This window comes from Pseudomonas sp. CCI4.2 (assembly GCF_034350045.1).
GTDB lineage: Bacteria > Pseudomonadota > Gammaproteobacteria > Pseudomonadales > Pseudomonadaceae > Aquipseudomonas.
Genome location: NZ_CP133781.1, coordinates 5,510,099 through 5,565,001 on the forward strand (window position 1 = coordinate 5,510,099; position 54,903 = coordinate 5,565,001).

General features: G+C 56.6%; 44 protein-coding genes and 3 pseudogenes (1 of these 47 running past the window's edge). 22 read left to right on the forward strand and 25 right to left on the reverse strand.

Annotated elements, in window-relative coordinates; translation table 11 throughout:
• From RHM65_RS25025 to RHM65_RS25055, 7 genes and pseudogenes are all read left to right on the forward strand, one after another.
• Window positions 1-122 carry the final stretch of a gamma-aminobutyraldehyde dehydrogenase gene (locus RHM65_RS25025; protein ID WP_322168022.1) on the forward strand. It extends 1,336 nt beyond the left edge of the window, so the window shows 122 of its 1,458 coding nt (coding positions 1,337-1,458); the start codon falls outside the window, past its left edge; the stop codon is at window positions 120-122.
• Window positions 123-291: 169 nt separating this feature from the next.
• On the forward strand, window positions 292-1,443 hold the full coding sequence (ydcS, locus tag RHM65_RS25030; protein ID WP_322168021.1) for a putative ABC transporter substrate-binding protein YdcS: 1,152 nt from the start codon (window positions 292-294) through the stop codon (window positions 1,441-1,443).
• A 73-nt stretch (window positions 1,444-1,516) separates the two neighbouring features.
• On the forward strand, window positions 1,517-2,557 hold the full coding sequence (locus RHM65_RS25035; protein ID WP_322168020.1) for an ABC transporter ATP-binding protein: 1,041 nt from the start codon (window positions 1,517-1,519) through the stop codon (window positions 2,555-2,557).
• A 14-nt stretch (window positions 2,558-2,571) separates the two neighbouring features.
• The gene (locus tag RHM65_RS25040) at window positions 2,572-3,510 is read left to right on the forward strand and encodes an ABC transporter permease (protein ID WP_322170779.1); all 939 of its coding nucleotides are present in this window, start codon (window positions 2,572-2,574) and stop codon (window positions 3,508-3,510) included.
• Complete coding sequence (locus RHM65_RS25045; RefSeq protein WP_322168019.1) at window positions 3,500-4,327, forward strand: ABC transporter permease; 828 nt, start codon at window positions 3,500-3,502, stop codon at window positions 4,325-4,327. Before RHM65_RS25040 ends, RHM65_RS25045 begins: the two co-directional genes overlap by 11 nt.
• Before the next feature lie 24 nt (window positions 4,328-4,351).
• Window positions 4,352-5,776 (forward strand): gamma-aminobutyraldehyde dehydrogenase, encoded by a 1,425-nt coding sequence (locus RHM65_RS25050; protein ID WP_322168018.1) that lies wholly within the window; start codon window positions 4,352-4,354, stop codon window positions 5,774-5,776.
• Window positions 5,777-5,969: 193 nt separating this feature from the next.
• A pseudogene (locus RHM65_RS25055) lies at window positions 5,970-7,452 on the forward strand (APC family permease).
• 67 nt (window positions 7,453-7,519) lie between these two features.
• Here RHM65_RS25055 and RHM65_RS25060 read toward each other — a convergent pair.
• From RHM65_RS25060 to RHM65_RS25070, 3 genes are all read right to left on the reverse strand, one after another.
• Complete coding sequence (locus tag RHM65_RS25060) at window positions 7,520-8,626, reverse strand: NADH:flavin oxidoreductase/NADH oxidase (protein WP_322168017.1); 1,107 nt, start codon at window positions 8,624-8,626, stop codon at window positions 7,520-7,522.
• Window positions 8,627-8,739: 113 nt separating this feature from the next.
• Entirely contained in the window at window positions 8,740-10,455 is a 1,716-nt protein-coding gene (gene recJ / locus RHM65_RS25065) for a single-stranded-DNA-specific exonuclease RecJ (protein ID WP_322168016.1), read from the reverse strand.
• Window positions 10,456-10,518: 63 nt separating this feature from the next.
• Window positions 10,519-11,061 (reverse strand): YaeQ family protein, encoded by a 543-nt coding sequence (locus RHM65_RS25070; protein ID WP_322168015.1) that lies wholly within the window; start codon window positions 11,059-11,061, stop codon window positions 10,519-10,521.
• A gap of 284 nt (window positions 11,062-11,345) precedes the next feature.
• On the opposite strand from RHM65_RS25070, the gene RHM65_RS25075 reads away from it, so the two are divergent.
• Entirely contained in the window at window positions 11,346-12,182 is an 837-nt protein-coding gene (locus tag RHM65_RS25075) for a TIGR02285 family protein (protein WP_416194786.1), read from the forward strand.
• A gap of 358 nt (window positions 12,183-12,540) precedes the next feature.
• On the opposite strand, the gene RHM65_RS25080 is transcribed toward RHM65_RS25075, so the two are convergent.
• Window positions 12,541-12,837, reverse strand: a complete 297-nt coding sequence (locus RHM65_RS25080) for a DUF3509 domain-containing protein (protein ID WP_322168013.1) — start codon at window positions 12,835-12,837, stop codon at window positions 12,541-12,543.
• A 171-nt stretch (window positions 12,838-13,008) separates the two neighbouring features.
• Between RHM65_RS25080 and RHM65_RS25085 the strand changes: the two genes are divergently transcribed.
• Window positions 13,009-13,671, forward strand: coding sequence for a response regulator transcription factor (locus RHM65_RS25085; RefSeq protein WP_322168012.1), 663 nt, complete (start codon window positions 13,009-13,011; stop codon window positions 13,669-13,671).
• Here RHM65_RS25085 and RHM65_RS25090 read toward each other — a convergent pair.
• From RHM65_RS25090 to ffh, 11 genes are all read right to left on the reverse strand, one after another.
• Window positions 13,640-14,893 (reverse strand): EAL domain-containing response regulator, encoded by a 1,254-nt coding sequence (locus tag RHM65_RS25090; protein WP_322168011.1) that lies wholly within the window; start codon window positions 14,891-14,893, stop codon window positions 13,640-13,642. The two genes, RHM65_RS25085 and RHM65_RS25090, sit on opposite strands and share 32 nt — an antisense overlap.
• An 85-nt stretch (window positions 14,894-14,978) precedes the next feature.
• Window positions 14,979-18,569 (reverse strand): ATP-binding protein, encoded by a 3,591-nt coding sequence (locus RHM65_RS25095; protein ID WP_416194759.1) that lies wholly within the window; start codon window positions 18,567-18,569, stop codon window positions 14,979-14,981.
• 117 nt (window positions 18,570-18,686) lie between these two features.
• The gene (thrC, locus tag RHM65_RS25100; protein ID WP_322168010.1) at window positions 18,687-20,111 is read right to left on the reverse strand and encodes a threonine synthase; all 1,425 of its coding nucleotides are present in this window, start codon (window positions 20,109-20,111) and stop codon (window positions 18,687-18,689) included.
• Between the two features lie 157 nt (window positions 20,112-20,268).
• Entirely contained in the window at window positions 20,269-21,573 is a 1,305-nt protein-coding gene (locus RHM65_RS25105; RefSeq protein ID WP_322168009.1) for a homoserine dehydrogenase, read from the reverse strand.
• Window positions 21,574-21,708: 135 nt separating this feature from the next.
• The gene (gene dsbC, locus RHM65_RS25110) at window positions 21,709-22,449 is read right to left on the reverse strand and encodes a bifunctional protein-disulfide isomerase/oxidoreductase DsbC (RefSeq protein WP_322168008.1); all 741 of its coding nucleotides are present in this window, start codon (window positions 22,447-22,449) and stop codon (window positions 21,709-21,711) included.
• Between the two features lie 163 nt (window positions 22,450-22,612).
• Window positions 22,613-23,509, reverse strand: coding sequence for a site-specific tyrosine recombinase XerD (gene xerD, locus RHM65_RS25115; RefSeq protein WP_322168007.1), 897 nt, complete (start codon window positions 23,507-23,509; stop codon window positions 22,613-22,615).
• 215 nt (window positions 23,510-23,724) lie between these two features.
• Window positions 23,725-24,075 carry a 50S ribosomal protein L19 gene (gene rplS, locus RHM65_RS25120; RefSeq protein WP_296248607.1) on the reverse strand — a complete coding sequence of 117 codons (351 nt, stop codon included), beginning with the start codon at window positions 24,073-24,075 and terminating at the stop codon, window positions 23,725-23,727.
• Between the two features lie 43 nt (window positions 24,076-24,118).
• Window positions 24,119-24,871: a tRNA (guanosine(37)-N1)-methyltransferase TrmD gene (gene trmD / locus RHM65_RS25125; RefSeq protein ID WP_322168006.1), complete on the reverse strand. Its 753-nt coding sequence runs from the start codon at window positions 24,869-24,871 to the stop codon at window positions 24,119-24,121.
• Between the two features lie 5 nt (window positions 24,872-24,876).
• Window positions 24,877-25,413 carry a ribosome maturation factor RimM gene (rimM, locus tag RHM65_RS25130; RefSeq protein ID WP_322168005.1) on the reverse strand — a complete coding sequence of 179 codons (537 nt, stop codon included), beginning with the start codon at window positions 25,411-25,413 and terminating at the stop codon, window positions 24,877-24,879.
• A gap of 5 nt (window positions 25,414-25,418) precedes the next feature.
• Window positions 25,419-25,670 carry a 30S ribosomal protein S16 gene (gene rpsP / locus RHM65_RS25135; protein WP_297846527.1) on the reverse strand — a complete coding sequence of 84 codons (252 nt, stop codon included), beginning with the start codon at window positions 25,668-25,670 and terminating at the stop codon, window positions 25,419-25,421.
• A 227-nt stretch (window positions 25,671-25,897) separates the two neighbouring features.
• Window positions 25,898-27,274, reverse strand: coding sequence for a signal recognition particle protein (gene ffh / locus RHM65_RS25140; RefSeq protein WP_322168004.1), 1,377 nt, complete (start codon window positions 27,272-27,274; stop codon window positions 25,898-25,900).
• Between the two features lie 245 nt (window positions 27,275-27,519).
• Between ffh and RHM65_RS25145 the strand changes: the two genes are divergently transcribed.
• From RHM65_RS25145 to RHM65_RS25155, 3 genes are all read left to right on the forward strand, one after another.
• The gene (locus tag RHM65_RS25145; protein WP_322168003.1) at window positions 27,520-28,332 is read left to right on the forward strand and encodes a cytochrome C assembly family protein; all 813 of its coding nucleotides are present in this window, start codon (window positions 27,520-27,522) and stop codon (window positions 28,330-28,332) included.
• Window positions 28,333-28,346: 14 nt separating this feature from the next.
• Window positions 28,347-29,594, forward strand: a complete 1,248-nt coding sequence (locus RHM65_RS25150; protein ID WP_322168002.1) for an HlyC/CorC family transporter — start codon at window positions 28,347-28,349, stop codon at window positions 29,592-29,594.
• A gap of 100 nt (window positions 29,595-29,694) precedes the next feature.
• Window positions 29,695-31,002 carry an MFS transporter gene (locus tag RHM65_RS25155; protein ID WP_416194785.1) on the forward strand — a complete coding sequence of 436 codons (1,308 nt, stop codon included), beginning with the start codon at window positions 29,695-29,697 and terminating at the stop codon, window positions 31,000-31,002.
• Window positions 31,003-31,092: 90 nt separating this feature from the next.
• Here the strand turns inward: RHM65_RS25155 and purT are convergent, their stop codons facing one another.
• The 4 genes from purT to RHM65_RS25175 form a co-directional block, all read right to left on the reverse strand.
• Window positions 31,093-32,274, reverse strand: a complete 1,182-nt coding sequence (purT, locus tag RHM65_RS25160; RefSeq protein ID WP_322168000.1) for a formate-dependent phosphoribosylglycinamide formyltransferase — start codon at window positions 32,272-32,274, stop codon at window positions 31,093-31,095.
• A gap of 130 nt (window positions 32,275-32,404) precedes the next feature.
• Window positions 32,405-32,617, reverse strand: a complete 213-nt coding sequence (locus tag RHM65_RS25165; RefSeq protein WP_416194758.1) for a DUF1289 domain-containing protein — start codon at window positions 32,615-32,617, stop codon at window positions 32,405-32,407.
• Entirely contained in the window at window positions 32,617-33,141 is a 525-nt protein-coding gene (locus tag RHM65_RS25170) for a gamma carbonic anhydrase family protein (RefSeq protein ID WP_322167998.1), read from the reverse strand. The genes RHM65_RS25165 and RHM65_RS25170 overlap by 1 nt, the downstream gene beginning before the upstream one ends.
• Before the next feature lie 39 nt (window positions 33,142-33,180).
• Window positions 33,181-33,786, reverse strand: a complete 606-nt coding sequence (locus tag RHM65_RS25175; RefSeq protein WP_322167997.1) for a CoA pyrophosphatase — start codon at window positions 33,784-33,786, stop codon at window positions 33,181-33,183.
• 180 nt (window positions 33,787-33,966) lie between these two features.
• On the opposite strand from RHM65_RS25175, the gene RHM65_RS25180 reads away from it, so the two are divergent.
• The 7 genes and pseudogenes from RHM65_RS25180 (at window position 33,967) to nagE (ending at window position 42,401) form a co-directional block, all read left to right on the forward strand.
• Window positions 33,967-34,518, forward strand: a complete 552-nt coding sequence (locus RHM65_RS25180; RefSeq protein WP_322167996.1) for an NUDIX hydrolase — start codon at window positions 33,967-33,969, stop codon at window positions 34,516-34,518.
• 201 nt (window positions 34,519-34,719) lie between these two features.
• Window positions 34,720-35,136, forward strand: a pseudogene (locus tag RHM65_RS25185) (L,D-transpeptidase family protein); the annotation flags it as partial.
• A gap of 106 nt (window positions 35,137-35,242) precedes the next feature.
• Complete coding sequence (locus RHM65_RS25190; protein ID WP_322167994.1) at window positions 35,243-35,974, forward strand: GntR family transcriptional regulator; 732 nt, start codon at window positions 35,243-35,245, stop codon at window positions 35,972-35,974.
• 39 nt (window positions 35,975-36,013) lie between these two features.
• Window positions 36,014-37,126 carry an N-acetylglucosamine-6-phosphate deacetylase gene (nagA, locus tag RHM65_RS25195; RefSeq protein ID WP_322167993.1) on the forward strand — a complete coding sequence of 371 codons (1,113 nt, stop codon included), beginning with the start codon at window positions 36,014-36,016 and terminating at the stop codon, window positions 37,124-37,126.
• On the forward strand, window positions 37,107-38,129 hold the full coding sequence (locus RHM65_RS25200) for an SIS domain-containing protein (RefSeq protein ID WP_322170773.1): 1,023 nt from the start codon (window positions 37,107-37,109) through the stop codon (window positions 38,127-38,129). Before nagA ends, RHM65_RS25200 begins: the two co-directional genes overlap by 20 nt.
• A gap of 13 nt (window positions 38,130-38,142) precedes the next feature.
• Entirely contained in the window at window positions 38,143-40,716 is a 2,574-nt protein-coding gene (gene ptsP, locus RHM65_RS25205; RefSeq protein ID WP_322184135.1) for a phosphoenolpyruvate--protein phosphotransferase, read from the forward strand.
• A complete protein-coding gene (nagE, locus tag RHM65_RS25210) occupies window positions 40,701-42,401 on the forward strand; it encodes an N-acetylglucosamine-specific PTS transporter subunit IIBC (RefSeq protein WP_322167991.1) in 1,701 nt (566 codons plus the stop codon). Before ptsP ends, nagE begins: the two co-directional genes overlap by 16 nt.
• Window positions 42,402-42,539: 138 nt before the next feature.
• On the opposite strand, the gene RHM65_RS25215 is transcribed toward nagE, so the two are convergent.
• Together RHM65_RS25215 and purL are read right to left on the reverse strand one after the other, a co-directional pair.
• Window positions 42,540-42,851: a YqfO family protein gene (locus RHM65_RS25215; protein WP_322167990.1), complete on the reverse strand. Its 312-nt coding sequence runs from the start codon at window positions 42,849-42,851 to the stop codon at window positions 42,540-42,542.
• Between the two features lie 14 nt (window positions 42,852-42,865).
• Entirely contained in the window at window positions 42,866-46,762 is a 3,897-nt protein-coding gene (gene purL, locus RHM65_RS25220; protein WP_322167989.1) for a phosphoribosylformylglycinamidine synthase, read from the reverse strand.
• A gap of 190 nt (window positions 46,763-46,952) precedes the next feature.
• Between purL and mltF the strand changes: the two genes are divergently transcribed.
• Entirely contained in the window at window positions 46,953-48,413 is a 1,461-nt protein-coding gene (mltF, locus tag RHM65_RS25225; RefSeq protein ID WP_322167988.1) for a membrane-bound lytic murein transglycosylase MltF, read from the forward strand.
• Window positions 48,414-48,608: 195 nt separating this feature from the next.
• Here the strand turns inward: mltF and tadA are convergent, their stop codons facing one another.
• The gene (gene tadA / locus RHM65_RS25230; RefSeq protein ID WP_322167987.1) at window positions 48,609-49,091 is read right to left on the reverse strand and encodes a tRNA adenosine(34) deaminase TadA; all 483 of its coding nucleotides are present in this window, start codon (window positions 49,089-49,091) and stop codon (window positions 48,609-48,611) included.
• A pseudogene (locus RHM65_RS25575) lies at window positions 49,091-49,156 on the reverse strand (multicopper oxidase domain-containing protein); the annotation flags it as partial. The pseudogene RHM65_RS25575 and the gene tadA, both read right to left, overlap by 1 nt.
• A 200-nt stretch (window positions 49,157-49,356) precedes the next feature.
• Between RHM65_RS25575 and RHM65_RS25235 the strand changes: the two are divergent.
• Both RHM65_RS25235 and RHM65_RS25240 read left to right on the forward strand, forming a co-directional pair.
• Complete coding sequence (locus tag RHM65_RS25235) at window positions 49,357-52,305, forward strand: membrane-targeted effector domain-containing toxin (protein ID WP_322167986.1); 2,949 nt, start codon at window positions 49,357-49,359, stop codon at window positions 52,303-52,305.
• Window positions 52,306-52,705: 400 nt separating this feature from the next.
• Window positions 52,706-53,065: a hypothetical protein gene (locus RHM65_RS25240; RefSeq protein ID WP_322167985.1), complete on the forward strand. Its 360-nt coding sequence runs from the start codon at window positions 52,706-52,708 to the stop codon at window positions 53,063-53,065.
• A gap of 378 nt (window positions 53,066-53,443) precedes the next feature.
• Here the strand turns inward: RHM65_RS25240 and RHM65_RS25245 are convergent, their stop codons facing one another.
• Both RHM65_RS25245 and RHM65_RS25250 read right to left on the reverse strand, forming a co-directional pair.
• Window positions 53,444-54,514, reverse strand: coding sequence for a NeuD/PglB/VioB family sugar acetyltransferase (locus RHM65_RS25245; RefSeq protein ID WP_322167984.1), 1,071 nt, complete (start codon window positions 54,512-54,514; stop codon window positions 53,444-53,446).
• Window positions 54,511-54,903 (reverse strand): transketolase C-terminal domain-containing protein (locus RHM65_RS25250; protein ID WP_322184138.1); only part of this gene is annotated, 393 nt, incomplete at its 5' end. The genes RHM65_RS25245 and RHM65_RS25250, both read right to left, overlap by 4 nt.

Genomic DNA, 54,903 nt, shown 5'->3' on the forward strand with positions numbered 1-54,903 from the left:
TTAGCGAAATGCCCCACGGCGGCCTGAAGCGCTCGGGTTATGGCAAGGACTTATCCAGCGACTCACTGCAGGATTACAGCGTGGTGCGGCACATTATGGCCAAGCACGGCATGGAGTTATAAGCGGCAAGCTTCAAGCAAGAGCGAAATCAAAAACAAGAAGAATGGCTACAACCTTGCGATCTTCCGGCTACAAGTAATGTAAGAGCAATAAACCTCTTGCAGCTTGAAGCTTGTAGCTCGCAGCTGCCCCCGACACTGCCCCGACCATAATTAAAGAAGAGGGAATCCCATGTCAGTGCTCAAGACCGCCGTACTCAGCGCTGTTGTCACCAGTTTGTTCACCAGTTGTGGTGTGCAGGCAGCCGAAATGCTCAAAACCGTGGGACCCGGCGAGGGCCAGCTCGATATTGTGGCGTGGCCGGGCTATATCGAGCGCGGTGAAAGCGATAAAGCGTATGACTGGGTGACGGGGTTTGAACAGGAAACCGGCTGTAAGGTCAGTGTCAAAACCGCCGCCACGTCCGATGAAATGGTGAGTTTGATGGCCAAGGGTGGCTATGACTTGGTGACCGCCTCCGGCGACGCGTCGTTGCGGCTGATCGTCGGTAAACGGGTGCAGCCTATCAATACCGCGCTGATTCCGAACTGGAAGAACCTTGATCCGCGTTTGGTGAACGGCCCGTGGTATGTGGTCAACAAGCAAACCTACGGCACGCCGTATCAGTGGGGGCCGAACGTGTTGTTGTACAACACCAATGTGTTCAAAACCCCTCCCGTGAGCTGGGACGTGGTGTTCAAGGAACAGAACTTGCCCGACGGCAAAACCAACAAAGGCCGAGTACAGGCGTATGACGGCCCGATCTACATCGCCGATGCGGCGTTGTACTTGAAATCCACTCAACCTGAGTTGGGCATCAAAAACCCCTACGAGCTGACCGAAACCCAGTACAAGGCCGTGCTGGGTGTGCTGCGTGAACAACACGCGCTGGTTCATCGCTACTGGCACGACGCGACCGTGCAAATGAGCGACGTGAAAAACGAAGGCGTCGCAGCCTCAAGCTCATGGGGTTACATGGTCAATGGTCTGCAGACCGACAAACAGCCGGTGGCTTCGACCATTCCAAAAGAAGGTGCCACCGGCTGGGCCGACACCACCATGTTGCATGCCGATGCCAAGCATCCGAACTGTGCCTACAAGTGGATGGATTGGTCATTGCAACCCAAAGTCCAGGGCGACGTAGCCGCGTGGTTCGGCTCATTGCCAGCCGTACCAGCTGCGTGCAAGTCCAGTGAATTACTCGGGGCAGAGGGCTGTAACACCAACGGTTTCGACCAGTTCGACAAAATCGCTTTCTGGACCACACCGCAAGCTGAAGGCGGCAAGTTCGTGCCCTACAGCCGCTGGACCCAGGACTACATCGCGATCATGGGCGGCCGCTGAGCAACCCCATCAACATCTTTGTAGGAGCCAACGTGTTGGCTCCTACAAAGAATGCCTTTCAGAGCCATACACCATGACCCTTGCAGTCCAGTTCACTAACGTTTCCCGTCAGTTCGGCGAAGTAAAAGCCGTTGACCGGGTTTCTATCGACATCCAAGACGGTGAGTTCTTTTCCATGCTCGGCCCATCGGGCTCGGGCAAAACCACCTGTTTGCGCTTGATTGCCGGTTTCGAGCAACCGAGCGCAGGGTCAATCCGCATTCACGGCGAGGAAGCGGCAGGCCTGCCGCCGTATGAGCGGGACGTTAATACCGTGTTTCAGGATTACGCGCTGTTCCCGCACATGAACGTTCGGGACAACGTGGCTTACGGCCTGAAGGTCAAAGGTGTCGGCAAAACCGAACGCTTGAATCGCGCTCAGGACGCGCTGGCCATGGTTGCACTGGACGGCTACGGCGAGCGTAAACCGGTGCAGCTGTCCGGTGGTCAACGCCAGCGGGTTGCCCTGGCACGGGCGCTGGTCAATCGGCCTCGCGTGCTGTTACTCGACGAACCGCTGGGGGCGCTGGATTTGAAGCTCCGCGAGCAAATGCAAGGCGAACTGAAGAAGCTGCAACGCCAGCTTGGCATCACCTTCATCTTCGTCACCCACGATCAAACCGAAGCGCTGTCAATGTCCGACCGCGTAGCCGTGTTCAACAAGGGGCGCATCGAGCAGGTCGATACCCCGCGCAATTTGTACATGAAACCGGCCACCACCTTTGTCGCCGAATTCGTCGGTACCTCCAACGTGCTGCGCGGTGAGTTGGCCCTGCACCTCAGCGGCACCCCCCTGCCCTTTTCAATTCGCCCCGAACACATTCGGTTCGCTGAAGGCCAGGCCGGCAGTCATGAAATTCAGGTCAGTGGTTTGCTGCTCGACATTCAATATCAGGGCAGCGCCACCCGTTACGAACTCACGCTCGATAACGGCCAAACCTTGAACATCAGCCACGCCAATAGCCAATGGCTGGACACCACAGCGCAACACCAAACCGGTCAGCGGCTTACCGCGCGCTGGTCCCGTGAAGCCATGATTACGCTGCATGAAACCGCCTTGAGCGAAGGCGCGTAATCATGAGCCAGACCATGACTCATCCGGCGACGCAGCTCAGGCAATCGTCCTTACGGCGGTTTTCCAACTTGCTGTATCGACGCCCCAATCTTTACTTGGCGCTGCTGCTAATTGCGCCGTTATCCTGGTTTGGCGCGGTGTACCTCGGCTCATTGCTGACCCTTTTGTGGCAAGGGTTCTATACCTTCGACGACTTCACCATGGCCGTCACGCCGGACCTGACCGCGGCCAACTTCGCCGCACTGTTCAACCCGGCCAACTTCGACATCATTACCCGCACCTTGAGCATGGCGGTGGCGGTGTCGATTGCCAGCGGCATTATTGCGTTTCCCATCGCCTATTACATGGCGCGCTATACCACGGGCAAAACCAAAGCGTTTTTTTACATCGCGGTGATGATGCCGATGTGGGCCAGTTACATCGTCAAAGCCTACGCCTGGACCTTGCTGTTAGCCAAAGGCGGCGTTGCCCAGTGGTTCGTTCAGCACTTGGGACTGGAACCGGTTTTACAGTTGGTCCTGAGCATCCCCGAGATCGGCGGCAGCACCTTGTCGACTTCGAACCTGGGGCGCTTTCTGGTCTTCGTTTATATCTGGCTGCCGTTCATGATTTTGCCGATTCAAGCGTCGCTGGAGCGCTTGCCGCCGTCGCTGTTGCAAGCCTCTGCGGACCTTGGCGCCACGCCGCGCCAGACCTTCATGAACGTAGTATTGCCGCTGTCAGTGCCAGGGATTGCCGCCGGCTCGATCTTCACCTTCTCCCTGACCTTGGGCGATTTCATCGTGCCGCAACTGATCGGTCCTCCCGGTTACTTCATCGGCAGCATGGTTTACGCCGAGCAAGGCGCCATCGGCAACATGCCCATGGCGGCGGCGTTTACGTTGGTGCCCATCGTGCTGATTGCGATTTACTTGTCCATCGTCAAACGCTTGGGGGCCTTCGATGCGCTTTAACTCATCGACCGGCGCGGCAGAAGCGTCCCTGGGCCTGAAACTTGCGGCCTGGGGCGGACTGGTGTTTTTGCACTTTCCGATCTTCATAATTTTCATGTACGCCTTCAACACCGAAGATGCCGCGTTCAGCTTTCCGCCACGGGGATTCACCCTGAAGTGGTTCAGCGTGGCCTTCTCGCGGCCGGATGTGCTGGACTCGATCAAGCTCTCGCTGGAAATTGCTTGCTTCGCCACCTTGATTGCGATGGTCCTGGGCACGCTGGCCTCCGCTGCGCTCTACCGCCGGGATTTCTTCGGCAAGGACGGGATCTCGCTGATGCTGATTCTGCCGATTGCGCTGCCGGGTATCATCACCGGTATCGCCCTGCTCTCGGCGTTCAAGACCCTGGGCATCGAACCTGGGATGTTCACCATCATCGTCGGCCACGCGACTTTCTGTGTGGTCATCGTCTACAACAACGTCGTCGCCCGACTGCGCCGCACGTCTCACAGTTTGATCGAAGCATCGATGGACTTGGGCGCCGACGGCTGGCAAACCTTTCGCTACATCATCATGCCCAGCCTAGGGTCAGCCTTGTTGGCGGGCGGGATGCTGGCGTTTGCGTTGTCGTTTGACGAGATCATCGTGACCACCTTTACCGCAGGCCATGAGCGGACGTTACCGATCTGGCTGCTCAATCAACTCAGTCGACCGCGCGATGTGCCGGTGACTAACGTGGTCGCCATGCTGGTGATGCTGGTGACTATGCTGCCAATCCTTGGCGCGTATTACCTGACACGCGGCGGCGAAAGCGTCGCGGGCAGTGGTGGTAAATAACCAATTCCCCTGTAGGAGCCAACCATGCAAACCAAACTGTTGATCAATGGCCACTTGGTCGCGGGCGAAGGCCCCAGCCAATCGGTATTCAACCCGGCGTTGGGCCGTGTATTGGTAGAAATCAACGAAGCCAGCGAGGCTCAGGTCGATGCCGCTGTACGAGCAGCCGATGCCGCGTTTGAAAGCTGGTCGCAGACCGCGCCCAAGGACCGCTCGCTGTTGCTGCTGAAGCTGGCCGATGCCATCGAAGCCCACGCTGAAGAATTGGCAAAACTCGAATCCGATAACTGCGGCAAGCCGTATCACGCTGCGCTGAACGATGAAATGCCAGCGATTGCTGATGTGTTCCGTTTCTTCGCCGGCGCCAGCCGTTGCATGAGCGGTTCGGCGGCCGGTGAGTATTTACCCGGCCACACCTCAATGATCCGCCGTGATCCGGTGGGCGTTGTCGCCTCGATTGCACCGTGGAACTACCCGCTGATGATGGTCGCCTGGAAAATCGCGCCGGCATTGGCGGCAGGTAATACCGTGGTGCTCAAACCGTCCGAACAAACCCCGTTGACCGCGTTGCGCTTGGTTGAATTGGCTGCCGAGATCTTTCCGGCCGGCGTGCTGAACCTGGTATTCGGTCGCGGACAAACCGTGGGAAATCCGCTGGTCACCCACCCGAAAGTACGGATGGTCTCGCTGACTGGCTCCATCGCCACCGGCTCGCATATCATTTCCAGCACCGCCGACAGCGTCAAACGCATGCACATGGAATTGGGCGGCAAAGCACCGGTGATCATTTTTGACGACGCCGATATTGAAGCCGCCGTGGAAGGCATTCGTACCTTCGGCTTTTACAACGCCGGCCAGGACTGCACCGCCGCGTGCCGGATTTATGCGCAGAAAGGTATTTACGAAAAATTCGTCACCCAACTGGGCGAAGCCGTCAGCAGCATTAAGGTCGGCTTGCAAGACGATCCGACAACCGAACTGGGTCCGTTGATTTCGGCCCAGCATCGGGACCGGGTCGCAGGCTTCGTTGAACGCGCGCTTGCCCAGTCACACATTCGCCTGATCACCGGTGGTAAAGCGGTGGAAGGTAATGGCTTCTTCTTCGAGCCAACGGTGTTGGCCGACGCTCAGCAGGATGATGAAATCGTCCGTCGCGAAGTGTTTGGACCGGTGGTCTCGGTGACCCAATTCGATGATGAAGCACAGGTCTTGGCCTGGGCCAATGAGTCGGATTACGGCTTGGCGTCTTCGGTGTGGACCAACGATGTCGGCCGCGCCCATCGGCTCGCCGCACGCTTGCAGTACGGCTGCACGTGGGTCAACACGCACTTCATGCTGGTCAGCGAAATGCCCCACGGCGGGCAGAAATTGTCCGGTTATGGCAAAGATATGTCCATGTATGGATTGGAGGACTACACCACCGTTAGACACGTGATGTTCAAGCATTAAAAGTTGATCGCAGCCTTGGGCAGCCCTACAGAAAGCGCTTTAAAACTGTAGGAACTGCCCAAGTCTGCGATCAGACGGACTCACGGTTTCACCCGTAATCGAGATCACAACAATAACGACTGAACCGGGTCGCGCGCGACTGCACGGCTGCGGATTCTCATACCCAAAATCTGCCGATTTCCAGGAGAAACATATGACGGTTCCATCCCTTACTGCGGCCGCCGACAGCGATGCCGAGCAACTCAGGAAGTTGGGGTATACCTCCAATTTCAACCGCACCATGAGTCTGTGGGAAAACTTTGCCCTCGGCTTCACTTACTTGTCGCCGGTGGTTGGCGTCTACACCTTGTTCGGCCTGTGCCTGGCAGCCGGTGGGCCACCGATGTTCTGGGCCTATCTATTGGTGGGTATTGGCCAATTGTTGGTGTGCCTGATCTTTGGTGAAGTGGTGTCGCAGTTTCCAATATCCGGCGGTGTTTACCCGTGGGCGCGCCGTTTGGTGGGCAAGCGCTGGGCGTGGATGGTCGGTTGGATCTACGCGATTGCTTTGTGCGTCACCATTGCCGCAGTGGCCGTGGGGGCTGGGCCATACTTGGCCGCAATGTTGGGTTTTGAGCCCAGTAACAACACCAATATCGTGATCGCGTTGGTGCTGACCCTGTTTGCGACGCTGGTTAATCTCAGCGGCACTAAAGTGTTGTCACGCATCGCCATGTTCGGCTTTTTGTGCGAATTGATTGGCGCAGTGATCGTTGGTCTGTACTTGTTGATCTTCGAACGTCACCAACCGATCAGCGTGCTGTTCAATACCTTCGACATCCGCATCGACGGCTCATACCTGCCGGCATTCTTGACCGCATCGCTGGCAGGGATGTTTCTCTATTACGGCTTTGAAGCCTGCGGTGACGTGGCTGAAGAAACACCCAACCCGAGCAAGATGATTCCCCGCGCCATGCGCATGACCATCTACATCGGCGGGTGCCGCAGCAATGTTCGCGTGCCTGGCGCTGATTCTGTCCGTGCCGGACATGGCGGCGGTAATCAATGGCACCGACAAAGACCCGGTGACTACCATTCTCAGTAATGCGTTCGGTGTCACCGGTTCGAAAGTGGTAATGGGCGTGGTGATGATTTCGTTTATCTCCTGCGTGATCAGCCTACAGGCCGCCGCTAGCCGATTGCTGTACGCCTACGCCCGAGATGAAATGATCGTGGGCAGCAACGTGCTCAAACGTCTGTCGCCCAATACCCAAGTACCGGTCGCGGCACTGTTTGTGGCGGGAATATTACCGGCACTGATCATTTGCTTGGGCTTCGTGTTGCAGGATGCGGTCGCCACCATCGTCAGCTTTGCCGCCATCGGTATTTACCTGGCGTTCCAGATGATCGTGCTCGCGGCACTCTTCGCCCGCGCACGGGGCTGGATACCCAGCGGTCAATTCAGCCTTGGTAAATGGGGCCTGCCGATCAATCTTGGTGCGCTGATCTATGGCGTTTTGGCGATCATCAACATGGCTTGGCCTCGCACCCCGGACGCGCCGTGGTACATCAACTACGCCATGGTCCTGACCACCGCCATCGTCATCGGCCTGGGCTTGATCTACATGTGGCTCGGCAAACCGTACGACCATGGGACGGCGCCGGCTGGGGACGCGTGGACGGTTGGAAAAAGCTGAGGCCTGCGCCTCGTGTAGGAGCTGCGACGACATTACCTGCGGCGTGCCTGACACGCCGCCTATCCCTTCAATCGCGCAAATCAGATTCGTGGATGGGTTGGTCACGGTGGGTGGCGCGTTGGTATTGGGCGGGCCAGACGGCTTTGCGGCCGCCGAGGTCGTCGTCGGCATGGAGGGGCCAATAGGGGTCACGCAGCAGTTCACGGGCCAACAGAATCAGGTCGGCCTGACCGGTGCGCAGGATATGTTCGGCCTGTGCCGGTTCGGTGATCATGCCCACGGTGCCGGTGGCGATGCCGGCTTCTTTGCGCACGCGTTCGGCAAAGCGTGTTTGGTAGCCCGGTCCTACCGGAATTTCAGCCTTGGCCGCCGTGCCGCCTGATGACACGTCAACCAAGTCCACGCCCAACTCTTTCAAACGCCGCGCCAGCTCAACGGTCTCATCGGGGTTCCAGCCATCTTCCACCCAATCGGTCGCTGAGACGCGCACGAATAAGGGCAGCTCTTGTGGCCAAATTGCGCGCACGGCTTCGGTGACTTGCAGCGTCAGGCGAATACGATTCTCGAATGAGCCGCCGTATTGGTCGCGACGTTGGTTGCTTAGCGGCGACAGAAATTGGTGCAGCAAATAGCCATGGGCAGCGTGCAGTTCGATCACTTTAAAACCGGCAATCAATGCGCGTTTGGCGGCGTCAACGAACGCAGTGATGATGTCCTGGATCTGCGGTTCATCCAGCTGAGACGGCGAGGTGTGTTGCGGATCGAACGCAATCGGAGATGGGCCCACGGGTACCCAACCGCCTTCACTGATCGGTACGCTGCCGTGCTTGCCAAGCCAAGGTCGCCACGTACTGGATTTGCGCCCGGCATGGGCCAGTTGGATACCGGCGACCGCGCCTTGGGCGGCGATGAAGCGGGTGATCCGTTGCAGCGGCTCGATCTGCTTGTCGTTCCACAACCCCAAGTCTTCAGGGGTGATACGACCGTCTTCGGTCACTGCGGTGGCTTCGGTAAAAATCAGACCCGCGCCGCCGACGGCACGGCTTCCGAGATGGACCAGATGCCAGTCATTGGCCAGGCCGTCGACGCAGGAGTACTGACACATCGGCGACACCGCAATGCGGTTGAGCAAGGTCAGTTCGCGGATGGTATAGGGTTCAAGCAGCAGGCTCATGGGCACCTCTCAAGTTAAACTTCCAGACTCTAATTAACGTTTGCGATCGTGCTTAGAGCCTAGTAGACAACCCGAGGTAGCGAGGGTTCGTGCCCCTCTTCTACTTACCTGCTCTAACGCGGAGCGATGTGCGCCACCATCAACTGAACCGTTTCATTGCCCCGAAACTCATTCAGGTCGAGTTTGTAGGCCAGTTCCACCCAGCGAATGGTTGGATTCGGCCAGATCTCCCGGTCGACACTGAAGGCGATGCCATCGAGTTTCAGTGATCCGCATTCGCTTTTCAGTACCATCTTCAGATGTCGCTCGCCAACGATGCGTTGCTCGACCAACTGGAAAACGCCGTGGAACAGTGGTTCGGGAAAATGCTGACCCCAGGGACCGGCGTTGCGCAAGGCGCGGGCCAGTTCCAGGTGAAATTCTTCGACGGCCAGAGTGCCGTCAGACAGGAGCCGCCCGGTGAGGTCATCTTCATTCAATTGACGACGGACTTCGACGTCGAAGGCTTCGGCAAAGGCGGGAAAATTCGCTTCCGGCAACGACAGCCCGGCCGCCATTGCGTGGCCGCCGAACTTGCTGATCAGTTCCGGGTGCCTGGCGGCAACCGCGTCCAGCGCATCGCGGATGTGAAAGCCGGGCACCGAACGCGCCGAGCCCTTGAGCACACCCTCCCCCGCGCTGGCGAAGGCAATGGTCGGGCGGTGATAACGTTCTTTCATGCGCGAGGCAAGGATGCCAATCACGCCTTGGTGCCAATCGGTCTCGAACAGGCATAAACCGAACGGCATCGACTCCAACGGCAAGTCCTTGAGCTGGGCCAGCGCCTCGCGCTGCATACCTTGCTCAATGGACTTGCGGTCCTGGTTCAGATCATCCAGACGCCCGGCCATTTCACGGGCCAGGGTTTCGTCTTCGCAGAGCAGGCATTCGATACCCAGGCTCATGTCGTCCAGACGCCCGGCCGCGTTCAAGCGCGGCCCGATGATGAAACCCAGGTCGGTGGAAGTAATGCGTGAAGCTTCCCGGCGGGCGACGTCGAGAATTGCTTTGAGCCCCGGCCGTGCACGACCGGCACGAATCCGTAGCAAACCTTGATGTACCAGAATGCGATTGTTGGCGTCCAACGGCACGACGTCAGCAACGCTGCCCAACGCGACCAAATCCAGCAGTTCACCGAGATTTGGCTGGGTCTGTTGGTTGGCCTCGAAATAACCGCTGTCGCGCAAGCGGGCGCGCAGGGCCATCAACACGTAGAAGATAACGCCTACGCCCGCCAGGGCTTTGCTGGGAAATTCACAACCGGGCTGATTCGGGTTGACGATGGCATCGGCGGCGGGCAGCTCATGGCCGGGCAAGTGGTGATCGGTGACCAGCACCGTCAAACCCGCCGCCTTGGCCGCCGCCACGCCTTCGACGCTGGAAATGCCGTTGTCCACTGTGATCAACAAGTGCGGCTGACGTTGCAGCGCGACCGCGACGATTTCCGGGGTCAGGCCGTAACCGTATTCAAACCGATTAGGCACCAGGTAATCGACATGGGCCGCGCCGAACAGACGCAGGCCCAACACGCCAACGGTGCTGGCAGTTGCCCCGTCAGCGTCGAAATCGCCGACGATCAGAATGCGCTGGCGCTCTTTCAGCGCGATGACCAGCAGATCGACCGCTGCATCAATACCCTTGAGTTGCTGGTACGGAATCAGCCGCGCCAGGCTCTTGTCCAGCTCCGCCTCGGACACCACGCCGCGTGCGGCATATAGACGCGTCAACAAGGGGGGTAAGTCGCCAAGAAACGGCAAAGTGTCAGGCAACTGGCGAGCTTCGATACGCATTCGGTTTCCGCTGGTATTTTTATCGTTTGGCCACGTTGGCCGTGTAGTCAGAGACGACGAAAATCAGTCGCGCTCTCCGGTGAGCCACTGCAGCTGAACCTCATGCTGGCCGCGGTCGTCAGTGACGAAAATCGTCCCTTCGCTGATCATTACGTCCCACTTGATAACCCGTGGCATGTTCTTGGCCAAGACTTCCAGAATGTCTTGCGGTACGGCGGCGATATTGACGTTTTTCAAGTTCTTCGCGACGGGAATAACCTTGGTTTCCCAAACACGCAGGCTGCCATAGGCCAACAAACTGGTACGTTCGGTTCGCCGCGACGACCAGGTGAGACGATCCGCATCTGGCTGACCGACTTCAATCCAGTGTAAAACACGGTCGTCGAGGCTTTTTTCCCACAGCGCAGGTTCGTCTACTTCTGACAGACCACGCCCAAACGATAGGTGCTCGTTGTACCAGAAAGCGTACGCGAGCAATCGCACGGTCATACGTTCTTCAGTTTCGGAAGGGTGCCGCGCGATGGTCTGTTTGACGCTCTCATACACTCCACGATCAAGGTCGGTGAGGTTAAGTTCGAATTTGTAGGTCGTGGACGGCTGGGCCATGAACGGACTTCTAGGTACGGGGAAAGACGACAAGTCTAACCGATGCAAACCTGTTCAACGACGGCGATGGTCCGGCAACGGTTTGATAAAGCCTTTATTTATGAGCCTGTGGGGCAGCGTTCGGCTGACATATGGCTGAAGGCGGCCTTGACTTGAGGTACGATTCTGATTTGGCGAGCAAGACGTCATCTATATGGCGCTATAATTCAGTCACTTTTTTGCGGATGGAATCATTGATGGCCTACCGCTTCCTGCTACCTGCCAAATCCAGCGCGAAACTCGCACTGATCACGCTGACGTTTCTATGCATCCCGCGCGTCGGTATGGCCAAAGACACCCTGATGTGGCTACTGCGAGACTTTCCGCCCCTCACCATTAACTCCGGCCCGCAGAAGGGGCAAGGCGCCATTGATAAGCTGATGCCATTGCTGATCGCCGGGATGCCTGAGTACGATCATCTGCTGCTGCATGTCAACCGCGCCCGGGGCCTGCAGATGCTCGGTGAAGCGACGTTTACCTGTGACCCAACGTTGCTCTGGACCGCCGAGCGCGCCAAGACCATTATTTTTTCAATTCCAACCTATGCGGTGATCAGTAACGGCATGGTGATTCGCCGCGATGACATCTCACGCTTTAGCCCTTTTATCAAGAACGGCCAGGTTGATCTTGAGGCGGTGTTGGCAAGTCGAGAAATCAAGCTCGGTATCGTTGCAGAGCGCAGCTATGGTCCGGTGATCGATCAAATACTTCGGACCACTTCAGTTGATGAGGTCAGTCGGCATTATGGCAATGATGCGGTCGGCAGCCTGTTGCAGATGGAGCGCGTGGGGCGATTGCACGCTTTAATCAGTTATTGGCCCGAGGCGCGCTTTCTCGCAACACAGCAGAACATCGACCCCAACGACCTTGCGTTCTATCCGGTCATGGGCACGGCCAAATATCAGTTCGCCCACGTCGGCTGTTCGGACACAACCCAAGGGCGCGAAGCCATGGAAATCATCAACCGCCAGATGCGAGTGCTGCGTCGAACCAAACTCATCGACCTCTACGCTGAGCAGCTAGACCCTCAGTCTCGCGTTGAGTATCTGGAGGATGCCAAGGCGTTTTTTGAAAGCCCGTAGCTGAGTTGACGGTGCGCTGTCGCGCAGCAAACTGAGTGGCACGTTGTGTTGTTTGAGGTTGCAGCGTGTCAAGACTGAAGCCTTCCCGAATAAATTCGGTCCCACGGTGTTGACGTTGCACACATTTGCGCAGGAGCTGTCGAAACTGCGACAAGGTCCGAAAGACCTTCGCCAACAAGACAGTATCTACAGATTGCCGGTCAAATCGAAGGCAAAAGAAACCCCGAGCAGTGGGGTACTTACTCGGGGCAAACCGTGGTCCCTCAGGACCAGTACAGCAGACGCCAATCACCGGAGCACAATGCTTGAGCTGCTGTAATTAATCAGAGCACCGAATGCGAGAAAGGTTCCCGAGCAATCAATTAAAAGCCTGGAATGAGGTAAACACTTGGGTGTGAGTCGCATGGCGCATGGCTGCAATGACGCAAGGTTCAATTCGGCCCTCGGCGATCAACAGGTCTCGGTGAAAACCATCCACCACATCAGTGAGCTGGCGCTTATCACGCAGCTGCGCGACGCAGAGCATGCGTTCGATCACAATCGCGCCCGCCGCATTCCTCAAAGTGACGACCCGTTCACCATTAGCGCCCACCGGGCCCAAGGTTGCCTGATAAGGTGTCAGGGCTTCACTTAGCAGTAAGCTGATATTTTCCATCTAGTCACCACTTGGCAGATTGAATGCAAGGTACTTATTAATGACCCTCCGCCTGATGAGAAAGTTCTTCTCGCCTGACCGAGGTGGTTGGCGCAACCAGACGCCAGAGCATGCCTGCCTAAGATGACAGAAAAAAACAACGGTAATTGTCCCGCTTGAAGGAACCTGATTTTGAACGCCGCTACTGCTAAACCGTTGCGCGTCATTCTGGCCGACGACCACCCTATTTTCCTGATCGGGCTAAGGGTTGTGCTTGAGCAACACAGCAATGCCACTGTAATCGCCGAGGCTGGCTCTCCATCGGCGCTTGCCGAGGCCCTGAAAAACCACCCCTGCGATGTGCTGGTGACTGATTTCATGATGCCCGTTGATGTGCAAAACGACGGGTTGCGATTGCTGGAGCGAGTTCGCCGCGATTACCCACAGCTGCCCATCGTCGTCGTCACCATGCTCAACAATGCGGGGCTGTTTCGTTCGATTCTGGCGTTAGGTGTTACGGCGCTGTTGAGTAAAGCCAGCCTGGCGGGTGAGTTGCCGGCGGCGATTGAATGCCTCCATCAAGGCAAGCAGTACATAGCGGATTCAGTGGCCAGAAAACTGCTTGAGGCCGGTGATTATGGTTCAGAGACGTTGATCGCTCATGAACATCTCTCCCCCAAGGAGTCCGAAGTGCTCCGTCTGCTGGGCGCCGGTCGTTCTGTGGGGGAGATTGCCGCGCAACTAAGCCGCAGCAATAAAACCGTAAGCGCACAGAAAGTCAGCGCCATGCGTAAATTAGGGCTGAGTAATGATGCTGGCTTGTTTATTTATTTGCAGGAGCATGGGCTGACCTGAGACCAACGTTGGAACGCGCTGCCATCCAGCTCAACAGGTCGGTCTCGCTCATCGGTTTGGCAATTAAATACCCCTGCACAGACGGCTGGCCCAACGCCTTGACCGCCTCATAGTCACAAGCGGTCTCCACGCCTTCTACCACCACCTGCATTTCCATCTCACGCGCCATCACCCAGGCACCCGCCACCACGGCGGCTTTGCGGGCATCGTCGGCCATGCCTCGGACGAATTCGGCCGGAATCTTCAACTCGGAAAAGGGCAATTGCAGCAGGCGCTGAATATTCGATGCGCCTGTGCCGAAATCATCGATCGACAATGTGCAGCCACGCATGCGCAAACGCAGCAAACCTTCCAGTTGCGCGGTGGTGGTTTGCAGCGCCGAGCGCTCGATGACTTCAAGGGTCAGGACGTTTGCTGGCAGTTCAAATCGCGCAAGGAGCGCCCCGACGCCCTCTACGAAGTCTTCTTCATTGAACATTTCCGGAACAATATTCACCGCAACCGGTAACGCGCTGCCACTTGCCTGCATCACCTCGGACGATAATTTCAACGCTAACTCGAGCATGCGCCAAGTCAGCGGCACGATTAACCCGGCATCCTCAACAGCGGCCATGAAGCCGCCCGGTGACAATAAACCGTGACGAGGATGCTGCCAGCGAGCTAACGCTTCGACGCCGAGTAAATCACCACCAATGCTGACTTTGGGTTGGTAATGGGCAATCCACTGCTCGGTAATGTCCGCTTCGTCCATGCGCTGTCCGGGCGCCAGCGGGTGAAGCTCTTCCAACGAAAACACTGCGCAATCAGCCAACAAGGGGCGCTGTTCGAGATCCGGCCGACCGGCGCAATAAGCCTCCAACAACTCACGAATCACCAAGGCAGACGCCGGCTTTTGCACACAGCCCAACACCCACATGCCCTGCTGTCGCGCCAGATAGGCGGCGCCGTCGAGCACGCTTCTGTCGCTGCTGCTGAGGATGATGATCGCCCGGGCCCGCTGACCTTCGGCGAGGTATCGAATCATCTCGAGCCCGTCCGGACCCTCCATTTGCAAATCACAGATAGCAATATCGACATCACCGCGATTAGCCAATGATTGCCGCGCATCAGCGACGCTGTGGGCGGTCATGACATTGAACACCTGATTGGCGTTGAACATCTGATGCAGCGCCATGAGTTGAAATGCATTGTCTTCAAGTATCAAAACGTTAAGTGAGCGCACGGTTTCGCCTCCCGGATCGGAGCAGTTTTAGCCAACGGTCTCTGTACTTTAAAGTCCAAGACATCTGTCCCCAATAAGACGCGTCCTAAACTGGAGGCGCCAAGTGGCGTTGGATATCCGTGCGCAACTGGTCGATGGCCCCACTTAATGTTTGCCATTGCGAGGCGAGCGCCGTGCCGTTTTGCTCGCCCACGCTGCTGTCGAGACTGGCGCACGCCTTGGCCAGCGGAACGGCGTCAATCAGGCATGCCACACCCTTCAAACGGTGCAGTGAGGCACTCAGCGCTTTCCAATCCTGCGTAACAATGGCGGGCGCAAAGACCTCAACCTCCTGCTGCAAGTTTTTCCAAAGCTCTGATAGCAGGTGCTGCATTTGTGCCGCGTTGGCTTGGGTCATTCTGCGCAGCGTATCAATATCAAAAGACTGCATCGGCGCAATATCGGCAAGCACCTGTGCCAGCCGGTTGAGGGGCACGGGCTTGATTAACAGTTGACTCATGCCTGCCTGCTCACAGCGTTCACGCTCGCCACTCATGGCGTTGGCGGTATAGCCAATGATCGGACAGGGCTGAAGTTGCTCCTCCACCTCAATCTGTCGAATGCGTTCAGCAAACGCATAACCACTCATTCCCGGCATGTTGCAGTCGGTGAAGACCGCATCGAATGCTTCGTCTCGCCATAGTGTCAGGGCCGCTTGCGCATCGCCGGTGGACACCACCTCATGACCGAGAAATCTCAACTGCTGTGTCAGTACCAGACGGTTCGCAGACAAGTCATCAACCACCAGCACCCGAGTCGAGCGGCTGATGGCGCGAAGTTCATCGGCGGTGGCGGCCTGATCGTGGGTTTTAATGACTCGAACCAAGGGCAGCTCGACTGTCACGCAGGTACCCACCCCCAGCGAGCTTTCAAGACTGACGTGGCCGCCCATTAATTCAACCAGTTGCTTGCAGATACTCAAACCGAGGCCGGAGCCGCCGTATTTGGCAGCCGTATCGTCAGCGGCTTGGGCGAATGGCTGAAACAACTGAGATTGCCGCGCGGCGTCGATCCCCACACCGCTGTCTTTGACGCTGATCAGCAGACAGGGCCGCTGGGACACACCCGATGTGTTGACACTGACCACGACTGAGCCTTCTTGGGTGAACTTCAAGGCATTGCTCAGTAGGTTATGCATGACCTGCCTCAAACGCAGAGGGTCGAGCCAACAATCTCCCTCGGCCTGTTCGGAAAATGCCAACCGCACATCGAGCCCCTTGTCACACGCGCTGGCTTTGAACAGCCGACAAATGCCATCGAAAAACGGCCGCAACGAGGTCACTGCTAATGCCAGCTGCATGCTGCCAGCTTCAATTTTGCTCAGGTCCAAACTGTCACCGATCAGCTCAATCAGCTCTCCTGCGGACCGATAGGCAACCTCCAGACCTTGAGAAGGTGTTTCGCCGCGCAGCAATGTCGCCTCTCGTTCGAGTTCGAGCAAACCGATGATCGCCCCCATCGGCGTGCGGATCTCATGACTCATGGTTGTCAGAAAAGCACTTTTGGCTTCATTGGCCTGCTCTGCCAGTTGCCGAGCTTCGGTGAGCTGGGCTTCCAGCCGTTTGCGCTCGGTGATATCAATCCAGCCACCCAACAAACCCTGCAACTGACCGTCAGCACGGTAAAACGGCACGGTCCATTGGTACGCATCGATCAAGCGTCCGAACAATTCCATCCGCCGATCAGCAAACACCGGCTGCTGGCTTTCCAGCAATTTCAGGTAGTCGCCGTGCATCTGTTCGGCGCTCATGCGCGGTATTAGCTCAATATCAATCAGGCGTCGCCCGCTCATTTGCTCGAAGCTGATACCAAAACTTTCCTCATAGCTGCGGTTGCACGAAATCAAACATCCGCCGAGGTCGCGGACGTAGATCGGATTGGGAATGCCATCGAGCAAGGCCCGCTTGAATGCCAACTGATCACTGAGTTGCTCCTCTGCCTTGAGCCGCTGCTGGATCTGCACTTTCAAGCGGCCGCTCCAGACCAGGGAGATCAGGCCGACTATCAGTGCCACGGCGAGGGCCCAGTAGACCCAACCCGGAATACGCTGCCAAACCGGTGGCTGCACGGCCACCGAGCCCAACCATTTCAAGCGAATAGCGCGCATCTCCGCCACCGGAAACTCTTCCAGCGCCTTATTCAAAATACTGAGCAGTTCGGGCTCACTCTGTACCACTGAAAAACGATCGGATGACCACTGGCCTTCAACGTTACGGCCGACCTTTAGCGCGTCGAGCGGAGGCAGATTAGCCCCGGCCTCGCTTTGGATCGTGGCATCCGCCTGACCGTCTTTAACCATCCTCCGAGCTTGTTCGTAGGTGTCGACAGACAGGATGCGAATGTCCGGGTAGTTTCGACGAACATAGTCCTCCAGCGCATGCCTGGCAGGCAGCGCGAGGGTGCGCCCGGATAAGGTTTTGAGGCTGACAGGAGACGTTTCGCTCTCACGCGAGACAAACACCCAACTGCTGCCTCCAAACGAGTACGTGAAATCGAGAAAGCGTTCGCGTTCGTTGTTTTCAGCCAAGGTCGTGCTCATATCGGCCTGGCCGCTTCGCAGCAACTTGATGCTTTCCTCGGTGGAGGTCACTTCTTTATGCACGAACTTCAAACCCGTCATGCGTGAAATCCGCTCCAGCATGTCCACGTTCAGGCCGACCCAATGGTCGTTTGAGTCTTTGTAGAGGTATGGCGGGTGTTGCCCCGACACGACCGTGACTTGCGGGTGCTTGCGAACCCAGCCTTGTTCGGCAGTACTCACCTTGATGCGCTGGCGGGCAACGTCCGATCCCAGGCCCGTTGTCCAGCGCCCAAGCACTTCACGCCGAACCGAGTCATCGATGCTCGCGAGCGCGAGGTTGATCATCGCCACCAGAGCACCGTCTTGCGAACGAGCAGCGAATGAAAATCCTATGGGCGGCAACGCACTTTCGGACTTGATCTGCAGCCCCATGTAGGGCCGCAGCGCCATGTAGGCACGCACGATGACTTCGTTGCCAATAAAAGCATCGACCTCGCCCTGGTTCAGGGCTTCAAGGGCGCTAAACAGGTTGGGAGCGAGAATCACCTCGCTGCCTGGATAGACCCGATGAACCACCTCGGCATCGGCGTAACCATCGAGCAGGACGATTTTCTTGCCTTTCAACCCTGATGGCAGGGTTGCGTCTTTGCCGCGCCCAACGATAACGGAGCGGTCCGGAAGGTAATCAACAGAAAACGCCAGCGCCTTTTCCCCACGCTCAAAGCCATTGGCCGTTGTAAGAATATCGACAGTGCCGTTGCGTAACGCCTCAACAGCTTCATTGCGCTGGGCGAAACCCACGACCTCAATGGGCACCGAGAGCTTACTGCCGATCAGACTCAGGTAATCAGCACTGATGCCTTGATAACGATTGCGATCGCTGGTGATGTCGATCGGCTCGTAGTCGGCGATCGAGATGCCAACACGCAACTTCTGGCGTTGATCCAGCCATTGCCGGTCTGGTGGATTGAGGGGCAGCGGCGTCAGGCTGACAAAGGGAGGGACGAGTCTGAACGGTAGGCTATTGGCGGCGAACACCATCTGACTTATACATAACAGCAACAGCAGCAGGGCTGTGTGAAAAACGCTTTTTATAGGGACACTCGTATGGTGCATGTTGACTTCCTTCACCGCTATTCCATTCCATATGGATCCAATACCTCACGAGTGTGGCACGCGGAAATGAGAAAGCCCGCCAAATGGCGGGCCTTATGTTGTTACACGACGATACCGTTAAAGCGGTTTTCCGCGATTCCCATGCTGGCTGACAAAGGCCTGGATGGCTTTCAAGTCGTTTGGCAGGACAGTGCACTTTTCGTCACGCTCAAACAAATCAGATAAATGTGCAGGTAGCTCAAGCGCTTTTCCTACACCGGCTTTATCGACTGCTTCCGGGAATTTAACCGGATGTGCGGTCCCCAGAATCACCATCGGGATGTCCAGACTGCGACGACAATCGCGGGCAGCTTTGACACCGATCGCCGTGTGCGGATCAAGCACTTCGCCTGTGCTTGCGAACACCTCGGCGATGGTTTCACAGGTTTCTTCATCGCTGACTGCCAGCGAATCGAACAGCTTGCGCGTTTCGGTCCAGCGCTCGGCATCGACACTGAAAGCGCCGCTCTGCTTGAACGTTTCCATTAAGCCCGCGATGGCTGCGCCGTTACGTCCGTGCATATCGAACAGCAAGCGTTCAAAGTTCGACGAAACCATGATGTCCATGGACGGCGACAAGGTCGCGTGCAGTGTTTCCTTGGTGTACTGGTTGCCGCTCATGAAGCGGTGCAGGATGTCATTGCGGTTAGTGGCGACGATCAATTGGCTGATCGGCAAGCCCATGTTGCGCGCCAGATAACCCGCAAAAATATCGCCGAAGTTACCGGTTGGCACCGAGAACGCCACCGACCGCGCCGGACCGCCAAGCTGCAGGGCTGCGTGAAAGTAGTAGACGATCTGGGCCATTATCCGCGCCCAATTGATCGAGTTGACCGCAACCAGGCGCGTCCCCTTCAGGAAGTCCTGGTCGGCGAAGCTGGCCTTGACCATTTCCTGGCAGTCATCGAAGTTGCCTTCGACGGCGATGTTGTGAATGTTCTCGCCCGCAATGGTGGTCATCTGCCGACGCTGAACTTCAGATACCCGGTTGTTCGGATGCAGGATGAAAATGTCGACGTTGTCGCAACGACGGCAACCTTCGATCGCCGCCGAGCCGGTATCGCCGGAAGTCGCACCAAGAATCACTACCCGCTCGCCACGCTTGGCCAGCACGTAGTCGAGCAAACGCCCGAGCAATTGCAGAGCAAAGTCCTTGAATGCCAGGGTCGGACCGTGGAACAACTCAAGCACCCACTCGTTGCCGTTCAGCGGGCGCAAAGGCGCAATACCGCTGTGGGCAAACACACCGTTTTCGCCCGACGAATAGGTTTCTTCGAGGATTTTTTTGAAATCGGCATCCGGAATACTGCCGGTGACGAACGGGCGCATCACCCGAAAAGCCAGCTCGTGATATGGCAGGCCCGCCCAGGACGCGATCTCTTCGTGGGTGAAACGCGGCAAGTTTTCCGGCACATACAGGCCGCCATCGCTGGCGAGACCCGTGAGCAACACGTCTTCGAAATTCAGCGCGGGCGCTTGGCCGCGGGTACTGATGTAGCGCATGGGGGCAACCTTCGGTTGGAGCTGCAAGCTTTAAGCTACAAGCTGCAAGTTAAAAGCGGCAGGGCTTCTACTTGCAGCTTGCGGCGTGAAACTTGCCGCGATGTTGATTTGCTTTTACTTGAAGCTTAAAGCTTGAAGCTTGTCTCTGATCGCTGCCTCAGTTCAAATGTTCGACGCGAATACGAACGACCGGTCCAACGACGTCCTGCAAGGCTTCCAGTGCTTCGATGGCATCGTTCATCCGTTGCTCCAGCACGCTGTGGGTCAACAGAATCATCGGCACCAGGCCGTCGTGTTCTTCGACTTCCTTCTGCATGATCGATTCGATGTTGATCCCGCGTTCCGACAGGATGCTCGCCACCTGCGCCAGGACGCCAGGGTGATCCTTGGCCTGTATGCGCAGGTAATAGGCGCTTTCACAGGCTTCGATCGGCAGAATCGGATGCGCGGACAACGAGTCTGGCTGGAAAGCCAGGTGCGGCACGCGGTTCTCCGGGTCGGAGGTCATGGCGCGAACCACGTCCACCAGATCAGCGATCACTGATGAAGCGGTAGGCTCCATGCCGGCGCCGGCGCCGTAGAACAAGGTCGAACCCGCAGCATCGCCATTGACCATCACGGCGTTCATCACGCCATTGACGTTAGCGATCAGACGGTCAGCAGGGATTAGCGTCGGGTGCACCCGCAACTCGATACCGGCGGCGGTGCTGCGTGCCACGCCCAAGTGCTTGATACGATAACCCAGCGCTTCGGCGTAGTTCACGTCCGCCGTGGTCAGCTTGGTGATGCCTTCGGTGTAAGCCTTGTCGAACTGCAACGGAATACCGAAAGCAATGGACGCAAGAATGGTCAGTTTGTGCGCAGCATCGATGCCTTCAACGTCGAAGGTCGGATCGGCTTCGGCGTAGCCCAGTGCCTGGGCTTGTGCCAGCACGTCTGGAAAGGTCCGGCCCTTCTCACGCATTTCGGTGAGGATAAAGTTACCGGTACCGTTAATGATCCCGGCCACCCAATTGATACGGTTGGCGGCAAGCCCTTCACGAATCGCCTTGATCACCGGAATACCGCCAGCCACTGCAGCTTCGAACGCAACGATCACGCCCATTTCCCGGGCTTTGGCGAAAATTTCGTTACCGTGGACAGCGATCAACGCTTTGTTGGCGGTCACAACGTGCTTGCCGTTTTCAATGGCTTTGAGCACCAGTTCGCGAGCAACGGTGTAGCCGCCGATCAGCTCGATAACGATGTCGATTTCAGGGTTAGTCGCCACAGCGAAAACATCAGCGGTCGTAGGGGTATCAGCAATGTGGCATTTGGGGTTTGGCCGACGCATACCAATTTGCGCGACTTCAATGCCACGCCCGGCACGGCGAGCGATTTCCTCAGCGTTACGTTGAAGCACATTAAACGTGCCCGCACCGACAGTACCTAGTCCACAGATGCCTACTTTGACCGGTTTCACTCTGAACTCCCCATAAAACGGCCGACGCAAGGCCGGCCGTGAAAACCGCCACCCGCTACGAGGTGGCTCTATTAATGAAGCGGCGGTTGATACCGCGCGCCTTTGTTCGTCAGAGGCTAACCCTGCCAGGCAGGATTATTGGGCGCTCAACGCCAACTTGGCCACTTGCGGGGCTGGCTGATAACCCGGAATGACCTGACCGTCTGCCAGCACAATGGCTGGCGTACCGTTCACGCCAATCGACTGGCCCATGGCGTATTGTTTCGGCACAGGGTTGGCGCATTTAGGCGCATCGATATTCTTGCCGGCGACCATACGGTCCATGGCGCTTTTCTTATCCTTGGAACACCAGACTGCTTGCAGCTGCTCGTCGCCAGGAGAACCCAAACCTTGGCGAGGGAACGCCAGGTAGCGAACTTCGATGCCCAGACGATTCAGTTCCGGCACTTCGGCATGCAACTTGTGGCAATAAGGGCAGGTGGTGTCGGTGAACACGGTGATGTGCGACTTGGTTTCACCGATGGCGGGGTAAACCACCATCTCAGCGGCAGGAATACCATTGATCGTTTTTGAAATAGCCAGACGCTCGGCCTTCTCGGTCAGGTTGACCGGCTTGCCGTCTTGCATCTGGAACAAGTAACCCTGCATCACAAACTGACCATCAGCGCTGGCATACAGGACGCGGCCGCCCTGGAGTTTCACTTCGTACAGATCATTCAGCGGGCTGGCCGCAATGCTGTCGATCGGCACGTCGAGCTTCAGCGTGTCGAGGGTTTTGCGGATGGCTTTATCAGCGGCATCGTCAGCCTGGGCAAACATACTTAACGAACTGGCCAACACAATAGCAGCGGCGGCGAAAATCTGGGGCACGCGCATGGGATCTCCTTGGGCGATGGTCTATGGGGTGCTAATAACGGCGATCGCGCAGGACCGAAGGCGTTTTAGTAATGCCCAATTTGCTAACCGGCAAAGCCTATCACATAAGGGCTGCGAGGCCGACTTCGGCTGATGTAGGACCGGTCGGAAAAACACCTGCGCTTTACCCTCGCGGATGGTGTTTGGCGTGCAGCTCTTGCAACCGTGCGCGGGCCACATGGGTGTAGATTTGCGTAGTGGATAAATCACTGTGTCCCAACAACATCTGGACCACGCGCAGGTCGGCGCCGTGATTGAGCAAATGCGTGGCGAACGCATGGCGCAACGTGTGCGGCGACAGCGATTTGCTGATGCCTGCGACCATGGCGTGGTGCTTGATCCGGTGCCAAAACGTCTGCCGGGTCATTTGCTCACCGCGCAGGCTGGGGAACAGCACATCGCTTGGGCGTCCGTTGAGCAACTCAGATCGAGCATCACGCATGTAGCGTTCGATCCAGACGATAGCCTCCTCCCCCATCGGCACCAAGCGCTCCTTACTGCCCTTGCCCATCACCCGCAATACGCCCTGACGTAGGTTCACTTGTTCAAGGGTCAAGCTGATCAATTCAGTGACTCGCAGGCCACAGGCGTAAAGCACTTCGAGCATGGCGCGGTCACGCTGACCGATGACTTCGCTTAAGTCAGGCGCGGCCAGCAACGCCTCGACGTCGGCTTCAGACAAGGATTTTGGCAACGGCCTGCCCAATTGCGGCATATCGACTTGCAACGTCGGATCGACATGGACCAGCTTTTCGCGCAATAAATACCGATAGAACCCTCGAACACCTGACAGAAAGCGCGCCGTCGAGCGCGGCTTATAGGTTTTTTCCAGGCGCCATGCCAGGTGATCCAGAATCAGCTCACGACCGGCCTGATCAAGCTCAATGCCTTGTTCCTGGAGCCAACCATTGAACAAAGCCAAGTCGCTGCGATACGCATCACGAGTGTTATCCGACAGGCCTTTTTCCAACCATAAGGTATCTAGAAAACGGTCGATCAAAGGGTGGTCGATGGCGGGCATAGGTAAGCGATTTCTGCAAAAAAAGGAATAGAGGGAGTTTTTCACAAAAGAGAGCGCAGGACGATCCCTGTGTAGATACCGTCTTGTTGGCGAGGCGGTGAGTCTGGCAGAACACATCAAGCCCTCTCGCCAACAAGTTGGCTCCTACAGAAACTTTTATTCAGCCCACAAAAAAGCAGCCCTTAGGCTGCTTTTTTACACGGAAAAAACTGAAATCAGGACAGTTTTTCTTTGATGCGAGCTGCTTTACCGGACAGGTCACGCAGGTAGTACAGTTTGGCTTTGCGAACGTCACCGCGACGTTTCACTGCCATGCTGTCGATTTGCGGGCTGTAGGTCTGGAAAGTACGCTCAACGCCAACACCGTTGGAGATTTTACGAACAGTGAAAGCACTGTTCACACCACGGTTACGCTTGGCAATTACTACGCCTTCGAACGCTTGCAGACGCGAACGGTCGCCTTCCTTCACTTTCACCTGAACGACAACAGTGTCGCCCGGGGCAAAGGGAGGGATCTCTTTAGTCATCTGCTCAGCTTCGAGTTGCAGAATGATTTTGTTAGTCATGCTGTGCTCCTAAGGCAGATCGTCAAGATCTACCATCGATACGTTAACTATCGTCCCGCTCGCGAATATATTCCGCCAGCAGCTTTTTCTCTTCTCCAGAAAGCGAGCGGCTTTCCAGAAGATCGGGTCGTCGTTCATAGGTCCGCCCAAGGGACTGCTGTAAACGCCAACGCCGGATATGTGCGTGATTGCCACTTAGCAACACGTCGGGAACACGCTGATCCGCATACACCTCCGGTCGGGTGTAGTGCGGGCAATCCAGCAGACCATCTGTGAAGGAATCTTCCTCCGCAGAGTCCGCATGCCCTAAAGCTCCAGGCAGCAGCCGCGTAACCGCATCTATCAGGACCATCGCCGGCAGCTCGCCACCGGAAAGTACATAGTCGCCAATCGACCACTCTTCATCGACATGAGCTTCAATAAAACGCTCGTCAATGCCTTCATAACGACCTGCGATGAGGATAAAAGCCTCCCCTTGCGCCAGTTCGCGTACCGCCGACTGAGTCAGCTGACGGCCTTGTGGCGACAGGTAAATAACCTTCGCCGCGTCCCCTGCTGCCTGCCTGGCCTGAACCAGAGCATCTTCCAGAGGCTTGATCTTCATCACCATGCCCGGACCACCGCCAAAAGGGCGATCATCAACAGTGTGGTGACGATCAGTGGTGTAGTCCCGCGGATTCCAACAAGTCAGCTGTAGCAGCCCTTGTTTCACCGCACGGCTGGTAATGCCGTAGTCGCTGATGGCGGAAAACATCTCGGGGAACAGACTGATCACTTCTACGCGCAGGCTAGCCATTTCGCTTAGAAGTCCGCATCCCAATCCACCTTCATCTCGCCGGCACCAAGGTCGACTGCCAACACGCATTGCTCTGTATAGGGCAGCAAGCGTTCGCGATCATCCAGGCTGCCTGCACAAGGCTTGACCACCATTACATCATTCGAGCCGGTTTCCAGCAGGTGATCAATCTTCCCGAGCAATTGCCCGAGTTGGTCAATGACCTGGAGACCTTCAAGCTGGTACCAGTAGTACTCGCCGTCGGTCAGATCAGGGAACAGGTTACGCGGAACGCAGATTTCAAAGCCGGCCAGAAGACGAGCTTCTTCACGGTCATCGAGACCTTTGATCTTTGCCACCAGAAACTTGTTTTGCAAGCGTCCACTGACCAGCTCTACCTGTCGTACTTCACCGTCGCGCCGAAGCGTGAGGTGTTTGTAATCCAGGAGGTTACCAATTGGATCAGTAAAGGAAAAAACCTTCACTTCGCCGCGAACGCCGTGAATAGAGTAGATCTTGCCGATAACGATCAAATCATCTGCAATGGTTGGCGTCGCGTTCATATTGCTCAGGCCGCAGCCTTAGCATTGTCCTTCAACAACTGAGCAACACGCTCAGAAGGTTGTGCACCAACGCTCAGCCAGTAGGCAACGCGTTCGTTGTTCACAGACAGGCGGATTTCTTGACCACGAGCAACCGGGTTAAAGAAACCAACTTGTTCTTTGTGTGAACCGTCGCGCGGGTTGCGGCTGTCGGTCACGGTCAAATGGTAAAACGGGCGCTTTTTGGAGCCGCCAAGGGCAAGACGGATGGTAAGCATATAAGCATCGTTCCTGTAGTCGTGCTGCAAATCTAAGATGCACAACGGGCATAGGTGCCCGAAAGGCCGCATATTCTAAGGAATATCCGCACTTTTGCAAATGTCTTTTTCAGGCGCCTGCCGGCATGCCACTGAGATCTGCTATGGAGCCGCTGTAAACAGCGGCATTTCAATCCCGCCAGAAGCGGAATTACTGGAGGCGAACCTCCCAGTGAGGGGTACTGCAATTACATTTTCGGGCCGGTGCGGCCGGGCATCATTCCGCCCATTCCGCGCATCATTTTTGCCATGCCGCCTTTTGCAGAGAACTTTTTCATCATTTTCTGCATTTGTTTGTGCTGCTTGATCAGGCGGCCGATGTCCTGCACCTGAGTACCTGAACCCAAAGAGATCCGACGCTTGCGCGAGCCGCTGATCAAGTCCGGGTCACGCCGCTCGGCCGGAGTCATCGAGTTGATGATGGCTTCCATCTGCTTGAACTGCTTCTCAGCCGCGCCTTGAGCGTTGCCCATTTGAGCCACGTTCATGCCGCCGATGCTTGGCAGTTTGTCCATGAGACCGCCCAGGCCGCCCATATTTTTCATCTGTTGCAGCTGGTCGCGGAAGTCTTCGAGGTCGAAGCCCTTACCCTTCTTCAGTTTTTGCGCGAGCTTGTCGGCTTTTTCTTTGTCGAGGCCCTGCTCGGCTTGCTCGATCAGACTGAGCACATCGCCCATACCAAGGATGCGCGACGCAATACGGTCCGGGTGGAACGGTTCGAGCGCGTCGCTCTTTTCGCCCATGCCGATGAACTTGATCGGTTTGCCAGTGATGGCCCGAACCGACAGGGCAGCACCACCGCGTGCATCACCGTCGACCTTGGTTAGAATTACACCGGTCAATGGCAGCGCATCGCCGAAAGCCTTGGCGGTATTGGCGGCATCCTGACCGGTCATGGCGTCAACCACGAACAGGGTTTCGGCCGGCTTGACTGCCGCGTGCAAGGCCTGAATCTCGCCCATCATTTCGACATCGATGTGCAAGCGGCCGGCGGTATCGACAATAACGACGTCGATGAATTTGAGCGTGGCTTCTTTAATGGCTGCCAGGGCGATATCGACTGGCTTCTGGCTGATGTCGGAGGCGAAAAAGGTAACGCCGACTTCGTTAGCCAGGGTTTCCAGCTGTTTGATGGCGGCAGGACGATAAACGTCGACTGACACCACCATGACGCTTTTCTTTCTGCGCTCTTTCAGGAAGCGCGCGAGCTTGGCGGCCGTGGTGGTTTTACCCGCACCCTGCAGACCGGCCATCAACACGACAGCGGGCGGCGTAACGTTGAGCACCAGATCTTCGTTGGCCGCGCCCATCAACGCTTCAAGTTCGGCCTGAACGATCTTCACGAACGCCTGACCCGGTGTCAGGCTGCGCGACACTTCGGTGCCGACAGCGCGGTCTCTGACCTTATTAACGAAGTCTTTGACCACTGGCAAGGCGACGTCGGCTTCGAGCAACGCCATACGCACTTCGCGCAACGTATCCTTGATGTTGTCTTCATTCAACTTGGCCTTGCCAGTAACATGGCGCAGCGTCAGCGATAGACGTTCGGTAAGATTTTCAAACATGCGCGATCCTTTCAGGTTCCTGGTGAACCCACGGTTGGTGCGGCCCGGCTCGTGGTAGCCCTGCCTATAAGCAGAGGCTAAACAGCTGTTGAAAATAGCCTTCGACGAGCCTGCGACTTGAGCAGGTGGCGGATTATAGCGAAGACTCTGCTGGACGGACACCATGGAGTCTGCTTCTGTAGTCTTTCGTCAAATGTCAGTTCTATGCGAAACTCAGCGCCTTTCGGGCTTGCCTAACAGGATTTATGCTCCCCTTGCCACCCAGTCTGCTACCCAGCCTCGCCGCCGCTTGTCTATATGCCGCTGCGACCCTCTATCAAGCGCTTCGTTTGAAGCAAGGCGCCAAGGCCGATAAACGGCTGCTTTGCCTGCTTGGCACCTTTGCGGTGCTCGCACACACGGTCGCCCTTTATTCCCAATTGATCCGGCCGATCGGCTTGGGGCTGGATTTTTTTAGCGCCGCCAGCATGATCGCCATCGCCATCATTGTTGTGACGATGATCGCCTGCGCGCGAATCCCGGTGGAAAACCTCTTGGTGCTGGTGTTCCCGCTAGGACTCGTGACCGCGCTGCTCGGTCAATTCGCCCCCAGTGGCACGGTACAGATCATCAATGAAGAACCTGGCATTCTGAGCCACATCGCGCTGTCGATTCTGGCTTACGGCATGTTCACCATCGCGGTGTTACAGGCCTTGCTGTTGCTGGTGCAAGATCATCGCCTCAAGCATAAGCATCCATCGGGCCTGATCAAAAATTTCCCGCCACTGCAAACCATGGAAAGCCTGCTGTTCGGTTTCCTGTGGGCGGGTTGGATCCTGCTGTCGCTGTCCCTTATCTCGGGCTGGCTGTTCCTCGAGAACCTGTTCGCTCAACATCTGGTGCACAAAACACTGCTCGCCTGCCTGGCGTGGCTGGTGTTCAGCGTGCTGTTGTGGGGACGCAATCGCCTCGGCTGGCGCGGTCATAAGGCTATTCGTTTGACCTTGGGCGGTTTCTGCTTGTTGATGCTGGCGTTTTTCGGCAGCAAGCTGGTACGCGAATTCATTCTGCACATCTGACGGGCACTCGAATCATGAATAACCTGCCCATCGGCCCAATGCTTGGCGTATTGGTTTTATTGCTGTTGTGGTGCGGCTTGCTAACCGCTGTGGAAAGCGCAGCGCTGCACTTGAAGGCATCGCGCCCTAGCGGTCGCAGCACCGACGCCAGCAAACCGAAACTGGCGTTCAAGCCTGCCAGCCTGATTCTAAGCAATACCCTCATCAAAGTGCTGATCACGATCATCAGCACGCTGCTGGCCTTGAATTTCTGGTACTTCAACGGTCCGACGCTGGCGTGGATACTGGTCAGCAGTGGCCTGCTCATCTTCGCCGAGTTCATGCCGCGCAAGCTGGCGGCACGTTACCCGGATGCCATCTTGATGCTGGGCAACAGCGTCTTGCGCCTGCCCATGAAGCTGCTTTACCCGCTGGCATACCTGTTTTCGGCCATTGCCGACGGGTTGTTGCGCCCTTTCGGCGTCACCGACAAACCGAATATCCGTAAAGCAGACGACAATGAAATCCCCCTCGCTGTCATGCTTCACGACGGCGCGCAGGAGCATCAAGCGCGCTCACACGTGATCTCCGGGATTCATGCGCTGGACAGCATTACCGTCAACGATATCCTGGTGCCGCGCAGCGAAGTCGACGGGGTCAATCTGGATGACACCATTGAGCGCATCATCGAACAATTGATCATCTCTCGCCACACGCGGCTGCCGGTGTACCACAACGACATCAATCAGGTTGAGGGCGTGCTTAACACCCGTCAGATCAGCCATTTGTTGCCAACGGCCAAGCTCACCAAAGAAGACCTGAAAGCCGCGTGCTACGAACCCTACTTCGTACCAGAAAGCACCCCGTTGCAGTTGCAACTCTTGAACTTCCACAAGCAACAGCGCCGGCTTGGCGTGGTAGTGGATGAATATGGCGAGGTTCAAGGCATTGTCAGCCTGGAAGATATTCTCGAAGAAATCGTCGGCGAGTTTGAAAACGAACAGGATTTGGATAACCCCCACATCCATCCGCAAGCCGATGGCCGCCTGGTCATTGAAGGCGCCGCCTCGATTCGTGAGCTGAACAAGATTCTGGGCTGGCATTTGCCGTCCGACGGACCCAAGACCCTGAACGGCCTCGTGACTGAAGCATTGGAAACCATTCCGGAAAGTTCGGTGTGCCTGAAAATTGGGCCGTACCGACTGGAAATTCTCGAGACCGAGGACAATCGTGTCACTCGTGTGATGATGTGGCACAACGGCATGACTCGCGCAGTGGTCTAGCCCGTCGCACCTCTGCCTGGCGCTGTACTAAAATGCCCTACCCAGCACGCAGCCTTACAACAATAAAAATTTCATCGGGGACACCTGCATGACCAGTTCTATGAGGTTTACTGACGACGCGTCCGTCGTCAAACCGGCCAACTCGGCCGGACGGGTTGCCATTGCCAGCTTCATTGGCACCGCCATCGAGTTCTACGACTTCTACGTCTACGCCACCGCTGCAGCACTGGTGATCGGCCCGGTATTCTTTCCGCAGACCTCCAGCTCGGCGCAAATGCTGGCAGCATTCTTGACCTTCGGTATCGCCTTTCTGGCACGACCACTGGGCTCGGCGCTGTTCGGCCACTTCGGTGATCGCATCGGGCGTAAATCGACCCTGGTCGCCTCGCTGCTGCTGATGGGCGTCTGCACCACCCTGATCGGCGTGTTGCCGGGCTACGCCACCATTGGTTTCTGGGCGCCGACGCTGTTATGCGTGCTGCGTTTCGGCCAAGGCCTGGGGCTTGGCGGTGAATGGGGCGGTGCGGCCTTGCTCGCCACGGAGAACGCGCCCAAGGGCAAGCGCGCCTGGTTCGGCATGTTTCCCCAGCTGGGCCCGTCAATTGGCTTTCTGGTAGCGAACGGGCTGTTCCTGACCCTGGCCATGACCCTCTCCGACGAACAGTTCCGTTCATGGGGCTGGCGCATTCCGTTCCTGCTCAGCGCATTACTGGTGATGGTCGGCCTCTATGTGCGGTTGAAGCTTGAAGAAACACCAGTTTTCGCCAATGCCATCGCCCGTCATGAGCAAGTCAAATTGCCGATCGCTGAACTGTTCCGCCACTACTGGCGGCCAATGCTGCTCGGCGCTGCTTCGATGGTGGTGTGTTACGCGCTGTTCTATATCTCAACGGTGTTTTCCTTGAGCTACGGCGTGGCGTCTCTCGGTTACAGCCGTGAGACGTTCCTTGGCTTGCTGTGTTTCGCGGTGCTGTTCATGGCCGCTGCCACGCCCTTATCCGCCTGGGCCAGTGATCGCTTCGGGCGTAAACCGGTGTTGATTGTTGGCGGTGTGCTGGCGGTACTTTCCGGGTTCACCATGGAACCACTGCTGACCCACGGCACGACCGGCGGCGTCGCGCTGTTCTTGTGCATCGAGTTGTTTTTGATGGGCGTAACGTTCGCGCCAATGGGGGCACTGCTGCCCGAACTGTTTCCGACTCGCGTGCGTTATACCGGCGCGTCAGCGGCCTACAACCTCGGCGGCATCGTCGGCGCATCCGCGGCACCGTTTTTCGCGCAAAAGCTGGTAGCAATGGGTGGTTTAAGCTGGGTCGGTGGGTATGTATCCGCGGCAGCACTGCTCAGCTTGATCGCTGTGCTGTGCCTGAAAGAAACCCGGGAACGGGATCTGGATACGATTGCCTGATAGACCGTATTAAGGTCATTCCCGAACAAATTCGGTCCCACAGAAAAACAACCTTCTGGGACCAAATTCATTCGGGAAAGCGGCGCCCGCTTACAACTGAACCTTCACCGCTCTTGAAGCGCGCATGGCTTTGGCTCGCGCCAACTCAATCGATTCGTCACGCGCCAAGGCGACGCCCATGCGGCGCTGACCGTTGACTTCCGGTTTGCCGAACAGACGCAGCGCGGTATCGGGCTCGCTGAGAGCTTCGCCAAGGTTGGCAAAGCTGGTCTGGGTGGACTTGCCTTCGACCAGAATCACCGCCGAAGCCGAGGGCCCGAATTGACGAATCAACGGAATTGGCAGACCCAGGATCGCTCGTGCATGCAGCGCGAACTGCGAAAGGTCTTGGGAAATCAGAGTTACCAGACCCGTGTCATGCGGGCGCGGTGACACTTCGCTGAACCACACTTGATCGCCCTTGATGAACAACTCGACGCCGAACACACCGCGACCACCCAAAGCCTCGGTCACGGCGAGGGCAACCCGTTCCGATTCCGCCAATGCCGCCGGGCTCATGGCCTGGGGCTGCCAGGACTCCTGATAATCGCCCTTCTCTTGGCGATGACCGACCGGCGCGCAGAACGTCGTGCCGCCGATGTGACGCACCGTCAGCAAGGTAATTTCGTAGTCGAAATCGATGAAGCCTTCGATGATCACCCGACCTTTGCCAGCGCGGCCGCCTTCTTGCGCATATTCCCAGGCTTTCTGTATATCGTCGGTGGTTTTCAGCAGGCTTTGGCCTTTGCCCGACGAACTCATGACCGGCTTGACGACGCACGGAAACCCAAGGTCTGCAACCGCTTGGCTGTAGTCCTCGAAGGAGTCGGCGAAGTGATAGGGCGAAGTCGGCAGGTCCAGCTCTTCAGCCGCCAGACGACGAATGCCTTCGCGGTTCATGGTCAACAGCGCAGCACGAGCAGTTGGAATGACCGTGAAGCCTTCGGACTCCAGTTCAACCAGGGTCGCGGTGGCGATGGCTTCGATTTCCGGCACGATGTAGTGCGGTTTTTCCGCCTCGATCACAGCACGCAAGGCGGCGCCGTCGAGCATGTTGATCACGTGACTACGGTGGGCAACCTGCATGGCCGGCGCGTTGGCGTAACGGTCGACGGCAATCACTTCGACGCCCAGACGTTGCAGCTCGATGACCACTTCCTTGCCCAGCTCACCGCAACCGCAGAGCATTACACGGGTTGCAGTAGGCGACAGTGGCGTTCCGATTTGAGTCATTTCAGGTCCTCGTGGAGCAGGTCATCGAGTTCGCCCGCTGTGGCGCACGACTCGGGGGAGAAGCAAAGGCGCGCAATTTACCACGAAGCGGCCGGCAGAGGGCCTGAGGCCGGACCAGTGAGCCGCCGAATCAAGACGACGGTTTGGCGCCCACTTGCCAGAGCATGCCGCTGGCACGCGCCCGTTCGTTACACAGGCCCAGCACCAAACGGCGCTCGGCGTTGTCCATCCGGTTCCAGCCGGTGATTTCCTCGACAGTGCGCTGACAGCCGAGGCAAATATCGGCGTCATCCAGGCAACAGATGCTCACGCAGGGCGACGCGACACGGCGCTCAGGATTCATCAATCGTCCTGCGGCGCCAGATCACGGGCATAGCGCTGGGCGTTATGAACGTAATGTGCAGCGCTGGCTTCAAGCATTTTCTTCTGCACATCGGTAAGTTCGCGCATGACTTTGCCGGGCGAACCCATCACCAGCGAGCCGTCGGGAATGACCTTGCCCTCGCCAATCAATGAATTGGCGCCGATCAAGCAATGCTTGCCGATCCGCGCCCCATTGAGAATCACCGAATTTATTCCAATCAAGCTGTAATCGCCGACGGTGCAGCCGTGCAGCATGACGTTGTGGCCAATGGTCACACCCTTACCAATGTTCAACGGTGACCCCATGTCGGTGTGCATCACCGTGCCGTCTTGCACATTGCTGTTTTCGCCGATATGAATCAGCTCGTTGTCGCCGCGCAGCACGGCGCCGAACCAGACGCTGGCGCCCGCCTCCAGTTTGACTTTGCCAATCAGCGTGGCAGTGGGTGCGACCCAACTTTTAGGATCGGTTTCTACACGGGAGTCGCCCAGGCGGAATTTCATCTTGTTGGTCCTCAAGGCTCTGTGGCCGTGGGTGAAGCGCTAGCTATCGAAGGTAATGAAGCGGTCGGGCGGTGTGTGAAGGCTGATTTTGCTGTCGTATAACACGTTGATCAGCTCAACGATCATGATCGCGGTCAAGCCCCAGATTTTGAATTCACCATACCGGTATGACGGCACGTACCAACTGCGGCCCTGGTAATCGATGCGGTGAGTGTGTTCGCGGGTGTCTTGAAGGAAGAACTCCAACGGCACGCTGAACACGGCTGCGATCTCGCCATCATTGGGCCGGTACTCAACAAAGTCGGGAATCAGCCCGACGTAGGGTGTGACCATGATGCCGTGCTTTGAAATCAGCGGGCTCAGCGGGCCGATGATTTCAACCAGTCCCGGCGGCAGGCCAATTTCCTCCTCGGCTTCACGCAACGCGGTGAACACCAAGTCTGGATCACCGGGATCACGGCGACCTCCGGGGAACGCCACCTCTCCGCCATGGGTCGACAGACCACTGGCGCGCAGGGTCAATATCAACTCCGGTTGTTCACTGCGAGTGATGGGCAATAACACCGCAGCCTCTGGGAAGCCGGGGCCCGCCTCAAGCGTGTTGGGTATGTGACTGCTTACGCGGCGAAGTAGCTTGTCCAGCATGGGGATCTCGGCTCTGTTGCTTACTTGGCATCATGCACCAAAGCAACGAAGCGCCCAAGCCCCTGTAGGACAAGTTGACGGTGCTCTTGTCCTTAAATGCACCGACGAATTACACCGGCGACTTGCCGACCTTGATGCGTCGCGCCAAGATAGCGGCTGCTTTCAGGAATCCAGCCCCGTATGAAATTTTGCAGCCAGTGCGGTAACCCGGTCGTCCAGCGCATCCCCGAAGGGGACAGTCGCCTGCGTTTTGTCTGTGAAACATGTCAGACCATTCATTACCAAAACCCGAATATCGTCGCCGGGGCCGTAGCCGTTTGGGGAACGCAGGTGCTGCTTTGTCGCCGCGCCATCGAGCCGCGCCTCGGGTTCTGGACCTTGCCAGCCGGTTTCATGGAGAACGGCGAGACCGTAGAAGACGCGGCCCGCCGCGAAACCGTCGAAGAAGCCTGCGCGACGTTGCGCAACATGACGCTGTACACGTTGGTCGACGTGCCTCACATCAGCCAGGTTCACGTGTTTTATCGTGCCGATCTGGTGAGCCTGGATTTTGCGGCTGGGGTCGAGAGTCTTGAAGTGCGGCTCTTCGAAGAACACGAGATCCCGTGGTCAGAGCTGGCTTTCCAGACCGTGAGACGTACTCTAGAATATTTTTATGCAGACCGGATCAAGCAGGTTTACCCGGTGCGATCAGGAGCCATTCTGCCTTCGCAACCGACGAAAAAAACCTGATTTCACAACGCTGCCGCGAAGGCCGCTTTTACCTCACCCAGGGATACCGTTTCAATGCGTTGGTTTCTCGCCGCTTTCTGCCTGTGCTTCGCGTCGTTTTCGCAGGCCGAATTTACCAAGATCATCGTTCCCAAGGGCAGCGAGCAGGCGTTTCTTGGGCAAAAAGTCATCGATACCCAGGACATCTCAGAACGCACCGTCGACAAGATACTGGTGCTCAAATCTTCCCATCAGTTGCAGTTGATCAGCCACGGCGAAGCACTGAAAACCTACCGCGTTTCACTGGGCAAATTCCCCAAGGGGCAAAAGCTCCGTGAAGGCGACCGGCACACGCCTGAAGGGTTTTACTGGTTGGACTGGCGCAAGGTCAGCGACGCCTACAACTTATCGATGCACATCTCTTACCCGAACATCAGCGACTCGGCCCGCGCCCGTCGCGAAGGCGTTAATCCGGGCAGCATGATCATGATTCACGGCACCCCGGTGGATGAGAACTACCCCGAATGGTACTTCCAGACGCTGGACTGGACCGATGGCTGCATCGCCATGAACAACACCGACATGCGCGAAGTCTGGAGCTTGGTCAAAGACGGCACCATGATCGAAATTCGGCCCTGATCAAACCCGGCGTCTGACACTTCGCATCGGCAAGTGGTCTTTGATTGGTATTGACGTGGTATCCAAGTGGTATTAGCTTGGGGTCATACCGACTGCGGGCTTCACTATGAATCCAATTCTTGCCTTGCGCCCTGACGACACTCAGGCAACGCCGCTTTATTTACAGCTCGCTCGCAATATCGAAGCCGCTATTCATGCGGGCCAATGGAAAGCCGAGCAGGCACTTCCGTCCGAACGCAACTTGAGCGAACTCCTCGGTATCTCCCGAGTCACGGCACGCAAAGCGCTGGAAATACTCTTGGATCAGGGTTTGATCCGACGCCATCAAGGCTCCGGCACCTTTATCACGCCACGCCTGGAACAACCCTTATCACGGCTTTCCAGCTTCAGCGAAATGCTCCGATTGAAAGGTTTTACCCCCAGTTCGCAATGGATCGAGCGCGAAATCGCCCTGCCGACCCACGATGAGCTGATCCGCTTGAGCCTATCGCCCACCGATAACGTGGCGCGCCTGAAACGATTGCGAAAAGCCGATGGCACCGTCATGGCCATCGAAATGAGCACCCTGCCCGCAAAATTGTTACCCGATCCCCACGCCGTAGGTGACTCGCTGTACGCGTACCTCGACAGCATCGGTCGCCCGGTTGTGCGCGCCTTACAACACATCCGCGCAATAAACGCCTCGGCCGAGTTTGCCGCGCTGGTCGGCATCGAAACCGGCACCGCCATGCTGCTGATGACGCGCATCGGCTACCTCGACGACAACACGCCCATTGAGCTGACAGACACTTATTGCCGTGACGACTATTACGATTTCGTCGCCGAACTTCGGCGCTGACTGATCGATTTTTGTTAAAGCACACTGCCGGAGCTACCGATGTCCGATCACAACATTCTCACTCCCCAGGGCTGGATTCTCGGCCATCTTGAGCATCAAGACGGCCGCGTGACCGCTATCCCGGGTCAACCCTGCGATCCGCAAACCAATGACCTGCCTTACCTGCTGCCGGGGTTTATCGACCTGCACATTCACGGCGGCGGCGGCAAAGACATCATGCAAGGCCGTGACGCCTTCGACACCATCGCTCGCACCCACCTGCGCTTCGGCACAACGTCATTATTAGCCACCACCATGACCGCCCCTCCGGAAGAACTTACCGAGGTGTTGAGCGCGCTGGGTGATTATTGCGTGCAACGACCACCCGGCACCGCGCGGGTATTGGGCGTTCATCTGGAGGGGCCGTTCATCAACCCCAGCAAGCTGGGCGCACAACCCAATTTCGCCCACAGCGCTTTGCTGTCGGAAATAGAACATTACCTGAGCCTGGCACCGATCCGAGTGATCACCATTGCCCCGGAAATTGCCGGGCATCTGCAACTGATCCGTGAGCTGAGCCAGCGCGGCATCAGGCTGCAGCTGGGGCATACGCTGGGCAGTTACGAAGAGGGTGTCGCCGCCCTCGATGCGGGCGCTTCCAGCTTCACGCACCTGTACAACGCCATGAGTGCGCTGCATCACCGAGAGCCGGGAATTGTCGGCGCGGCGCTGGCCCACGCGCACTACGCCGAATTAATCCCCGACCTGCTGCACGTTCACCCCGGCGCTATGCGCGTCGCCCTGCGCGCCATACCGCGCCTGTACTGCGTGACCGACTCGACCGCCGCTGCGGGCATGCCTGACGGTGAATACAAGCTCGGCAGCCACACCGTCACCAAATGCCTGGGCGGTGTTCGTTTGGCGGACGGCACATTGGCCGGCAGCACGCTGACTATGGACCAAGCGCTGCGCAATCTGGTGAAAATCGGCGTGCCGCTGCCTGAGGCATCACAACGTTTGTCACAATTTCCCGCTGATTATTTAGGTCTGGAAGAGCGTGGACGCTTGCAAATCGGCAGCTGGGCTGATTGCGTAGAACTGGATCGTTCACTGAAGGTGCAGGCCGTTATGGTCGAAGGAGAAGCCATTGAACTTGAACTCAAAAATGCTTGAAGAAGCCCTGTCGTCCGGCGATGCCGTCGAGCGCCAGTTACGCACGCTGGACCGGTCCTTGGTGCACGTCGCCGAGCGCCTGCGTCAAGCGGCACCGCAGGTCATCATGACCGTCGCCCGTGGCAGTTCTGACCACGCCGCCAGCTATTTTGCTTACTTGACCATGCAACTGACCGGTGTGCCGGTGGCCTCGTTGCCGATGTCGGTGGTCACCTTGCAGCACTCGCCGATGCATGTTCAGGGTCAAACGGTTTTCGCTTTTTCTCAGTCCGGCCAAAGCCCCGATCTGGTGGACAGCCTGCGCACCCTACGTGAGCGCGGCGCCTTGAGCATTGCGTTGGTCAACGCCGAACATTCACCCCTGGAAGCCGCCAGCGAATATGTATTGCCGCTGTGCGCGGGGGCCGAACGCAGCGTTGCGGCGACCAAAAGTTTCATCGCTACCCTAAGCGCCAGCGCCCGTTTGATCGGTCATTGGCAGCAAGACGACGCGCTGCTGGCGGCCGGCCTGGCGCTGCCGGACAACCTGCGTGAAGCCGCTCAACAGGATTGGAGCCCAGCTGTCGAGGCGCTGCGTGACTGCCAACAGTTGTTGGTGATCGGCCGTGGCGCCGGGTTTGCAATCGCTCAGGAAGCCGCGCTGAAGTTCAAGGAAACCTCGGCGATTCAAGCCGAAGCGTTCAGCAGTGCCGAAGTGCGGCACGGCCCCATGGCGCTGGTCGGCGAACACTACCCACTGCTTATTTTCGCCCCGCGTGGTGCAGAGCAAGCCGGTTTGTTGAGCTTTGCCGCTGACATGCGCAAACAGGGCGCCCGCGTGTTGTTGGCCGCGCCGGACGATATCGAGCAACGGGATTTAACCCTGGGCCGCGCGGCCCATCCCGCGCTGGACCCGATCCTTGCCATCCAGAGTTTCTACGTCATGGCCGCTCAGTTGGCCAAGGCCCGCGGCATGGACCCTGATCAACCCCGGCACTTGAGCAAAGTCACCCTCACTCACTGAATGAGAACGCGCCATGCATAACAACAAGGATTTGATTCTCAGCGCGCCCCTCAGCGGACCGGTGATGCCACTGTCACAGGTCCCCGACCCGGTGTTCGCCAGCGGCGCCTTGGGCGAGGGCATTGCGATTGACCCAACCAACGAATGCCTTTACGCGCCGTGTGCCGGGGTCGTTGTGCATATCGCCCGCACCCTGCATGCCGTGACGTTACGTGCGGACAATGGTGCCGAATTTTTACTGCACGTCGGCCTCGACACCGTTGCCCTCGCCGGTGAAGGTTTTACCGTGCTGGTGGAGCAAGGCGAACGCGTCGAGGAAGGTCAGGCGCTGCTGCGTTTGGACCTCGACCGCATCGCGCAGCATGCCACCAGCCTGATCAGCACCTTGGTATTGATTAACGGTGACCGTTTCAGGTCGATACCAGTCGCCGGTGTGTCATCGATCACGGTAGGCCAACCGCTGCTGCACGTCAGCGCAGTGCAGTCGCAAACAGCCCTCGACTCGAGCCACAGTTCTACCATTGAGCCAGCTCGCGGCCGGGTTCGTGTCGCCCACAGCGGCGGCTTGCACGCGCGTCCGGCAGCATTGGTGCGTCAGACCGCCCAAGGTTTTGTCAGCCAGAGCGAATTGCATTTCGCCGGGCAAAGCAGCTCATCAAACAGCCTGGTCGGGCTCATGGGATTGGGGATCGCCGAGCAGGATGAAGTTGAAGTGGTCTGTCTGGGTGAAGACAGTGAGGCCGCGCTGCTGGCACTGATCAAGGCTTTGTCCATCCCGTCGGCCCATGAACAACCACGGCGACCATCAGCCCCGGTCGTGACGCTGAACGCAACGGTTGAGGAAGGCGTATTACAGGGCGTCTGCGCCTCGCCTGGACTGGTCAGTGGTCCGTTGTTCCGGTTGCATGCGGTTCATTTGCCGGACGAGCCGGGTCAGCAGGTTGCCAGTGTGCAGCACCACGCGCTGCACACTGCGCTGCAGCAGGTGAGCGCTGATATTCAATGCACGTTGCACAGTGCCGAGCAGCGCGGTGAAGACGAAGAAGCCGCGATTTTCTCCACTCATTTGGCACTGTTGGAAGACCCAGGGCTACTGGATGCCGCCAAACTCGCCATCGACCAAGGCTGCGCAGCGACCCATGCCTGGAGCCAAGCCCTGCTTGCTCAATGCGACGTGTTACAGGCATTGGGTAAACCGTTGTTGGCCGAGCGCGCCAACGACCTTCGCGACTTGCGCCAACGGGTGTTGCGCGCCCTTCTCGGTGATGCCCGACGACTTGATATTCCCATCGGTGCCATCGTCGTCGCCCACGAACTGACGCCGTCGGATTTGCTGATGCTCAGCCAGCATGCTGTGGCAGGCCTGTGCATGGCCGCAGGTGGCGCCACCTCACACGTGGCTATTCTGGCGCGGGGCAAAGGCTTGCCCTGCGTGGTGGCCTTGGGATCTGCGTTGCTGGATCAGCAATCGGGTAAGACCGTCGTCCTCAATGCCGACCAAGGCCAATTGGAACTGACACCCAGCGCCCAACGCCTGCATCACGTCATCGAGCACCACCAATCCCAAGTGCAGCAACGACGCACTCAGCAGCAATACGCCCATGTGCCTGCCATGACCCTGGATGGCGTGACCATTGAAGTGGCCGCCAACGTTGCCTCCCGGGGTGATGCTGCTGAGGCTCACGCGGCGGGTGCTGACGGTGTGGGTTTGTTGCGCACCGAATTTTTGTTTGTTGATCGCAACACGGCGCCCGATGAACACGAACAATGGACGGCCTATCAGGGCGTGCTGGATGCCATGGGCGATAAGCCAGTGGTCATCCGTACGATTGACGTCGGAGGCGACAAGCAATTGGCGTATCTACCACTGCCCGCCGAAGCCAACCCGGTGTTGGGTTTGCGCGGTATTCGCCTCGGTCAGTTGCGTCCAGAACTTCTCGACCAACAATTGCGCGCCTTGCTGCGGGTCAGCCCGCAGCAGCGGTGCCGAATCCTGCTGCCCATGGTCAGCGAAGTGGATGAGTTGCTGAACATTCGTCAGCGCCTGGAGGTGTTGAGCGCCGAGTTGGGGATCAAACACCGTGCACAACTCGGGGTCATGATCGAAGTGCCTTCCGCTGCTCTGCTGGCCGAGCAACTGGCTGAACACGCGGACTTTTTGTCTATCGGCACTAATGACCTTTCTCAATACACCTTGGCCATGGACCGGGACCATGCGGGGCTTGCGGCACGGGTCGATGCCCTGCATCCCGCGCTGCTGCGCCTGATTGCAATGACCTGTGTTGGTGCTGCGCGGCATCAGCGTTGGGTCGGTGTGTGCGGCGCGTTGGCGTCCGATCCACTGGCGACGGCGGCGTTGATTGGCCTGGGTGTGCGCGAGCTGTCGGTCAGCCCACCCTTGATAGGAGAAATCAAGGCACGTGTGCGTGAATTGAACATGGCTGAATGTCAGCGCTGGAGCCAATCGTTGCTCGGCTTGAATAGCGCGCAGGCAGTACGTCAGGCGTGTCAGCGACACTCGATGCCCCACGCTTTTGTGCAACAACAACAACAACAACAAGGGGAACCGCCATGTACCAGCACTTGATCGAAGGGTTACAGCGGCTTGGCCGTGCCTTGATGTTACCCATCGCCATTTTGCCCATCGCCGGCCTATTGCTCCGCCTCGGTGATACCGACCTGCTGAACATCGCCATCGTCCATGCCGCCGGTAATGCGATCTTCGCCAACCTGGCGCTGATTTTCGCCATCGGCATCGCCGTGGGTTTCGCCCGCGACAACAACGGCACGGCGGGGTTGGCCGGTGCCATTGGTTATCTGGTGATGGTCTCAGCCCTCAAGGTGCTGGACCCGAATATCGACATGGGTATTTTGGCCGGGATCATCAGCGGTCTGGTCGCAGGGGCGCTGTATAACCGTTTCAAGGACATCAAACTCCCGGAGTACCTGGCATTTTTCGGCGCAAGGCGCTTCGTGCCCATAGCTACCGGGTTAACCGCCGTGGTGCTCGGCATGATATTCGGGCTGATCTGGCCGCCGTTACAAGAGGGCATCAACAGCCTCGGTAAAATGATGCTGGAAAGCGGCAGCGTGGGTGCCTTTGCCTTCGGTGTCATGAATAGGTTGCTGATTATTACCGGCCTGCACCACATCCTGAATAACTTGGTGTGGTTCGTTTTCGGAACCTTCACCGACCCGGAAACCGGGCGCGTAGTAACGGGTGACCTGGCACGCTACTTTGCGGGCGACCCCAATGGGGGGCAGTTTATGACCGGCATGTTTCCGATGATGATGTTCGGCCTGCCGGCGGCTTGTTTGGCGATGTACCGAAATGCCTTGTCTGACCAACGTAAGTTGATTGGTGGGGTGTTGTTGTCGATGGCCCTCACCTCGTTTTTGACCGGCGTTACCGAGCCGATAGAATTTGCCTTTATGTTTCTCGCGCCTTTGCTGTATCTGATTCACGCGCTGTTGACCGGGTTGTCGATGATGTTGGCCGATCTGCTCAATATCCACTTGGGATTCACCTTTTCCGGCGGCGCCATCGACCTGGCGCTGGGCTGGGGCAAGTCGACCAATGGTTGGATGATTTTTCCGCTGGGGCTGCTGTATGCGGTGGTGTACTACTTGGTGTTCGACTACTGCATTCGGCGCTTCAATTTGAAAACCCCAGGGCGCGAACAACTGGCGAGCAGCGGGGACGTCGCAATACCCCAAAGCGAACGCGCCGGCGCCTATATTCGTGCATTAGGGGGCGCGGCTAACCTACTGAGCATCGATGCCTGCACCACGCGTTTACGCCTGCAACTGGCAGACCGCAGCAAGGCCATCGACAGCGAACTCAAAGCCCTGGGCGCTATGGCTGTCGTTCGACCTGGCAATGCGGGCAGCTTGCAAGTGGTAGTCGGGCCGATGGCGGACAGTCTGGCGGATGAATTGCGAATTGCGTTGCCCACCACCCTTGAGCCGGCCGCAATCATTGCCGTCAGTACCGAAAACCAGGCACAACCGGTGAGTAGCCTAGAAGCGCAACAATGGCTCGCGGCGCTGGGTGGTCAACACGTATTGAAACTGGAGTGCGTCGCCCTCACCCGGCTACGCGTTCAATTGGGCGCAGGTCAGAAAATGGCCGAAAACGGCTTGAACGCACTGGGTTGTTTGGGATTGAGTCGTCTGGAAGATGGCGTGTGGCATGTGCTGGTCGGTGAGCGAGCACAAGGGTTGAGCGAGGCGATACAGCCGATGTTGGCGCAGGGTTTAACGCCGCGATGAGGGGATCGCTGAAACCCTGTGGGACCGAGTTTATTCGGGAAGGTCACGCCACGGTGCATCAGACAAACCGCGTCGCCTGCTTCGCGAATGAATTCGCTCCCACAGAAAACCAAAACCGCGACGAGCTTCTGCGCTGATTTAGAAATCAGCCAATCGCCACACTTCATACGCCGGCGTTTCGTAGGGATGGCTCTGTTTCAGGGCCGCCACCACCTGGGCGATCAAGCCGTCTGCCACGACCAGTTCGACTTTCCATTCCTGCACGTGCTCGATCTCTCCGGTGCCTCCAATAAACGGCTGGCTGCCGTCCAATGGGCGGAACTGGCCTTGACCGAGCACTTGCCATGAGCAGTGATCGTAAGCGCCGATCCGCCCCGCACCGGCGGCGAATACAGCACTTTTGACCACATCCACATGACTCGGCGGAACAAAAAAGCTGAGCTTGTACATGGTAGACGCTGGCCTCAGTTCACCCACACCCGTGCATTACGGAAGATGCGCATCCAGGCAGCGTCTTCGTTCCACTCATCGGGACGCCATGAGTTCTGCACTGCGCGAAATACCCGCTCAGGGTGCGGCATCAGGATGGTGACGCGACCGTCGCGGGTGGTCATGCCGCCAATACCGCGTGGCGAGCCGTTCGGGTTGGCCGGGTACTTTTCTGTCACCTTACCGTGGTTGTCGACGAAGCGAATCGCTACGCAGCCAGACACATCGGCTTCGAGCAGCGCGTCGTCGCTGGCAAACTCGGCATGGCCTTCACCGTGGGCAATGGCGATCGGCATGCGCGAACCGGCCATGCCCTGCAAGAAGATCGAAGGCGAATCCTGCACTTGGACCATCGCGACCCGTGCTTCGAACTGCTCGGAACGGTTACGCACGAAGTGCGGCCAGAACTCGCTGCCCGGAATCAATTCCCGCAGGTTGGACAACATCTGGCAACCGTTGCACACGCCGAGGGTGAAGCTGTCCTCACGCTCGAAGAAGCCCTGGAACGCATCCCGTGCACGGGTATTGAACAAAGCCGATTTGGCCCAGCCCTCCCCCGCTCCCAGTACGTCGCCGTAGGAAAAACCACCGCATGCCACCAGACCTTTGTACTCATTCAGATCCACGCGACCGGCGAGGATATCGCTCATGTGTACGTCGATGGCGTTGAAGCCCGCGCGATCAAACGCAGCCGCCATCTCAACCTGACCGTTGACGCCCTGCTCACGCAGAACGGCGACTTGTGGGCGAATGTTCTTCTTGATGTATGGCGCGCTGATGTCGTCGTTTACATCGAACCCAACCTTGACGCTAAGGCCAGGGTTATCTTCTTCCAACAGCACGTCGAACTCTTGTTCAGCGCATTCAACGTTGTCACGCAAACGCTGGATTTGGTAGCTGGTTTCAGCCCACTGGCGTTGCAGCAAGCGACGCTGACCGCCAAACACCGGATCACCGTTGAAGCTGATGGCCACTTCGTCGTTGTTCACCGGTTGGCCGATGACCGACACACATTCGCCAAAACCGGCCGCGCTGAATTGTGCGAGTACATCCGGGGTATCGTCCTGACGAACCTGAATCACGGCACCGAGTTCTTCGTTGAACAGGATCGCGGCCAGATCGGCCGAGCTGTCAGCCAATCCATCAAGGAACAGATTCAAACCACAATGACCGGCGAAGGCCATTTCAAGAGCAGTGACCAACAGCCCGCCGTCGGAACGGTCATGGTAGGCCAGCACGTGACCGTCGGCGTTGAGGCCCTGGATCACGGCAAAAAAAGCTTTGAGGTCTTCGGCGTCATCCACGTCCGGCGCAATACGCCCGAGCTTGCCGTGGGTCTGCGCGAGAATCGATGCGCCCATGCGGTTTTGACCACGGCCCAGGTCGATCAGGACAAGGTCGGTTTCGCCCTTGTCCATGCGCAGTTCGGGGGTCATGGTTTTGCGAATGTCGGTCACTGGCGCAAAGCCGGTGACGATCAATGACAGCGGCGACGTCACGCTCTTGTCCGTATCTTCATCGCGCCACTGGGTTTTCATGGACATGGAGTCCTTGCCCACTGGAATGGTTATCCCCAATTCCGGGCACAATTCCATGCCGACCGCCCTGACGGTGTCGTACAAACGGGCGTCTTCGCCGGGGTGACCGGCCGCTGACATCCAGTTGGCCGACAATTTGATGTCGGAAATTTTGGCGATGCGCGACGCGACGATGTTGGTCAGGGTTTCGCCAATGGCCATCCGGCCAGACGCCGGGGCATCCAGCAGTGCCAACGGCGTACGTTCGCCCATGGCCATGGCTTCGCCGGTTTCAACATCAAAACTGGTGGCGGTCACGGCGCAGTCAGCCACCGGCACTTGCCACGGGCCCACCATTTGATCGCGAGCAACCAGGCCGGTGATAGAACGGTCACCGATGGTGATCAGGAAACTTTTGCTGGCAACAGCCGGGTGGTGCAGAACCCGTGTCACACAGTCTTCGATGTCCAGCGTGCTTGGGTCGAAATCATCGCCCAGCGCCTCTTCGCGAACAGCTGAGCGGTGCATGCGCGGTGCTTTGCCCAGCAATACTTCCAGCGGCATGTCCACCGGGCTGTTGCCGAAATGGCTGTCGGTGACGGTCAGTTGCGGCTCAGCAGTGGCTTCACCGACAACGGCAAACGGGCAACGCTCACGTTCGCAGATGGCTTTGAAGCGCTCGAAATCCGCCGCGCCCACCGCCATCACGTAGCGCTCCTGGGATTCGTTGCTCCAGATTTCCAGCGGGGCCATGCCCGGCTCGTCATTCGGAATGCTGCGCAGCTCGAAACGACCGCCGCGCTCACCGTCGTTCACCAGTTCCGGGAAGGCGTTGGATAAACCGCCGGCGCCGACGTCGTGGATGAAGCTGATAGGGTTGTCTTCACCCAACTGCCAGCAACGGTCGATCACTTCCTGACAACGGCGCTCCATCTCAGGGTTTTCACGCTGAACGGAAGCGAAATCCAGATCTGCCGAACTGGTGCCGGTGGCCATCGACGAGGCTGCACCGCCGCCGAGGCCGATCAACATGGCCGGGCCACCGAGCACGATCAGCTTGGAGCCGACCACGATTTCGGCTTTCTGGACGTGTTCGTCACGAATGTTGCCCATACCACCGGCCAACATGATCGGTTTGTGGTAACCACGAACTTCATCACCGTGGGGGGTGCTGATTGATTGTTCGAATGTACGGAAATAACCGGTGAGTGCCGGGCGCCCAAACTCGTTGTTGAATGCGGCACCGCCCAATGGGCCTTCCAACATGATGTCCAACGCGGTGACGATGCGCTCGGGTTTTCCGTACGGCAGCTCCCAAGGCTGTACGAACCCGGGAATTTGTAAGTTGGACACGGTAAAACCGGTCAGACCGGCTTTCGGCTTGGCGCCACGACCGGTCGCACCTTCGTCGCGGATTTCACCACCCGAACCGGTGGCAGCACCGGGGAACGGCGCAATGGCTGTTGGGTGGTTATGGGTCTCCACCTTCATCAGGATGTGCACCGGTTCCTGAACCGCACCGTACTGGCGGGTCTCGGGATTCGGGAAGAAGCGTCCGGCAACCGGGCCAGCGATGACGGCGGCGTTATCTTTATACGCAGACAACACACCTTCGCCATGCATCTGGAAGGTGTTCTTGATCATGCCGAACAGGCTTTTTTCCTGATTCTCGCCGTCGATGTCCCAGCTGGCATTGAAGATCTTGTGACGGCAATGCTCGGAGTTGGCCTGAGCGAACATCATCAGTTCGATGTCGTGGGGGTTTCGGCCCAGCGCAGCGAAGCTCGCCACCAAATAATCGATTTCGTCGTCAGCCAGGGCCAGGCCCAGTTGGACGTTGGCAACTTCCAGCGCGGCGCGACCGCCACCCAACACATCAATGGCCGTGAGCGGCTTGGGTTCGGCGTGGCTAAACAGACCGGCAGCCTGTTCCAGCGAACCCAACACCAGTTGAGTCATGCGGTCATGCAGGCAGTGGGCGATCAACTCGGCTTGGGCGTCGCTGAACTGGCCTTCGACATAGAAGGCGATCCCACGCTCAAGGCGCTTGATTTTCGCGAGACCGCAATTGCGGGCGATGTCGCTGGCCTTGCTCGACCATGGCGAAATAGTGCCGAACCGTGGCAACACCAAAAACAGCCGGCCGCCCGGTTCTTGAACCGGCACGCTCGGGCCGTATTTCAGAAGGCGGGCGAGCACCTGCTGTTCTTCATCACTAAGAACGCCAGCGACCTCAGCGAAGTGGGCGAATTCGGCGTACAAGCCACTGACAGCTGGAACTTTGAGTTCCAGTTGCGCAAGTAATTTGCTGTGGCGGAAGGCAGAAAGGGCAGGAGCACCGCGCAGGATCAACATCTTCGGGACAGCCTCGGGAAGGGGTGTGCTTTGAGGCCGTGCATTCTAGCCTAAACCGCCTCTTTCGGCACCCAAAACGGTTCCGCCTGGCATCGCCGAATGTCGGCGCCCCGAATAACGCTTCGCCTTATCAGACATGGCCTTCTCTGTCGAGATATGGTGCCGAGGGTCCTTTGCGTATACTGCACCGATGTTTTCCCATCCCGCTTTCCGCCCGCTGTGTGCCAAATGGCTCATCGCAACCGGACTCTTCCTGATGCTCGGCGCCTGTGTTGATAAACCCAACACATTGGAGCGAGTCAAGGAGGATGGCGTTTTGCGCGTCGTAACTCGTAACAGTCCGGCTACTTATTTCCAGGATCGCAACGGCGAAACCGGTTTTGAATACGAGTTAGTCAAGCGTTTCGCCGAAGATCTCGGCGTCACACTGAAGATCGAGACAGCTGACAACATCGACGATTTGTATGATCAATTACACAAACCCGGCGGTCCGGTACTGGCCGCCGCCGGTTTGGTGGCGACGGATTCACGCAAATTGCAGGTGCGCTTTTCCCACCCTTACCTGCAAGTCACCCCGCAGATTATTTACCGCAACGGTCAATCGCGCCCCTCAACGACTGCTGATTTGATCGGAAAAAAAATCATGGTGCTCAAGGGCAGCAGCCACGCCGAGCAATTGGCGGCCTTGAAACTGCAAATGCCTGCACTGGAATACGAAGAGTCCGACGCAGTTGAAGTCGTTGACCTACTACGAATGGTCGATGAGGGACAAATTGATCTGACTTTGGTCGATTCGAATGAATTGGCAATGAATCAGGTGTACTTCCCAAACGTGCGGGTGGGCTTCGATTTGGGCGAGGGTCGCGATCAGCGTTGGGCGGTTGCGCCGGGTGAAGACAACAGCCTGCTGAACGAGATCAACAAGTTTCTCGACAAGGTAGAGAAGAACGGCACGCTTCAACGCCTGAAAGACCGTTATTACGGGCACGTGGACGTGCTGGGTTATGTTGGTGCCTACACCTTCGCGCAACACCTTCAAGAGCGCTTGCCGCGCTACGAAAAACACTTCAAAACCTCGGCCAAGCAAGAACAGGTGGACTGGCGACTACTTGCGGCCATCGGTTACCAAGAGTCTCTGTGGCAACCCGAGGTGACGTCGAAAACCGGTGTGCGCGGTTTGATGATGCTGACCCAAAACACGGCGCAAGCCATGGGCGTGGTCAATCGGCTGGACGCCAAGCAAAGCATCGAAGGCGGGGCAAAATATTTTGCCTCCATGAAAGATCAGCTCGATGACAAGATTGAAGAGCCCGATCGAACGTGGTTGGCCCTGGCCGCTTACAACGTTGGCAGCGGGCATCTGGACGATGCGCGAAAAATGGCAGAAGCCGAAGGGCTGGACCCTAATAAATGGCTGGACGTGAAGAAAATGCTGCCGCGTCTGGCGCAAAAGAAGTGGTTCAGCAAAACCCGCTACGGCTACGCCCGTGGTGGCGAACCGGTGACTTTTGTCGCGAACATCCGCCGCTACTACGACATCCTCACTTGGGTGACTCAGCCACAGCTCGAAGGTAGCCAAGTGGCCGAGGGCAACCTGCATGTACCGGGTGTCGACAAGACCAAACCGACCGAAGAAAATCCTGCGCTGTAACCTATAAATCCCTGTCACAGGTAGTTTCGGATTTTTCCGTGGGAGCGCGCTTGCCCGCGATCGGCTGCGCAGCAGGCGTAAATTCAACGACTCATACTTTCAGTTAGAACCGCGCCAACCTATAGGGACCGCTACGCGATCTATCGCGGGCAAGTGCGCTCCTACACCCCAGATTGTGACGAACCTCTGGGGGATTCAGCCCTTGACCCGCCTCGCCTTGAAAAAATCACTCAACATCGTCCCGCACTCTTCGGCCAGTACACCGCCCTCAACCAGCACTCGATGGTTAAGAAACCCTTGAGTAAAGAATTGCCCTTGGCTCTGCACGATACCGGCCTTGGGCTCGAGCGCGCCATACACCACTCGCGCGATGCGTGAATGCACGATCAGCCCGGCGCACATGCTGCACGGTTCAAGGGTGACATAGAGCGTGCTGCCAGACAGCCGATAATTACCCAACGCCTGCGCCGCCGCCCGGATCGCGACCATTTCCGCATGGGCGCTCGGGTCATGGCCACTGATCGGGCAGTTAAAGCCGCGACCAATGATTTCGCCGTTTTGCACCACCACCGCCCCCACCGGCACTTCGCCCAGCACCCCACCTTGGGCGGCGAGCGCCAGCGCTTCGCGCATAAAGTGCTGATCCTGACTGCGATCAATAATCTGTGGCTGCCTCATCAGGACACCTCAATTGCGGCCATAAGCCCGGTTTCCATGTGGTCAATCACATGGCAGTGGAACATCGCGATCAAATGCCACGGCGTGGAAAACGGCAACACGATACACCGCGTCACGCGCCAGGCAAAACGCAGCGACCTTTTGCCTGTTGCTATGGCGACTAGCCCCCCGTTTTATAGGTTTTTCAAACCCGATAAATGATTAGTGCAAAACCGATAAAAAAAACAATCACGCTTAGGTTCTACTTTTTGATGAATGAATAGCGATGCCCTCAACTGAAACCTCTCAACCATCATCCATTGCCAGCGCTGTCCAGTTAGCGCTAAACAGCATGGGCCAACGATTGGTCTGGGCATGCCCGGACATGCTGCAAATGGCACGGGACGCCGCAAAAGAAATTCTGGAAAAGCACGTCGGATTTGATATCGAACCCGATCAGGTTTACTGGCACCGCTTTACCACTTCCGTCAGCAGCCCACGAACATTTAACGGTTGGCAGCACTTCGACCCACCCGTTGAGTCTCTGACACTGCCGCAACTGGTCATGCGCCGGTTCTACGCCCATGACCAAGATGATGTCCTTGATCTCCAGGTGACTGGAGGCTTCTACACTGCGGGGCCGTCGGCCCAGGTTTTCAATGAAACAAACGAAATCAGGATACTGCCCGCCAACGTGCTGAGCGACCTCTGGCAAATCGATTTCAGCGCTCGCTATACGGCGAAGCTGAATGACTTTTGGCAAGACTACGCTGACGACTTCCGTACCATGGCCAAAGCCAATTTCCTCGCCAAGGCGCTGGAGGAGCGAGACAGCGGTTGGTTATCTGAAAGAAATTTCAACACGGTCGTCAAGGCGACCTGCGGCAGCGTTACCTGGCCGGTCAGTCTGGAACAACTCAGGTCAGCAAGCCCCTCCGCCGCGAATCTGCGGGTCTGTACCTTTGATATCGCCGGTATTGTCTCCAGCAATATCCTGCGCATTGTTGACGCGTCTGGCAGGCAATTGCTCTATGTGCCGGGGGATATGGATGCGTTTCATGTGTTTGAAAACCCCGACGATCTGCACTGGTGGGTCATGTCGCAAACCAGCCGAGCGCCGAACCGCGCCGAGTTCATGGCGCACTTCCCCTTGTCCAGCCACCTGCAAACCGACAGCGCCGTGGGTTTGAATCACCTGATCGACCTGGTATTCAGCCAGTGGGGCGCACCCGGCCCAAGCCTGATCAACCGAAATGACCACGGTATCACCGGCGATGCTTTCAACTGGATGCGCGACGCTGCAAAAAACCGGATGGCTGATGACGCATACGTTTCCCTGCACTCCAATGCCGATCTCAGGAAACAGATGTGGATCGGCTTTCTCAGTAACTTCTCGCGGGTCGCCAGTGGGATGGCCACATTGGATTGGCCGGTTGCGTTAGTGGCAGTAGGTGCAGGCTTGACGAACACTGGCATGAACATCGATCAAGCGGTAAACGGTCACACAACTGCTGAACGCAAGGCCGGAGTCGTCGGTGCCATCCTCAGCAGCGTGGATGCGTTGTTCAACGCACCCTTTCTGGCGGGACTGGAAGCGGAGCCGGCAGAACGCGAAGCGGCGTTGGAGCAAGCCATTCCCGAAGAAGAGGACGCCTCATTCGAGCCTATCGACTACCGTGGATTGGTCGCCGATGTTGTAGCGATAGCACCCGGACCGGTTTATCCCGTCTCAACCGATGCGCTGTTGGCGCCGTTCGAAACCAACACCTTACTGGAAGACTTTGCACCAACGGGAGAAGGCCGAATGCGCGGCGTCTGCGTACTCGATAAAGGCGAAACCTATATATCCATAAGTGACGTCGCCTACAGAGTGCGCTATGTCGACGAGTTAAAAAGCTGGGTGGTGGTTGATCCCGCTCAGCCCTACTCGTTTTATCGCAATTTACCTGTTCGGCTGAATGAGCTCGGCGGATGGGAGCCGTCCGTTGGCAATGGGCTTAAAGGCGGCGGCAAGGTATTTGGCAGGCTACCTTGGGGCCAGGCAACCGAGGCGGCGATTGAGGCCGAGCCCTTTGTCAGTTCATACGAGGTTTGGGACTCAGAGAAAGCTGACCTAAAAATCGCTGCCGGGGGTGCGGACAACAAAGTGCTCAGTGGCGAACGTCAAAGCCTGGATCCGACTTGGCATGATCCCTACGTCAACTTCAGGGCCATCCGAACGCGCTTACTTGAAGACGCCTCAGCGTTTTATGCACACCCGAACGTTCCACTCAAACCGGAAATACCCGTAATGGACCCCACGACCGTGGGCACATACAGGATAAAAAAGATCTTCCAGAAAAGCGCTGGCCTAGTGATCGGAGAAAGCCACGCCAGCATCGGCAGTAAACAATTGCTGATCGAAAACATGCCGCAACTGGCCAAACTGAAAGTTAAAACACTCTATATGGAACATCTTCTTACCGACTTCCATCAAGTTGACCTCGATACGTTTTCCCGAACCGGGAGTATGCCTAAAGGCCTCGAGCGGTATCTCAAAGACCTTGATACTGGGCACCGCACCGATCCCAGCGGCCAATATACTTTTCTAGCAGTGGTCAAGGTAGCCAACGAAAATCATATTCGCGTCCGGGCACTAGACTGCATGGCGAGTTACAGGCTAGCTGGGATGCCTGATCAAGACGGCTTGCTCCGGCAAAAGGTCATGAATTATTTCGCGCGAACCGTTATTGATGCGGATAAAACCGCCAGGGGCGCAACAAAATGGATCGCTTTAGTCGGCAGTAGCCATGCCAGTAATTATAAAGGGGTGCCAGGGATCAGCGAATTAGAGGGAGCTATCAGCCTGCGAATTGAAGATGTTGACGAAGGTCAATCCAGCGGTATCGAAATTGATCCCGGCAAAAACATACCTATTGGCTTCGGGAGTGAAACCGGGTTTGTTAAAAGTGACCTAAGGCTGCAGGTGGAACTAGGCATCAGCGTTACGCCGCTGGACTCCGCCGCCAGTCGATTGACCAAGGCGGGAATGTTCACCCTCAGCAGGTCTGGACAGCAACTGACATTAATACACCGCAGTTCAAGCAATACCCTTGTTTTCACCGTGATTCATTCCGAAGGCGGACATTACTATCTTGAAAGACCTAAGTGGCCTTACGTCAGCGGACGACGTTTCGACAGTACCCGTGAATTGGTAAAGGCGCTGAAATTGATGGGCATGAAGTGGGTCCACTAGCCTGCTGAAGGCTTACGGAAACAGCCGCTGATTTTATTAGCGGCTGTTTGGTAACTGTGGCATTAACTAACGCGTGCCAGCACACCCCGTTATAAACGCCGTCTGTGGCGACGTGACCTGGCCGATCAGCATTGACAGGCTCATGTCAGAGGTCACCTCGGACGCAAACACCTTCGATATTGCCGGTTATTCATCCCTACGATGTCGGAGCGGGCTTGCGTTTGCTGCGCGACAACGCAGTGCCGAGTTTGATCAAAGCGCAATGGCTCAGCCCGATTTAGCTTGTTCTTGCTGGAAGGTAAGCACAATGAACTCGGTGAGTCGGCGGTGCTTGAATCATACCAAGAAGGGTAACGACCTCGGCATTTGGCGCTGAGGGCGAGTTCAGAAAGGGCGCCAATTGTTAAGTGTCACCACCGAACAGATGGGTGAAGTCGATATCCGCCGTTTGATGCAAGCCATGTTGTTGCAGGCGCAGGAGATGCAAACAGCGCTTTGCCTATTCGATATCATCGGCGGTGCCAGCCCGGACTCCATCCGGTTTGCCCAGGATATACAAAGGTTCTGTGACAATACGGGCAATACCGGTCTTCAATACGGGGCGAGCTATTACCCGTTTATTAACCCTACTGTCATGCAACGTGCAGAAGTAAATGGTACTAGGATCCGACAGGACGGAGTAATACTGACCACCAAACGCAAAAATAAAATATCAAGACAAAACTACAGGACAGGACAGAACAGGACGCTTACAGCGTAAATAAGGCTATATTTACTTGTCAACCCAGTATCCCGACAAAGACAGACCGAAAGATCAATACCGCTCAAATTACACCAATAGAATAGTCAATTAAAACAACAGGTTGCATAACCGTTTTCCTTATGTATAACTTTTGTGAAACCACTACGAACACATCCGAGTAACTGTGATTGAGCGATGTCGGAATTTTAAAATCAAGAGTTACACAATCTGCAAATCGTCATTTGATCCCGCCTGTATAGATCACGTGTTACTTGCAGAGGTCCAACAGCCTTAATTTTGTGAATTGTCTATTTTTATTAGACAATTATTACAAAGTCAATACAAATAAAATTTAAAAAATCTTCGATACTATTTGAATTTGCTTATATTGATTTTCTATGACTTAACAACTTCATTTGGATTAATATTCCTAAAAATATTTAATCCATTATTTATGATAGACCCCCTACCAATATTGACCCCCATATAAACAGTAACTCCCATTCCAACAACGGCAGTATCTCCAACAATTACACTCCCCGCCAAGACGGCACCAGGTGCAACATGAGAGTTGCTCTCAAGTATACAGTCGTGGGAGATAATCGAACCAGAATTAACAATGCAATTATCACCAATAACAACATCACTACCAACACAAGCGCCCATCATTACCTGATTCCCTTCTCCTAACTTTACTGACGGCTCAATGACTGCTGAAGGATGAACTAAATTAGGAAGATAGTAACCAATATTTTTTAACTTTGCATAAAGTACTTTACGTACAACAGGATTTGAGACGGATCCGATTCCATTAACTGCACAAGATACGCCCTCGCTCCATAGCTTTTCTAAAATCGTATCATCTCCAATGACTTTAATACCACAAACAATAGTTCCAATAGCCTTTTGAGAATCGACGATTCCAACAATTTGATATTCGTTTCGTTGCAGCAATATATCAATGCACATCTTGGCATGCCCACCGCCACCAAGAATCACTATCTTATTATTAAGTCGCTTTATATGTTTTAATGGATGTAATATTGTCTGACCACTAACAACTAATGCCTGTCTTTCAATATCGGAAACAGAAATTAGCCCGTTTTTAAATACAGATGTATCTACACCCAACTCGTCGGCACGTTTAATTGCGGCTTTAGAAAGTTTGGCATTGTTATTTTGTAACGGGTCAACTTCAACGTTAGGTGTGTTTAATACAATTATCGGATTATTCTTCCCATCATCCAGTCGGCAAAGTAAAGATCCAACCAAGACAGTATCCCCAACGGAAATTTCATGGTGAATTAGACCATCCGCTGGAGCGTCAATCTCAACATTCGTTTTTGTAGTCTCAATTTCAAAAATACTGTCGCCTTTTTTAACTTTAGTAGATGACTTGAATTTTACGGAAAGTATAGTCACCGACTCATCGTTAACATTTTCCCTAGGAACAAATACTTCAATCATTGAGCGCCTCTACTTCTATGAGAGTTTACTAAATTAATGACACGATTTATGGTTGGAAGTATTTCTAATTCAAGAGAAATTATTGACGGTATGGGAACAGGCTCCGCTCCCACTCGCAGTGCAAAATCCAGTTGCACCTTATTTTCCACCAACGTACTCAAAATTTCCGAGCCAAATCCAAAACTGATAGATCCATCTTCAACAATAAGAACGTTTCCTGTTCTATTGACTGATTTCTCAATCAAACTTATATCGAGTGGATGTAACTGAGTTACACAAATTAATTCAGGTATATAATCTGTCTCATAAAAAAATAATTCAAGATTATCTGCAATGTGACGGGCTGATTCACCATAAGAGACGATTGTAATTGTTGGAGTGGCCCCTGT

Bases quoted from the DNA above. Each gene is read 5' to 3' on its own strand.
- ydcS (WP_322168021.1), top strand. From the start codon at position 292: ATGTCAGTGCTCAAGACCGCCGTACTCAGCGCTGTTGTCACCAGTTTG.
- RHM65_RS25035 (WP_322168020.1), top strand. From the start codon at position 1,517: ATGACCCTTGCAGTCCAGTTCACTAACGTTTCCCGTCAGTTCGGCGAA.
- RHM65_RS25040 (WP_322170779.1), top strand. From the start codon at position 2,572: ATGACTCATCCGGCGACGCAGCTCAGGCAATCGTCCTTACGGCGGTTT.
- RHM65_RS25045 (WP_322168019.1), top strand. From the start codon at position 3,500: ATGCGCTTTAACTCATCGACCGGCGCGGCAGAAGCGTCCCTGGGCCTG.
- RHM65_RS25050 (WP_322168018.1), top strand. From the start codon at position 4,352: ATGCAAACCAAACTGTTGATCAATGGCCACTTGGTCGCGGGCGAAGGC.
- RHM65_RS25060 (WP_322168017.1), bottom strand. From the start codon at position 8,626: ATGAGCCTGCTGCTTGAACCCTATACCATCCGCGAACTGACCTTGCTC.
- recJ (WP_322168016.1), bottom strand. From the start codon at position 10,455: ATGCGTATCGAAGCTCGCCAGTTGCCTGACACTTTGCCGTTTCTTGGC.
- RHM65_RS25070 (WP_322168015.1), bottom strand. From the start codon at position 11,061: ATGGCCCAGCCGTCCACGACCTACAAATTCGAACTTAACCTCACCGAC.
- RHM65_RS25080 (WP_322168013.1), bottom strand. From the start codon at position 12,837: ATGGAAAATATCAGCTTACTGCTAAGTGAAGCCCTGACACCTTATCAG.
- RHM65_RS25095 (WP_416194759.1), bottom strand. From the start codon at position 18,569: ATGCACCATACGAGTGTCCCTATAAAAAGCGTTTTTCACACAGCCCTG.
- thrC (WP_322168010.1), bottom strand. From the start codon at position 20,111: ATGCGCTACATCAGTACCCGCGGCCAAGCGCCCGCGCTGAATTTCGAA.
- dsbC (WP_322168008.1), bottom strand. From the start codon at position 22,449: ATGCGCGTGCCCCAGATTTTCGCCGCCGCTGCTATTGTGTTGGCCAGT.
- xerD (WP_322168007.1), bottom strand. From the start codon at position 23,509: ATGCCCGCCATCGACCACCCTTTGATCGACCGTTTTCTAGATACCTTA.
- rplS (WP_296248607.1), bottom strand. From the start codon at position 24,075: ATGACTAACAAAATCATTCTGCAACTCGAAGCTGAGCAGATGACTAAA.
- trmD (WP_322168006.1), bottom strand. From the start codon at position 24,871: ATGGCTAGCCTGCGCGTAGAAGTGATCAGTCTGTTCCCCGAGATGTTT.
- rimM (WP_322168005.1), bottom strand. From the start codon at position 25,413: ATGAACGCGACGCCAACCATTGCAGATGATTTGATCGTTATCGGCAAG.
- rpsP (WP_297846527.1), bottom strand. From the start codon at position 25,670: ATGCTTACCATCCGTCTTGCCCTTGGCGGCTCCAAAAAGCGCCCGTTT.
- ffh (WP_322168004.1), bottom strand. From the start codon at position 27,274: ATGTTTGAAAATCTTACCGAACGTCTATCGCTGACGCTGCGCCATGTT.
- RHM65_RS25145 (WP_322168003.1), top strand. From the start codon at position 27,520: ATGCTCCCCTTGCCACCCAGTCTGCTACCCAGCCTCGCCGCCGCTTGT.
- RHM65_RS25150 (WP_322168002.1), top strand. From the start codon at position 28,347: ATGAATAACCTGCCCATCGGCCCAATGCTTGGCGTATTGGTTTTATTG.
- RHM65_RS25155 (WP_416194785.1), top strand. From the start codon at position 29,695: ATGAGGTTTACTGACGACGCGTCCGTCGTCAAACCGGCCAACTCGGCC.
- purT (WP_322168000.1), bottom strand. From the start codon at position 32,274: ATGACTCAAATCGGAACGCCACTGTCGCCTACTGCAACCCGTGTAATG.
- RHM65_RS25165 (WP_416194758.1), bottom strand. From the start codon at position 32,617: ATGAATCCTGAGCGCCGTGTCGCGTCGCCCTGCGTGAGCATCTGTTGC.
- RHM65_RS25170 (WP_322167998.1), bottom strand. From the start codon at position 33,141: ATGAAATTCCGCCTGGGCGACTCCCGTGTAGAAACCGATCCTAAAAGT.
- RHM65_RS25175 (WP_322167997.1), bottom strand. From the start codon at position 33,786: ATGCTGGACAAGCTACTTCGCCGCGTAAGCAGTCACATACCCAACACG.
- RHM65_RS25180 (WP_322167996.1), top strand. From the start codon at position 33,967: ATGAAATTTTGCAGCCAGTGCGGTAACCCGGTCGTCCAGCGCATCCCC.
- RHM65_RS25190 (WP_322167994.1), top strand. From the start codon at position 35,243: ATGAATCCAATTCTTGCCTTGCGCCCTGACGACACTCAGGCAACGCCG.
- nagA (WP_322167993.1), top strand. From the start codon at position 36,014: ATGTCCGATCACAACATTCTCACTCCCCAGGGCTGGATTCTCGGCCAT.
- ptsP (WP_322184135.1), top strand. From the start codon at position 38,143: ATGCATAACAACAAGGATTTGATTCTCAGCGCGCCCCTCAGCGGACCG.
- nagE (WP_322167991.1), top strand. From the start codon at position 40,701: ATGTACCAGCACTTGATCGAAGGGTTACAGCGGCTTGGCCGTGCCTTG.
- RHM65_RS25215 (WP_322167990.1), bottom strand. From the start codon at position 42,851: ATGTACAAGCTCAGCTTTTTTGTTCCGCCGAGTCATGTGGATGTGGTC.
- purL (WP_322167989.1), bottom strand. From the start codon at position 46,762: ATGTTGATCCTGCGCGGTGCTCCTGCCCTTTCTGCCTTCCGCCACAGC.
- mltF (WP_322167988.1), top strand. From the start codon at position 46,953: ATGTTTTCCCATCCCGCTTTCCGCCCGCTGTGTGCCAAATGGCTCATC.
- tadA (WP_322167987.1), bottom strand. From the start codon at position 49,091: ATGAGGCAGCCACAGATTATTGATCGCAGTCAGGATCAGCACTTTATG.
- RHM65_RS25235 (WP_322167986.1), top strand. From the start codon at position 49,357: ATGCCCTCAACTGAAACCTCTCAACCATCATCCATTGCCAGCGCTGTC.
- RHM65_RS25245 (WP_322167984.1), bottom strand. From the start codon at position 54,514: ATGATTGAAGTATTTGTTCCTAGGGAAAATGTTAACGATGAGTCGGTG.